General features: G+C 75.1%; 56 protein-coding genes and 7 tRNA genes (2 of these 63 cut by a window edge). 19 read left to right on the top strand and 44 right to left on the bottom strand.

From position 1 onward, the window contains the following. From FXF50_RS02360 to FXF50_RS02335, 6 genes are all read right to left on the bottom strand, one after another. Positions 1-478: the 5' portion of an inositol monophosphatase family protein gene (locus tag FXF50_RS02360; protein ID WP_148425512.1), read on the bottom strand. The gene continues 425 nt to the left of window position 1, outside the view; the window shows 478 of its 903 coding nt (coding positions 1-478); it begins with the start codon at positions 476-478; its stop codon lies off the left edge, out of view. Between the two features lie 15 nt (positions 479-493). Next, positions 494-1,147, bottom strand: a complete 654-nt coding sequence (locus FXF50_RS02355) for a hypothetical protein (protein WP_148425511.1) — start codon at positions 1,145-1,147, stop codon at positions 494-496. Further along, on the bottom strand, positions 1,144-2,145 hold the full coding sequence (locus FXF50_RS02350; protein WP_148425510.1) for a hypothetical protein: 1,002 nt from the start codon (positions 2,143-2,145) through the stop codon (positions 1,144-1,146). The genes FXF50_RS02355 and FXF50_RS02350 overlap by 4 nt, the downstream gene beginning before the upstream one ends. Positions 2,146-2,200: 55 nt before the next feature. Next, positions 2,201-2,992 carry a bifunctional 2-polyprenyl-6-hydroxyphenol methylase/3-demethylubiquinol 3-O-methyltransferase UbiG gene (locus FXF50_RS02345; RefSeq protein ID WP_148425509.1) on the bottom strand — a complete coding sequence of 264 codons (792 nt, stop codon included), beginning with the start codon at positions 2,990-2,992 and terminating at the stop codon, positions 2,201-2,203. Between the two features lie 142 nt (positions 2,993-3,134). Next, positions 3,135-4,103, bottom strand: coding sequence for an LpqB family beta-propeller domain-containing protein (locus FXF50_RS02340; protein ID WP_148425508.1), 969 nt, complete (start codon positions 4,101-4,103; stop codon positions 3,135-3,137). Positions 4,104-4,296: 193 nt separating this feature from the next. Further along, positions 4,297-5,256 (bottom strand): LpqB family beta-propeller domain-containing protein, encoded by a 960-nt coding sequence (locus FXF50_RS02335; RefSeq protein ID WP_148425507.1) that lies wholly within the window; start codon positions 5,254-5,256, stop codon positions 4,297-4,299. A gap of 137 nt (positions 5,257-5,393) precedes the next feature. On the opposite strand from FXF50_RS02335, the gene FXF50_RS02330 reads away from it, so the two are divergent. From FXF50_RS02330 to FXF50_RS02310, 5 genes are all read left to right on the top strand, one after another. After that, the gene (locus FXF50_RS02330) at positions 5,394-5,987 is read left to right on the top strand and encodes an HD domain-containing protein (protein WP_148425506.1); all 594 of its coding nucleotides are present in this window, start codon (positions 5,394-5,396) and stop codon (positions 5,985-5,987) included. Positions 5,988-6,104: 117 nt separating this feature from the next. After that, on the top strand, positions 6,105-6,659 hold the full coding sequence (locus tag FXF50_RS02325; protein ID WP_148425505.1) for a hypothetical protein: 555 nt from the start codon (positions 6,105-6,107) through the stop codon (positions 6,657-6,659). Positions 6,660-6,751: 92 nt separating this feature from the next. Beyond that, positions 6,752-7,432, top strand: coding sequence for a response regulator transcription factor (locus tag FXF50_RS02320; protein ID WP_148425504.1), 681 nt, complete (start codon positions 6,752-6,754; stop codon positions 7,430-7,432). A gap of 7 nt (positions 7,433-7,439) precedes the next feature. Further along, on the top strand, positions 7,440-8,831 hold the full coding sequence (locus FXF50_RS02315; RefSeq protein WP_148425503.1) for a HAMP domain-containing sensor histidine kinase: 1,392 nt from the start codon (positions 7,440-7,442) through the stop codon (positions 8,829-8,831). Then, entirely contained in the window at positions 8,819-9,712 is an 894-nt protein-coding gene (locus FXF50_RS02310; RefSeq protein WP_148425502.1) for a Gmad2 immunoglobulin-like domain-containing protein, read from the top strand. Before FXF50_RS02315 ends, FXF50_RS02310 begins: the two co-directional genes overlap by 13 nt. 36 nt (positions 9,713-9,748) lie before the next feature. Here FXF50_RS02310 and FXF50_RS02305 read toward each other — a convergent pair. After that, positions 9,749-9,821, bottom strand: a tRNA-Arg gene (locus FXF50_RS02305). Between the two features lie 57 nt (positions 9,822-9,878). Between FXF50_RS02305 and FXF50_RS02300 the strand changes: the two genes are divergently transcribed. The 3 genes from FXF50_RS02300 to FXF50_RS29150 are packed head-to-tail and all read left to right on the top strand — an operon-like array spanning position 9,879 to position 10,740. Continuing rightward, entirely contained in the window at positions 9,879-10,358 is a 480-nt protein-coding gene (locus FXF50_RS02300) for a DUF2975 domain-containing protein (RefSeq protein ID WP_148425501.1), read from the top strand. Continuing rightward, positions 10,358-10,579, top strand: coding sequence for a helix-turn-helix transcriptional regulator (locus FXF50_RS02295; RefSeq protein ID WP_148425500.1), 222 nt, complete (start codon positions 10,358-10,360; stop codon positions 10,577-10,579). The genes FXF50_RS02300 and FXF50_RS02295 overlap by 1 nt, the downstream gene beginning before the upstream one ends. Further along, complete coding sequence (locus tag FXF50_RS29150) at positions 10,576-10,740, top strand: hypothetical protein (RefSeq protein ID WP_187399478.1); 165 nt, start codon at positions 10,576-10,578, stop codon at positions 10,738-10,740. Before FXF50_RS02295 ends, FXF50_RS29150 begins: the two co-directional genes overlap by 4 nt. Before the next feature lie 6 nt (positions 10,741-10,746). Here the strand turns inward: FXF50_RS29150 and FXF50_RS02290 are convergent. The 7 genes from FXF50_RS02290 to FXF50_RS02260 form a co-directional block, all read right to left on the bottom strand. Next, positions 10,747-10,819 (bottom strand) — tRNA-Gln (locus FXF50_RS02290). A gap of 24 nt (positions 10,820-10,843) precedes the next feature. After that, positions 10,844-10,916 (bottom strand) — tRNA-Arg (locus FXF50_RS02285). Between the two features lie 42 nt (positions 10,917-10,958). Further along, positions 10,959-12,158: an RtcB family protein gene (locus FXF50_RS02280; protein WP_148425499.1), complete on the bottom strand. Its 1,200-nt coding sequence runs from the start codon at positions 12,156-12,158 to the stop codon at positions 10,959-10,961. A 30-nt stretch (positions 12,159-12,188) separates the two neighbouring features. Then, a tRNA-Gly gene (locus tag FXF50_RS02275) sits at positions 12,189-12,262 on the bottom strand. A gap of 25 nt (positions 12,263-12,287) precedes the next feature. After that, a tRNA-Glu gene (locus FXF50_RS02270) sits at positions 12,288-12,360 on the bottom strand. Positions 12,361-12,391: 31 nt separating this feature from the next. Further along, a tRNA-Pro gene (locus FXF50_RS02265) sits at positions 12,392-12,464 on the bottom strand. 105 nt (positions 12,465-12,569) lie between these two features. Further along, positions 12,570-12,641 (bottom strand) — tRNA-Trp (locus tag FXF50_RS02260). Positions 12,642-12,993: 352 nt separating this feature from the next. Between FXF50_RS02260 and FXF50_RS02255 the strand changes: the two genes are divergently transcribed. Then, positions 12,994-13,605, top strand: coding sequence for a DUF6058 family natural product biosynthesis protein (locus FXF50_RS02255; RefSeq protein ID WP_148425498.1), 612 nt, complete (start codon positions 12,994-12,996; stop codon positions 13,603-13,605). Here FXF50_RS02255 and FXF50_RS02250 read toward each other — a convergent pair. Further along, a complete protein-coding gene (locus FXF50_RS02250) occupies positions 13,583-15,589 on the bottom strand; it encodes a translation factor GTPase family protein (RefSeq protein WP_148425497.1) in 2,007 nt (668 codons plus the stop codon). The two genes, FXF50_RS02255 and FXF50_RS02250, sit on opposite strands and share 23 nt — an antisense overlap. 149 nt (positions 15,590-15,738) lie before the next feature. Next, entirely contained in the window at positions 15,739-16,128 is a 390-nt protein-coding gene (locus FXF50_RS02245; RefSeq protein ID WP_148425496.1) for a hypothetical protein, read from the bottom strand. Between the two features lie 164 nt (positions 16,129-16,292). Between FXF50_RS02245 and FXF50_RS02240 the strand changes: the two genes are divergently transcribed. Beyond that, positions 16,293-17,072 (top strand): alpha/beta hydrolase family protein, encoded by a 780-nt coding sequence (locus tag FXF50_RS02240; protein ID WP_148425495.1) that lies wholly within the window; start codon positions 16,293-16,295, stop codon positions 17,070-17,072. Between the two features lie 34 nt (positions 17,073-17,106). On the opposite strand, the gene FXF50_RS02235 is transcribed toward FXF50_RS02240, so the two are convergent. Beyond that, on the bottom strand, positions 17,107-17,613 hold the full coding sequence (locus FXF50_RS02235) for a DinB family protein (RefSeq protein ID WP_148425494.1): 507 nt from the start codon (positions 17,611-17,613) through the stop codon (positions 17,107-17,109). Positions 17,614-17,714: 101 nt separating this feature from the next. Here FXF50_RS02235 and FXF50_RS02230 point away from each other — a divergent pair, with 101 nt between their 5' ends. Beyond that, complete coding sequence (locus FXF50_RS02230; protein ID WP_148425493.1) at positions 17,715-18,752, top strand: M36 family metallopeptidase; 1,038 nt, start codon at positions 17,715-17,717, stop codon at positions 18,750-18,752. A 37-nt stretch (positions 18,753-18,789) separates the two neighbouring features. On the opposite strand, the gene FXF50_RS02225 is transcribed toward FXF50_RS02230, so the two are convergent. Continuing rightward, positions 18,790-19,620, bottom strand: a complete 831-nt coding sequence (locus tag FXF50_RS02225) for a M15 family metallopeptidase (protein ID WP_255509840.1) — start codon at positions 19,618-19,620, stop codon at positions 18,790-18,792. A 127-nt stretch (positions 19,621-19,747) separates the two neighbouring features. On the opposite strand from FXF50_RS02225, the gene FXF50_RS02220 reads away from it, so the two are divergent. Continuing rightward, positions 19,748-20,773 carry a LacI family DNA-binding transcriptional regulator gene (locus FXF50_RS02220; protein WP_148425491.1) on the top strand — a complete coding sequence of 342 codons (1,026 nt, stop codon included), beginning with the start codon at positions 19,748-19,750 and terminating at the stop codon, positions 20,771-20,773. A gap of 12 nt (positions 20,774-20,785) precedes the next feature. Here FXF50_RS02220 and FXF50_RS02215 read toward each other — a convergent pair whose 3' ends face one another. Further along, positions 20,786-22,075: a D-alanyl-D-alanine carboxypeptidase family protein gene (locus FXF50_RS02215; protein ID WP_148425490.1), complete on the bottom strand. Its 1,290-nt coding sequence runs from the start codon at positions 22,073-22,075 to the stop codon at positions 20,786-20,788. Positions 22,076-22,270: 195 nt separating this feature from the next. On the opposite strand from FXF50_RS02215, the gene FXF50_RS02210 reads away from it, so the two are divergent. Beyond that, entirely contained in the window at positions 22,271-22,465 is a 195-nt protein-coding gene (locus tag FXF50_RS02210) for a hypothetical protein (RefSeq protein ID WP_148425489.1), read from the top strand. A 24-nt stretch (positions 22,466-22,489) separates the two neighbouring features. On the opposite strand, the gene FXF50_RS02205 is transcribed toward FXF50_RS02210, so the two are convergent. The 7 genes from FXF50_RS02205 to FXF50_RS02175 form a co-directional block, all read right to left on the bottom strand. Next, a complete protein-coding gene (locus FXF50_RS02205; RefSeq protein WP_148425488.1) occupies positions 22,490-22,681 on the bottom strand; it encodes a hypothetical protein in 192 nt (63 codons plus the stop codon). Positions 22,682-22,692: 11 nt separating this feature from the next. Further along, positions 22,693-23,667, bottom strand: a complete 975-nt coding sequence (locus FXF50_RS02200; RefSeq protein ID WP_148425487.1) for a flippase-like domain-containing protein — start codon at positions 23,665-23,667, stop codon at positions 22,693-22,695. 82 nt (positions 23,668-23,749) lie between these two features. Beyond that, positions 23,750-25,012: a D-alanyl-D-alanine carboxypeptidase family protein gene (locus FXF50_RS02195; RefSeq protein WP_148425486.1), complete on the bottom strand. Its 1,263-nt coding sequence runs from the start codon at positions 25,010-25,012 to the stop codon at positions 23,750-23,752. Between the two features lie 67 nt (positions 25,013-25,079). Further along, the gene (locus FXF50_RS02190) at positions 25,080-25,499 is read right to left on the bottom strand and encodes a protein-tyrosine phosphatase family protein (RefSeq protein ID WP_148425485.1); all 420 of its coding nucleotides are present in this window, start codon (positions 25,497-25,499) and stop codon (positions 25,080-25,082) included. A 106-nt stretch (positions 25,500-25,605) separates the two neighbouring features. Continuing rightward, positions 25,606-26,223 (bottom strand): hypothetical protein, encoded by a 618-nt coding sequence (locus FXF50_RS02185; RefSeq protein ID WP_148425484.1) that lies wholly within the window; start codon positions 26,221-26,223, stop codon positions 25,606-25,608. A 13-nt stretch (positions 26,224-26,236) separates the two neighbouring features. After that, positions 26,237-28,021, bottom strand: a complete 1,785-nt coding sequence (locus FXF50_RS02180) for a DUF4012 domain-containing protein (protein ID WP_148425483.1) — start codon at positions 28,019-28,021, stop codon at positions 26,237-26,239. Between the two features lie 127 nt (positions 28,022-28,148). Then, entirely contained in the window at positions 28,149-29,378 is a 1,230-nt protein-coding gene (locus FXF50_RS02175; protein WP_148425482.1) for a glycosyltransferase family 4 protein, read from the bottom strand. Positions 29,379-29,522: 144 nt separating this feature from the next. Here FXF50_RS02175 and FXF50_RS02170 point away from each other — a divergent pair, with 144 nt between their 5' ends. Further along, complete coding sequence (locus tag FXF50_RS02170) at positions 29,523-30,089, top strand: low molecular weight phosphatase family protein (RefSeq protein ID WP_148425481.1); 567 nt, start codon at positions 29,523-29,525, stop codon at positions 30,087-30,089. Here FXF50_RS02170 and FXF50_RS02165 read toward each other — a convergent pair. Beyond that, positions 30,070-31,524 (bottom strand): polysaccharide biosynthesis tyrosine autokinase, encoded by a 1,455-nt coding sequence (locus FXF50_RS02165; RefSeq protein WP_148425480.1) that lies wholly within the window; start codon positions 31,522-31,524, stop codon positions 30,070-30,072. The two genes, FXF50_RS02170 and FXF50_RS02165, sit on opposite strands and share 20 nt — an antisense overlap. Before the next feature lie 188 nt (positions 31,525-31,712). On the opposite strand from FXF50_RS02165, the gene FXF50_RS02160 reads away from it, so the two are divergent. Together FXF50_RS02160 and nhaA are read left to right on the top strand one after the other, a co-directional pair. Beyond that, complete coding sequence (locus FXF50_RS02160; RefSeq protein WP_148425479.1) at positions 31,713-33,569, top strand: polysaccharide biosynthesis protein; 1,857 nt, start codon at positions 31,713-31,715, stop codon at positions 33,567-33,569. Positions 33,570-33,724: 155 nt separating this feature from the next. After that, on the top strand, positions 33,725-35,026 hold the full coding sequence (gene nhaA / locus FXF50_RS02155) for a Na+/H+ antiporter NhaA (protein WP_148425478.1): 1,302 nt from the start codon (positions 33,725-33,727) through the stop codon (positions 35,024-35,026). A 32-nt stretch (positions 35,027-35,058) separates the two neighbouring features. On the opposite strand, the gene FXF50_RS02150 is transcribed toward nhaA, so the two are convergent. From FXF50_RS02150 to FXF50_RS02115, 8 genes are all read right to left on the bottom strand, one after another. Then, on the bottom strand, positions 35,059-35,262 hold the full coding sequence (locus FXF50_RS02150) for a hypothetical protein (protein WP_148425477.1): 204 nt from the start codon (positions 35,260-35,262) through the stop codon (positions 35,059-35,061). A 164-nt stretch (positions 35,263-35,426) separates the two neighbouring features. Further along, entirely contained in the window at positions 35,427-36,014 is a 588-nt protein-coding gene (locus tag FXF50_RS02145; RefSeq protein WP_107077702.1) for a TMEM165/GDT1 family protein, read from the bottom strand. A 236-nt stretch (positions 36,015-36,250) separates the two neighbouring features. Then, entirely contained in the window at positions 36,251-37,216 is a 966-nt protein-coding gene (gene egtD / locus FXF50_RS02140; RefSeq protein ID WP_148425476.1) for an L-histidine N(alpha)-methyltransferase, read from the bottom strand. Positions 37,217-37,255: 39 nt separating this feature from the next. Continuing rightward, complete coding sequence (egtC, locus tag FXF50_RS02135; RefSeq protein ID WP_148425475.1) at positions 37,256-38,002, bottom strand: ergothioneine biosynthesis protein EgtC; 747 nt, start codon at positions 38,000-38,002, stop codon at positions 37,256-37,258. A 16-nt stretch (positions 38,003-38,018) separates the two neighbouring features. Continuing rightward, positions 38,019-39,353 (bottom strand): ergothioneine biosynthesis protein EgtB, encoded by a 1,335-nt coding sequence (gene egtB / locus FXF50_RS02130; RefSeq protein ID WP_148425474.1) that lies wholly within the window; start codon positions 39,351-39,353, stop codon positions 38,019-38,021. Further along, positions 39,350-40,585, bottom strand: a complete 1,236-nt coding sequence (egtA, locus tag FXF50_RS02125; protein WP_148425473.1) for an ergothioneine biosynthesis glutamate--cysteine ligase EgtA — start codon at positions 40,583-40,585, stop codon at positions 39,350-39,352. Before egtA ends, egtB begins: the two co-directional genes overlap by 4 nt. Before the next feature lie 164 nt (positions 40,586-40,749). Beyond that, positions 40,750-41,538: a hypothetical protein gene (locus FXF50_RS02120; protein WP_187399477.1), complete on the bottom strand. Its 789-nt coding sequence runs from the start codon at positions 41,536-41,538 to the stop codon at positions 40,750-40,752. Positions 41,539-41,554: 16 nt separating this feature from the next. Beyond that, on the bottom strand, positions 41,555-42,196 hold the full coding sequence (locus tag FXF50_RS02115) for an RNA polymerase sigma factor (RefSeq protein ID WP_148425472.1): 642 nt from the start codon (positions 42,194-42,196) through the stop codon (positions 41,555-41,557). 557 nt (positions 42,197-42,753) lie between these two features. Between FXF50_RS02115 and FXF50_RS02110 the strand changes: the two genes are divergently transcribed. After that, positions 42,754-44,139, top strand: coding sequence for a serine/threonine-protein kinase (locus tag FXF50_RS02110; RefSeq protein WP_148425471.1), 1,386 nt, complete (start codon positions 42,754-42,756; stop codon positions 44,137-44,139). Between the two features lie 95 nt (positions 44,140-44,234). Here FXF50_RS02110 and FXF50_RS02105 read toward each other — a convergent pair whose 3' ends face one another. Next, positions 44,235-44,456, bottom strand: coding sequence for a GntR family transcriptional regulator (locus FXF50_RS02105; protein ID WP_148425470.1), 222 nt, complete (start codon positions 44,454-44,456; stop codon positions 44,235-44,237). 308 nt (positions 44,457-44,764) lie between these two features. Between FXF50_RS02105 and FXF50_RS02100 the strand changes: the two genes are divergently transcribed. Continuing rightward, a complete protein-coding gene (locus FXF50_RS02100) occupies positions 44,765-45,112 on the top strand; it encodes a hypothetical protein (protein ID WP_255509839.1) in 348 nt (115 codons plus the stop codon). A 15-nt stretch (positions 45,113-45,127) separates the two neighbouring features. Here the strand turns inward: FXF50_RS02100 and FXF50_RS02095 are convergent, their stop codons facing one another. Then, positions 45,128-45,814, bottom strand: coding sequence for a DUF305 domain-containing protein (locus FXF50_RS02095; RefSeq protein ID WP_148425469.1), 687 nt, complete (start codon positions 45,812-45,814; stop codon positions 45,128-45,130). Positions 45,815-45,952: 138 nt separating this feature from the next. Between FXF50_RS02095 and FXF50_RS02090 the strand changes: the two genes are divergently transcribed. Continuing rightward, entirely contained in the window at positions 45,953-47,404 is a 1,452-nt protein-coding gene (locus FXF50_RS02090) for an LVIVD repeat-containing protein (protein WP_148425468.1), read from the top strand. Between the two features lie 55 nt (positions 47,405-47,459). Here FXF50_RS02090 and FXF50_RS02085 read toward each other — a convergent pair whose 3' ends face one another. From FXF50_RS02085 to FXF50_RS02055, 7 genes are all read right to left on the bottom strand, one after another. Continuing rightward, positions 47,460-48,452, bottom strand: a complete 993-nt coding sequence (locus FXF50_RS02085; protein WP_148425467.1) for a linear amide C-N hydrolase — start codon at positions 48,450-48,452, stop codon at positions 47,460-47,462. Between the two features lie 45 nt (positions 48,453-48,497). Beyond that, positions 48,498-49,433 carry a PfkB family carbohydrate kinase gene (locus tag FXF50_RS02080; RefSeq protein ID WP_148425466.1) on the bottom strand — a complete coding sequence of 312 codons (936 nt, stop codon included), beginning with the start codon at positions 49,431-49,433 and terminating at the stop codon, positions 48,498-48,500. Positions 49,434-49,469: 36 nt separating this feature from the next. Beyond that, positions 49,470-49,943, bottom strand: a complete 474-nt coding sequence (locus FXF50_RS02075; RefSeq protein WP_148425465.1) for a DUF1203 domain-containing protein — start codon at positions 49,941-49,943, stop codon at positions 49,470-49,472. Between the two features lie 85 nt (positions 49,944-50,028). Then, positions 50,029-51,633: an asparagine synthetase B gene (locus FXF50_RS02070; RefSeq protein ID WP_148425464.1), complete on the bottom strand. Its 1,605-nt coding sequence runs from the start codon at positions 51,631-51,633 to the stop codon at positions 50,029-50,031. A gap of 4 nt (positions 51,634-51,637) precedes the next feature. Next, positions 51,638-52,603 (bottom strand): hypothetical protein, encoded by a 966-nt coding sequence (locus FXF50_RS02065; protein ID WP_148425463.1) that lies wholly within the window; start codon positions 52,601-52,603, stop codon positions 51,638-51,640. A gap of 108 nt (positions 52,604-52,711) precedes the next feature. Continuing rightward, positions 52,712-53,497, bottom strand: coding sequence for an isocitrate lyase/phosphoenolpyruvate mutase family protein (locus FXF50_RS02060; protein ID WP_148425462.1), 786 nt, complete (start codon positions 53,495-53,497; stop codon positions 52,712-52,714). Then, on the bottom strand, positions 53,494-54,421 hold the 3' portion of the coding sequence (locus FXF50_RS02055; RefSeq protein ID WP_255509838.1) for a cytochrome P450. Its footprint extends 266 nt past the window's final position; 928 of the gene's 1,194 nt are visible here — the last part of the coding sequence; the start codon falls outside the window, past its right edge; the stop codon is at positions 53,494-53,496. The genes FXF50_RS02060 and FXF50_RS02055 overlap by 4 nt, the downstream gene beginning before the upstream one ends.

The following is a 54,421-nucleotide window of genomic DNA, read 5'->3' as shown; positions in this document are numbered from 1 at the left end:
GGCGGCGGGGCGCGTGCAGGGGGCGGCCGGCCGGCCCGGACCCGTGCACGAAGGCGCCCCCGCCGCGCACGGCGGACCAGGTGCGGCCGGCGACCGGGTCGTGCACCACGCCGAGCACCGGCGAGCCCTGGTCGCAGAGGGCGATCCCCACCACGTACGCGGGCAGCCCGATGGCCACGTTGTTGGTGCCGTCGAGCGGGTCGACCAGCCAGGCCCAGGAGGTGTCGGCCGCGTACTCGCCGCCTTCCTCGGCGATCACCCCGTGCTCCGGCCAGCGGGCCCGGATCCGGTCGACGATCAGCCGTTCGGCGGCCAGGTCCAGGTCGGTGACCAGGTCACCGGTGTCGTTCTTGGCCCGGGCGTGCAGCTCTCCCCGGGTGCCCCGGCGCAGCAGCCGCCCGGCCGCCTGGGCCGCCTCCACGGCGAACCGGTGCGCGTCGCGCAGGTCGGGCCCGCCTCTGTTCGGCTCCCTGTCCATGGCTCCTCCAGCCAGTCAACCCCGTGCCACCAGTCGCGCTATCTCCCGCGCCATCCGTGCCGTCTCCGCCGGGTCGCAGCGGTCCCGGCGTATCCGGTGGCTGCGCCCGTCCACCGCGCCGAGGCTCAGGTCGCACACGCCGGGGGTGGTCCGGCCGAGCGCCACGGTCACCGCCGGCTCGCCGGCGTCGACCTCCGAGGTGTGGAAGCCGCCGGCGCGCAGCGCGTACGAGTCGCCGGCGGTGTGCGTCTCCACCGTGGCGGTCACGGCGGTGACCAGGCGGTCGGTGGCCGCCATCTCGTCGACGTCGCCGCGGCTGTGCACCTCGTAGATCCGCCAGGCCGGGTCGGCCGGGGCGTCGGTCACCTCGATCAGCTCGTTGCGGACCGTGCCGTGCAGCACGTGGCTGAGCAGGTCCCAGCTGTGCGAGTGCATGGTCGAGGTGCTGGGCCGCACCGGCGGCGGGTCGGCCGGCCAGGCGTGCACGCAGATGCCGTCGGGGCCGGTGCGCTCCACCGGCAGGCAGGTGAAGCCGAGCGGGTGGCGGACGGCCAGCAGTGGCCGCCGCCCCGCGGCGACGTCGTCGAGGACGTCGAGCACCCAGCCGCGCAGCAGCTCCGGCCGGGCGCCCCGGTCGATCTCCCGTTCGAGGTCGGCGTAGGTCATCATTCGTACGGGTTCCTCGCCTGGATGGCCCGGCTCACGATGTCGGCGACCTCGCGGTCGCCGAAGGACCGGGGCAGCGGCAGCCCGAGCGCGGCGAACAGCTTGCGCACCTGCTCGACGGAGGGCTCGTCGTCCAGCTTCACCGTCGCGGCCGCCTCGATGGGCACCCGGCGGCTCTGCTTGCGGCTGTAGTCCAGCTCGATGTTGAACCGGTTGTAGTAGAGCTCCCTGCGGTCGATCCGCAGGGCCGGTGTCTGCGGGTTCTCCTGCGTGATGATGACGCAGGACGAGGAGAGGTCGTAGCGGAAGGTGGTCATCTGCGCGGAGAGCCGGACCTCGACGGTGAGCAGCCCGGAGCGTTGCAGGTGCCAGCAGGCCGCCAGAACGGTCGCGTAGGACTCCTTGCGGGTGCGGTCGACGGTCCACCGCTCCCCCGGCGCGTCGGGGTCGAGGCTGCGGCGGAACCGCGCGTAGCGCTCGCAGACGTCCTCGTCGGTCGGGTCGATGATCTCGATGGCGAAGCTCAGGGTGGCGTTGCGCCGGCGGGCGTGCTCCAGGCACTGCGGCAGGGTGACCGCCCGGGTGAAGGTGCCCGTCCCGCCCTTGAACGCCCACGAGTCGGTGTGCTGGCGGGCCTCGGCGAGAGCCCGGCCGACCTCGCTGCCGTGCAGCACCCGCACCATGGAGACGCTGTCGATCGCGTCGCGGGCCCGGTTGAGCGCCCCGTCCGGGCCGGTGATCTCGTGCATCTGCGGGACCAGTTCGGTGAGCCGGTCACGGGTCGCCCGCATGACCTCGCGCACCTCGTGCTGGGCGGTCTCCCGGCGCAGCCGGTCGCGCAGCACGGCCTGTGCGAGCACCGCGAGGACCAGCAGGATGGCGCTGTTGACCACGTCCTGACTGACCGTGTTGGTCAGGCCGAGGACGGCCACGGTCACGGCCAGCAGCAGGCCGATGAACGCGTCGAGATTGTTGACGACCCAGGTGAACAGGCGCGCCATGGCATCCCCCGGTCGACGACGGAACCTTCATGATAGCCCTTTGTCAATATCACCATCACGCGCTGTTCGGGTGACCCGCACCCCGCAGTGACGGCGTCTCCGCCGTGCGCCGGGCGGCGCAGATCAGCGAGCCGCCGAGCCCCGGCGCGACCCGGGCCAGCAGCCGGGAGGTGACCCACCGTCCACCCGGGAGTCGCCAGCCGACCTCGTTGGACCGGATCGCCAGCGGCGCGAAGCCGGCCCGGCACAGCACCCGCCGCAGCAGCGACGCGGTGAACGGCCGGATGTGCAGCCACAGGTAGGGGTGCAGCGGGTCCACCTGGCGGGGCGCCCGGCCGGCGAGGAAGGCCAGCCGGTCCTGCGCCGGCGCCAGGTTGGGGGTGGTCAGCACGAGCAGGCCGCCCGGGGCGAGCACCCGGTGGCACTCGCGCAGCAGCGCGAGCGGGTCGTAGACGTGCTCGATGAGCTCGCCGGTGAGCAGGCCGGCGAAGCTGCCGGCGCGGAACGGCAGGCCGCGGGTGGCGTCGAGGCAGACCGGCAGGGCCGCGCCGCCGGCGGCGCGCCGGGCCGCGCCGAGCGCGGTCTCGGCCATGTCGGCCACCACGAGCGGGCCGGGCAGCGCCGCCGGGTCGAGCATGCTGCGCGGGCCGCAGCCCAGCTCCAGCACGGGCCGTCCCGGTGGCACGCCGTCGACCATGAGCCGGGCCGCGACCGCCCGGCGGATCCGGTGGTACGGGTCGTCGACGTACCCGTTCACCTGCGCGCCGTCGTGGTAGCTGCGCCGGTTGGCGCGGCGGCCGTGCGCCTGCGCGCTGCGCGAGGAGGTCCCGGTCGGCGGCTCGGCCATCGCACCCCTCCACTGCGGTCGTCGCCCCCGTCGGCGGCGCCCGTCTCCAGCCTCGCACCGCTCCCGCCCGGCGGCCCGGAAATCCACCCGGGTACGCGGACGCGGCGGCCGGGATGCCGGCCGCCGCGTCGCGGGTGTCAGGTCAGATGGCGCGGGCCCAGTCGAGCCGGCTGCTGTCGTCGTACTCGTCGCCGGGGATCCACCACTGGTCGCCGAAGCCGCTGGTCGAGACCACGATGTTGCCGCCGTCCGGGTACTCGTTGGTCGGGGGCACCGACAGCGCGGCGCAGTAGCGCCCGTCGGGCGAGAAGACCGGGGACGCGTAGGTGCGGGGCTCGTCGGTGAGCTTCTTGAGGCCGGAGCCGTCGATCCGCACCGACGCCAGCGACTGGTTGCCCAGCAGGTCGGTGTCGCGGTACCAGCGATTGGTGCAGAACACCACCCGCTCGGAGTTGGGCATGAAGACCGGCCAGCCGAAGAGCTCGCCCGCGTCGGGCTGGTAGACCGGCCGTACCTTGCCGGTGGCCAACTCCAGGGTGCGCAACTGCAGGCCCTCGGACCGGCTGCGCCAGCGCATGACGATCATCGAGCCGTCGCGGGACCAGTTCGGCTGGGCCATGGCGTGGCCCTGGACCAGCACCCGCGTGCCGCCGGTGGCCACGTCGACCGCGATCAGCGTGTCGTCCTCGGACCCGGTGACCAGGGCGATCTGGGTGCCGTCCGGGGACCAGGTCGGTGCGCCGTAGTGGACGCCGGGCTGACCGCCGAGCAGCTGCCGGATCTCGCCGGTGACCCGGTCGAACAGCGACACGTAGGGCAGGAGACGACCGTCGCCCGACCAGGCGGTGTTCTTCCAGGCCACGTAGCGGCCGTCGGGCGACGTGGTGGCCTGGTCGCCGTCGTCGAGCAGCCGCTGCGGCGTGGTGCGGCCGGGGTTGACCTGGAGCACGCCCCAGCCGACGCTGACCAGCCACGGCCCGTTGACCACCTCGGTGGTCTCCGCCGCGACGGCGGGCGCGGCGGCCGTCAACCCGCCGGCCAGGCCGGTCGCGGCGGCCGCGCCGGCCAGCGCGGCGGTACGCAGCAGGGCCCGTCGATTCATCTCAGTCATGCAAACCCCCGTGATAGACGTCGCTCCACCCTCCTGAAGGGAGGACCGGGGCGGCATCGGACGAGCAGCCGGTCCGCGGTCGGCCGTGCGGTCACCGCGCACCGCGTAGCGCGCCCCGCCCGGCAGCGCGGTCCCGGTCCCGGGACACGCCGACGCGGCGGCCGGGTCCCGGCCGCCGCGTCGCGGGTCGTGCTCAGATGGCGCGGGCCCAGTCCACCCGCATGCTGTCGTCGTACTCGTCGCCCGGGATCCACCACTGCTCGCCGAAGCCGCTTGTCGAGACGATGATGTTGCCGCCGTCCGGGTACTCGTTGGTGGGCGGCACCGACAGGGCCGCGCAGTAGCGGCCGTCCGGCGAGAACACCGGCGACAGGTACATCCGCGGCTCGTCCGTGAGCTTCTTCAGGCCGGTGCCGTCGATGCGCACCGACGCGAGCGAGTCCTCACCGAGCGGCAGGTCGACGTCGCGGTACCAGCGGTTGGTGCAGAACACCACCCGCTCCGAGTTGGGCATGAAGACCGGCCAGCCGAACCGCTCACCCTCCTCGGGCTGGTAGACCCGCCGCACCCGCCCGGTGGCGAGTTCCAGCATCCGCAACTGGTGCCCCTCCGAGCGGCTGATCCACTGCATGACGATCATGGAGCCGTCGCGGGACCAGTGGGGGCGGTACATCGTGTGTCCCTGGACGAGCACCCGCCGCGCGCCGGTGGCCACGTTCACCGCGACCAGCGTCTCGCGGTCGACGACCAGCGCGACCTCGGTGCCGTCCGGGGACCAGGTGGGCCACTCGTACGAGACGCCGAACGGGTCGCTGATCACCTTCCGGACCTCACCGGTCACCCGGTCGTACAGCGACAGGTTCGACCCGGTCTCGCCCGCGTAGCGCAGGTTGTTCACGGCCACGTACCGGCCGTCCGGCGAGGTGGTGGCGTCGTAGCCGTTGGACAGCAGCACCTGCGGCGTGGTGTGACCCGGGTTTATCTGGAGAACTCCGGCGCTACCCGTGACGAGCCACGGCCCGTTGACCACCTCGGTGGTCTCCGCCGCACCGGCGGATGCCGCCGCGGTCAGGCCGCCGGCCAGCCCGGTCGCCGTGGCCGCCCCGGCCAGCGCGGCGGCACGCAGCAGGGCACGGCGATTCAACTCGGTCATGAAACACCCCCGTGATAGACGTCGCTCCACCCTCCTGAACGGACGCTCACCACGGGATCGGACGAGTGGCCGGTCCGCCGTCGGCCACACGGTCATCCCGTGTGGTCACGGCCCCGCGGGCGCGTACCCTCGCCCCGGTGACCTCCGACGCGCTGCGCCGTGCCCTCACCGACCCGGGCGACCCGCCGGTGCTCCCCCTGCCCGGTGTGGCCGCCGAACTGCTCGCCGCCCTCGACGCGCCGCCCCGGCTCGCCGCGCACCTGCGGCTGGTGCACGACGTGGCCCGGCAGCTCACCGTGGCGTTCGCCGACCGCTTCCCGCTGGTGCCGTTCGACCGGCAGGCGGTGCTGTTCGGGGCGGCGATCCACGACCTGGGCAAGGTCGAGCACCCCGGGGAGCTGTCCGGGCCCGGCTCGGCCCACGAGGAGGCGGGCTACCAGTTGCTGCTGCGCTTCGGCGTCCCCGAGGAGCGGGCCCGCTTCGCCGTCACCCACGCGGCCTGGCACGCGCCCGGCGTGCAGCTGGAGGACCTCCTGGTCAGCCTCGCCGACAAGGTGTGGAAGGGCAGGCGCGTCACCGACCTGGAGGAGCTGGTGGTGGACCGGCTCGCCGACATCACCGGGCAGCCGGCCTGGCAGGCGTTCCTCGACCTCGACGACGTGCTCGCCGGGCTGGCCGCCGGCGCCGACCGCCGGCTCGCCTTCCAAGCCGAGCACCCGGTGCACGGCTGACCCGTGTACCGCTGTTACCCGGCGGTTACCCGGCTGCGAAGCCGCTGTGGCACGGCGCGCCGACCGTCGGGGCAGGGACACCGGACGGGGTCCCGGCACACCGCCAGGGAGGCCACCATGAGACTGAGGAGAACACTGCTGGCGCTGGTCGTCGTGCTCGGCGGGCTGGTCGCCGGCACGAGCGGCGCGACCGCGGCGGCGCCGTACTGCGGGATCGCCTGGGGCAGCACGGCCAGGTCGGCCGGCGCCCTCAGCTCCGACCCGCTGATCGAGGTCCGCACCGGCCGGCACGACTGCTGGGACCGGGTCGTCTTCGAGTTCGCCGGGCCGGCCAACGGCTACTCCGTCGCCTACGGCGAGACGTACACCGAGGGGCAGGGGCTCGCCTTGAGCCCGTACACCGCCGGCGGCGCGCTGCTGTCGGTGTCGCTGCGGGCGCCGGCGTACGACGACGGGCACCTCGCCACCGTGCCGTACCGCGCCGGTGAGCACGCCGCGACCGTGCTGGGTTACCGCACGCTGCGGGACGTCGTGTTCGGCGGCAGCTTCGAGGGCTACACCACCTTCGCGGTGGGCGTCCGCGCCCGACTGCCGTTCCGGGTCTTCGTGCTCAGCGGCCCCGGCACGCACAGCCGCATCGTGATCGACGTGGCCCACCAGTGGCAGGCGTGACAGTTCCGCAGGTGAGAGGGGCCGACCGGCCCCTCATCACCGTCCGTTGCGCCCACGCCCCGCAGCGTGGCGCCGGACTACCCTGAGTGGTCATGGAGGGCCGCGTGCTGGTCGTCGAGGACGACGCCTCCATCCGGGAGGTGACCGCCCTCGGCCTGCGCCGGGCCGGGTTCCGGGTGGACACCGCCGCCGACGGCGCGGCCGCCCTCACCGCGTGGCGGGCCGGCCCGGTCGACCTCATCGTGCTCGACGTGATGCTCCCCCGCCTCGACGGATTCGAGGTGTGCCGGGAGATCCGGCGCACCAGTCAGGTGCCGATCCTCATGCTCACCGCCCGTACCGACACCATCGACGTGGTGGTCGGCCTGGAATGCGGGGCCGACGACTACCTGCGCAAACCGTTCGACCTGCCGGAGCTGGTCGCCCGGGTCCGCGCCGTGCTCCGCCGGACCGTCGCCCCGGCTCCCGAGACCACCGTGGCCGCCGGGCCGCTGGAGATCGACCCGGCCCGCTTCGTGGCCCGCAAGGACGGCCGGGAGCTGACCCTCACGGCCACCGAGTTCCGGCTGCTGCTGGAACTCGCCCGGCGGCCCGGCCAGGTGTTCACCCGCGAGCTGCTGCTCGACCGGGTGTGGGGACACAGCTACCTCGGCGACTCCCGGCTCGTCGACGTCGCCGTGCAGCGCCTGCGCGCCAAGGTGGAGGACGATCCGGGCGCGCCCACCCTGATCCGCACGGTCCGCGGGGCCGGCTACAAGCTCTCGACGGGGTGAGCGCGCCATGGTGGCCGGCAGAGTCGTACCCGGGCGGCTGCGACGCCGGCTCGTCGTCGCGTTCGTCCTCGTCGCCGGCATGTCCGCCGGCGCCCTGGCCACCGGGTCCTACGTCATGCTGCGGCAGGCCCGGTTCGACGGCTCGCTGCAACGCGCCGCGGCCGACGCCCGCTACCAGCTGGTGGTCGCCGCGCAGTTCCTGCCCCTGACCGACGCCCGCCGCGCCGACCTGCTGGCCAGCTTCGAGGAATCCGGCCGGCACGTGGTGCTGGTCACCGGGGACACCCAGGCGTCCAATCCCCGGTACGCGCCCACCCCAGACCCGGACCTGCGGGCGACCGTCGCCGCCGGACAGCTCGGCTTCCAGCGCAGCCCCGGCCGGCCGCACCTGCTGGTCGTCGGCGGGCGCATCCCCGGCTCCACCGCCGAGCTGTACGTGGTGACCGTCGAGGACGACCTCGTCGACGCCCTCGACCAGCTCCGCACCGCCTCGGTGATCGGCTGGGCGGTGGTGGTGCTGGTCGCCGCCGGCGTGGGCAACGCCCTCGCCCGCCGCACGCTGGAACCCGTCGGCCGGGCCAGCCGGGCCGCCCGGGCCGTCGCCGAGGGGCTGCTGCACACCCGGCTGCCGGTGCGCGGCCGGGACGAGTTCAGCGCCTGGGCCACCTCCTTCAACGAGATGGCCGAGGCCCTCGAAACCAAGATCGAAGCACTGTCCCAGGCGCAGGCCCGAGAGCGGCGGTTCACCGCCGACGTGGCGCACGAGCTGCGTACCCCGGTCACCGCCCTGGTGGCGGCGGCCTCGCTGCTCGCCGACCAGCTCGACACCCTGCCCGCCGACGCCCGCCGGGCCGCCGAACTGCTCGTCGCGGACGTGGTGCGGCTGCGCCGGCTGGTCGAGGAGCTCATGGAGATATCCCGCCTGGACGCCGGGCGGGAGGTGCTCGCCACCCGTCCCGTGGACGCCGGCGCGCTGCTGCGCCGGATCGTCGCCGGCCACGGGGACGCCGCCCGGGCCACCGTGACCGGCGACGCCCCGCCGGTCGTGACCGACCCGCGCCGGCTCGAACGGATCCTCACCAACCTGGTGGCCAACGGGGTGGAACACGGCGGCGGCGACCTGCGCGCCGCACTCCGGCACACCGGCGCCGACCTCGTCATCGAGGTCGCCGACCGCGGGCCCGGCATCCCCGCCGAGCACCTGGCGCACGTCTTCGACCGGTTCTACAAGGTCGACCCCGCCCGCACCGGCCCCGGCAGCGGACTCGGCCTGGCCATCGCCCGCGAGAACGCCCGGCTGCTCGGCGGCCGGCTCGACGTGGCCAGCGAGGTCGGCCGCGGCACCCGCTTCCGCCTCACCCTCCCGCTCGACCCCGGGGGCCCGCCATGCGACGCCTGACCCTGCCGCTGACCGCGCTGCTGCTGCTCGCCGCCGGCTGCGCCCCGCCGCGCACCGGCACCCTCGGGCCCGCCCCGGCCGGCCCGTCACCCACCACCGCCACCGCACCGACCGGCGCCCCCACCACGCCGGCACCGTCCGCGTCGCGCAGCCCGACGGCAGGAGCCACGACGGGTACGCCGACCACCGCCGCGCCCACCGGGTCGGACGGGACGCTGACCGTGCAGCTCTGGTTCGCCCGGAACGGGAAACTCGTGCCCACCCGGCGCGCGTCGCCCGCCACCGTGGCCACGTCCCGGCTGGTCCTCACCGAACTGGCCGCCGGCCCCTCGGTGGCCGAGACCGCCGCCGGCCTGACCACCCTGGTCCCGGCCGGCACGCAGGTGACCCGCATCGCCGGCGGGGTGGCGACGCTGCTGCCGCCGGCCGGCTTCGACGCCGGCGGGGCGGCCACCGCGCGGCTGCGCCGGGCCCAGGTGGTCTGGACGCTCACCCAGTTCCCCACCGTCCGGCGGGTCGCCTTCGCCCCGGCCGACGCCGCGACCGGGCGGGACGACTACGCCGACCTGCTGCCCCCGATCGTGGTGACCGCGCCGGCGATCGGCGACCGGGTCGGCAGCCCGGTCACCGTCACCGGAACCGCCGACGTGTACGAGGCGACGGTGAGCGTCCGGGTCCTGGACGCGGCGGGCCAGGAGATCGGCACGGCGTTCACCACGGCGTCCTGCGGCTCGGGTTGCCGCGGCGGCTACCGGGTGGACGTCCGCTACCGGCGCCCCGCGGCGGGACCGGGCACGATCGAGGTGTACGAGGTGTCGGCGCGCGACGGCTCCCGCACCAACGTGGTCCGCATCCCGGTCCACATGTCCGCCGGCCGGTGACACGAAAACCCCACAGTGGACGACATGGTCGGTGCGTGCCCCCGGCTGGATTCGAACCAGCGACCTTCGGATCCGGAATCCGACGCGCTCTCCGCTGCGCCACGGGGGCATGGGTTGTCACGCAAAACCGATTGACTTTCGATAGGTTACGAGCGATAGTCGATGCATGCTCACAGCCCAGCGAGCGGTTCTCCCGCTCAGAGTCTTCCTCGCGCTGCTGTTCGGGATCCTGGTCCTGTTCCAGACCATGTCGCTTCCCGGGCAGTTCGCGCACCTGGCCCGGGAGGACCCGGACATGGCGTACCTGCGCTGGCCCGCGACCGCGGTGACCGTGTTCTGGGTGCTCTGCGTCCAGGTGGTGATCGTGTGCACCTGGAAACTGCTCACCCTGGTCAAGAACGACCGCATCTTCAGCGAGGCGTCGTTGGGCTGGGTCGACGCGATCGTGTGGGCCATCGCCGCCGCGTGGGTGGTGCTGGTCGGCGTGTTCCTCTACGTCGGTTTCCACGCCGACGACCCGGGCCTGCCGCTCCTGCTGTTCCTGCTGGTCACCGGGGTCACCGCGCTGGGGCTCCTGATGGTGGTGATGCGCGCGCTGCTGCGGCAGGCCACCACGCTCCGGACCGACATGGAAGCGGTGATCTGATGCCCATCGTCGTCCGCATCGACGTCGAGCTGGCCAAACGCAAGATGAGCGTCGGCGAGTTCGCCGAGCGGGTCGGGCTCACGCCGGCCAACGTCGCGGTGCTGAAGAACGGTCGCGCCAAGGCCGTCCGCTTCAGCACCCTGGAGGCCATGTGCCGGGTGCTGGACTGCCAGCCCGGTGACCTGCTCGAGTGGGTCGAGGAAGAGGGAGAGAACCGATGAAGTACGTGCTCGGCCTCGTCGCCGCCCTCGCCGTCGCGCTCGGCGTCGCCGGCATCGTGTACGGGGAGGCCGACGACTCCCCCGGCCTCCAGCTCCTGGCCGGCCTGCTGGTCATCGGCGCTATCGCGATCGGCGTGCGGATCGTCCGACGCAGCCGGTAGGCGTCGCTGCGAGCTGAGGATTCGAACCTCAATCCTCCGATCCAGAGTCGGATGTGCTGCCTGGTTGCACCAGCTCGCATGGGTGTCCGCGGACCGCGGACCGTGCCCCGACCAGGATTCGAACCTGGGCTCTCCGGTTTCGTAGACCGGCGCGCTCTCCGCTGCGCCACCGGGGCGGACGACCGGCGCCCCGCCCCCTCCCAGGGGCGCCGGTCGGTTCAACCCTTCACGCAGACGACCTGCTTGAGGTGGGCGACCACCTCGACCAGGTCCTCCTGCTGGGCCATCACCTGGGTGATGTCCTTGTACGCGCCGGGGATCTCGTCGACCACCCCGGCGTCCTTGCGGCACTCGACGCCCGCCGTCTGCGCCGCCAGGTCGGCGGTGCTGTACGTCCGCTTCGCCTGCCCGCGCGACATCCGCCGCCCGGCCCCGTGCGACGCCGAGCAGTACGCGTCGAGGTTGCCCTTGCCGCGCACGACGTACGACCCGGTGCCCATCGACCCCGGGATGATGCCCAGGTCCCCCCGGCCGGCCCGGATGGCGCCCTTGCGGGTCACCAGCACCTCGACCCCGTCGTAGCTCTCCTCCGCCACGTAGTTGTGGTGGCAGGAGATCGGCTCGTCGTAGCCGACCTGCGGGAACTCGTCCCGGACCACCCCGCAGAGCAGGGCGAGCATGACGGCCCGGTTGCGGCGCGCGTACTCCTGCGCCCACCAGAGGTCCCGGCGGTAGGCGTCCATCTCCGGGGTGCCGGCGAGGAACACCGCGAGGTCCCGGTCGGGCAGGTCGACGTTGTGCGGCAGTCCGCGGGCCACCGCCATGTGCCGCTCGGCCAGTTCCTTGCCGATGTTGCGGGAACCGGAGTGCAGCATCAGCCAGACCCGGCCGTCGTCGGGGCCGCCCTGCTCCAGGCAGACCTCGATGAAGTGGTTCCCGCCGCCGAGGGTGCCCAGCTGGCGCTGCGCCCGGGTCTCCAGCTGCGCCACCTTCCGGTCGAGGGTGCCGAAGCGCCGCCAGAACTCGTCCCAGCCGGCCTGCTCCAGCCCACGGACCCGGCGCGGGTCGACGGCGTCGTCGCGCATGGCGAAGCCGACCGGGATGGCCGCCTCGATGGCGCTCCGCAGCGGGCCGAGGTCGTCGGGCAGGTCGGTCGCGGTGAGCGAGGTGCGCACCGCGGACATGCCGCAGCCGATGTCGACGCCGACCGCGGCGGGCGAGACGGCCTGCCGCATGGCGATCACCGAGCCGACCGTGGCGCCCTTGCCGAAGTGCACGTCCGGCATGACGGCGACGCCCTGCACCCAGGGCAGCGCGCCGATGTTGCGCAGCTGCCGGGCCGCCTGCGCCTCGATCGTGTACGGGTCGGTCCAGACCCGGACCGGCGCCCGGGTACCGGCCAGCGGGGTGAAACCCATCGTCGTCTCCTCGGTTCAGGGGCTTTCTCGAGCGGCTGGCCGGATTCGAACCGGCGATCTTCACCGTGGCGGGGTGACGCGCTGCCTGACTGCGCTACAACCGCGAGTGGTCCCGGGTCGGGACCGGCGTAGGCCGTGCGGGACTCGAACCCGCAGCCTCCCGGGTGAGAACCGGGTGAGCTGCCCATTGCTCCAACGGCCCGTGCGGGACGGCGGGCGCCGTCCGCGTGATGTCCGGGACCGCGGAATCGAACCGCGTGTCTCTCGCGCCCAAGGCGAGCGGGTCAGCCAGCTCCCTCGTCCCGGTTGCCCGGCCGGCGCTGGGCGCGCCGGCCGGGATCGTGCTCATGCCGTCCACTGTGGAGTTGAGAAGATGCGACGTCGCCGGCCGGAGGTCGGGACGGGGTGAGGCAGGGGCGGCAGGATTCGAACCTGCAACCGTCGGGTTTGGAATCCGGTGCTCTTCCGTTGAGCTACGCCCCTCGGACCCGGTGACGAGAAAAGCCGCCCGGTCCCAGGTCTCGGGGCGGGCGGCTGCGCGTGTCTCTCGCGCCGGCGCTAGTCGCGCCACCACCCTGGTTGCCACTGCTGCCGTCGGCAGCGACCCTGGCCCGCTTCGCGCGGCAGGGCACCACCGCGCGGCGCGGGCCGCTCGGCTCGGGTGCGGTTCTGCTGCGACACGGTGTGCTCCTGGGTGGTGGCTCGGGTTGACCTTGGCCCGTTCACGGTACGGGCGGAGCCGGGAGCCCCGCAACGGTATTTCGTGAGGACGTTTCGGCCGGCGCCGAACGGTGCCGGGCCTAGCCTCCGGCCAGGCGAACGGAAGGGGCACGGCATGGACTGGCGGGGTCGGGTGGCGGAGAAGTTCCGGGAGGTCAACGGGGAGCATCCGATGACGGCGGCGGACGACGCGTACGTCAGCGCGCAGTTCGTCACGCTCGACGCGCTCTGCGCGGCGTCCGGGCGGGACGCGGACGGCGTACGCCGGTCGATGCTGGACGGGCGGCTGCCGCTGCCGGGCTACCTGCGCTCGGACGGCGCGGAGATGGTCCCGGCGGACCTGTTCGCGCTGGCCGAACGGGCGGGCGGGCTGGACGCGCTGCCCGGGTGGTTCGTCGGGCTCTGGGCGGACCGGGCGCGCGGCGCGGCGGAATGGGACGCCTACCTCAGCGGCCGGTACGTCTGCCTGCGCTCGGTCACGCCCGAGTCGATCCGACGCAAGGACGAGTTGACCGCGGCGATCGGCGCCGCGCCGGCCGAGCCGGACGCCGGGTCGGCGGCCTGGCTCGACCGGCTGCACGCGCTGGTCGACGAGTTGGACGCGCTGGAGCCGGCGTTCACCGGCTACGACCGGCTCCGGTTCGGCGGCCCGACCTCCCGGGACACCTGCGTGGACGCGGTGCGGGCCCGGTATCCGCGGCGGGTCAGCGCGCCGGCCGGCCGGTGACCCGGCGGGCGACGGCGAGCAGGTACTCCTTGCGGTGCAGCGGGTCGTGGTCCCAGCGGGGCCGGCTCGGGGCGGGTCCGCGCACCGGCCGGTAGTGGTCGAACTCGGCCTCCAGGGCGCCCTCGCCGCGGGTGAGCCCGGGCAGCCGCCGCTCCAGCGCGTGCACCCGCCCGGCGGGCACCTCCCCCTCGATCAGGTAGGACGTGCCGCGCAGGGTGCTGCTGCGGGGCGCCGCGCCCAGTCCGGCGAGGACGGGCAGCACCGTGCCCACCACGTCGGCGGGGAGGTCGAGCCGGAACCGGTGCACCGGCTCGTGGACCCGGGTGCCGGCGCGGCTCAGCGCGGTCATGAGCACCAGCGGGGTGAGGTTCCGGAAGTCCCCGGCGGTGCTGGACATGCTCTTGTCGAACACGCCGTGGGCGTGGCTCTGCCGGGCCCAGTAGCCGCCGTGGGTCAGGGTGACCACGCAGTCGATGACGGCCCAGCCGTGCAGGCCCTGACCCAGGGTCTCCCGGACGGTCTCCTCGATCGCCTTGAGGAAGGCCAGCGGCATCGAGCCGAGTTCGATGCCCAGCCGGAACTCGACGCCGCCGCCGACCGGCCCGGGCTCGACGCGCAGGCCGACGGTGCCGAGGAACGGGGTGGGGTCGCGGCCGATCCACTCGACGGCGGCGCCGGCGCCGACCACCCGCTCCACGCAGACGGTGGTGGTCTCCCGGAAGGTGACCGGGACGCCGTAGTCATCGGCCAGGGTGGCCTCGATGACCTCCTTCTGCACCTCGCCGTAGAGGGACACGGCGATCTCCTGGCGCCGGTCGTCCTGGCGCAGGTTGATCAGCGGGTCCTGCTCGGCGAGCTGGGTCAGGGCGGCGTGCAGGGCCGGCCGGTCGGCCGGACGTGCCGGTTCGACCACGGTCTCGAGCGTCGGCGGGGCGAAGTGGCGCCGGCCGGCCGGCCGCTCGGGCGGGACGCCGAGCACGTCCCCGACGCGGACGTCGGCCAGGCCGTGCAGCCGGACGATCCGGCCGGCCCCGGCCGCGTCGCCGGGCGTGGCGTCGCCGAGGTCGAAGACGGCGAGGCCGGTGATCCGGGCCTCCCGGCCGCCGCCGAGGCGGATCCGGTCGCGGACCCGCAGGGTGCCGGCGAAGATCCGGGCGTACGCGACCTTCTCCCCGGCCGGGCCGCGCTCGACCTTGAAGACGGTGCCGGAGAGCGCTGCGTGGTCGTCGCCCGCGGTGGCGGGGAGCAGCGCGGTGACCGCGTCGATCAGCGCGTCGACCCCGGCCCCGGTGATGGCGGAGCCGGCGAGCACCGGGTGCACCCGGGCACGGGCGGTCTGGGCGACGAGCGCCTCCCGCAGCCGGTCCGGGGTGGCCGCCCGCTCGTCGGCCACGTACGCGGCCAGCAGGGCGTCGTCGTGCGCGGAGAGCAGGTCGACCAGGCGGGCCCGGTGGCCGGGGTCCCCGGGCGGGTGCGGGATCCAGCGGGCGGCCGGGGTGCCGGCGGCGTCGACCCGGCCGAGGGCCACGACGTCCGGGGTGAGCCGGTCGGCGAGCTGGCGCAGCACCCGGTCCGGGTCCGCGCCGGCCCGGTCCACCTTGTTGACGAAGAACAGGGTGGGGATGCCGAGGCGGTGCAGGGTGCGGGCCAGCAGGCGGGTCTGGGCCTGGACGCCCTCGACCGCCGAGACCACGAGGATCGCACCGTCGAGCACGCCGAGCACACGTTCCACCTCGGCGATGAAGTCCGGGTGGCCCGGGGTGTCGACGAGGTTGACGGTGGTGCCGGCGACGGCGAAGGAGACCACGGCGGAGCGGATGGTGATGCCCCGCTGCCGCTCCAGCGCCAGCGTGTCGGTGCGGGTGTTGCCGGCGTCGACGCTGCCGGGCTCGTCGATGACCCCGGCGCTGTGCAGCAGCCGTTCGGTCAGGCTGGTCTTACCGGCGTCGACATGGGCGAGGATGCCGAGATTGAGGGTTTTCACGCAGCGTCATGTCCTTGAGGTCGGCGGTGATTCGCTTCTGCGGGGACATGCACGCGGCTCGCATCTCGAGCTCCTCCTTCCCTGTGCGTCGTGGTCGATTGCAGCAACCGGCCCGGGGCGCCGGCAACCGATTAACTGCGGGTGGGCCCTCAGGCGTGCGCCACCGGGTGGCGCTTCATCTCCTCCATGAAGGGGTAGCGCGCGGTCAGGTCGGCGAGGGTGCACCCGGCCCGCCAGGCGGCCGCCACCTGGGCGACCTGGAGCAGGTCGGTGGCGTCGCCGCGCGCCTGGACGTCACCGTCGACCCGCAGGTCGATCATGAAGTAGCGGGCCTGGGCGCCCAGGCTGACACACACGACACCCCGGTCGGAGGCCGCCTCGGCGCAGGTGAACCGGCTGCGGCCCTGCTCGGGGGCGGTCACCCGGCCGATGTCGAGCTGGTGCCGGGCCGCTGTCTGCACGAGGGCGGGAGCCAGGCCGCCCGGCTCGACCAGGTCCGGGTAGAGGCGCACACCCAGTGCCGTCGACACGTCGCTCATGACTGACTCCCACTTCCTCGTGACAGAGACCAGCTGCACGCAGGTTACGGGTGTGTTTCCTGCGCGCCTGGTCATCCTGTCCCCCCTGGACGCCCCACGGCAATAGGAACCGTCGATTCGGCCACCAACGGGCCGGCGCCGGGCGCCCGGTACGCTCCCAGCCCATGGCCCGGATCCGGTGTGACTTCTTCTCCACGGCGCTCGGCATGGGCACGTCGATGACCGTGCTGCTGCCCGAACACGGGTCGGCCGGGATCGGCATGCCCGGTGGGGCGACCGCCGCGGACCCGCCGGTGCTCTATCTGCTGCACGGCCTCACCGACGACGACACCATCTGGACCCGGCGCACCTCGATCGAGCGGTACGTCGCGCCGCTGGGGCTCGCCGTCGTCATGCCGCAGGTGCAGCGGAGCTTCTACTGCGACGAGGCGCACGGCAACCGGTACTGGACCTTCCTCAGCGAGGAACTGCCGGAGGTGTGCCGGTCCTACTTCCGCCTCTCCGACCGGCGGGAGGACACGTTCGTGGCCGGCCTGTCCATGGGCGGCTACGGGGCGATGAAGTGGGCGCTGCGCCACCCCGACCGGTTCGCGGCCGCGGCCAGCCTCTCCGGCGCGCTGGACGTCGCCCGGCGACGCCACCACCCGGCGAGCCCCCTGGACCCCGCCGTCTGGCACACCGTCTGGGGCGACCGGGACGTGGCGGGCCCGGAGGACGACACGCTGGCGCTGCTGGAACGGGCCGGCGACGACCTGCCCGCCCTCTACGTGGCCTGCGGCACCGAGGACTTCCTCTACGAGGACAACACCCGCTTCGTCGACACGGCACGCCGCCGGGGGCTGCCGGTCACCGTGGACTTCGGCCCCGGCGACCACGACTGGGCGTACTGGGACGCGCGGATCCAGGACGTGCTGGCCTGGCTGCCGCTGCCCGGCAACGGCTGAGCCGGCGCGCCGCGCCGCGAACGGGACACGGCCGTCACACGCCGACGGTCCCGTCGATGGCCTCGCGGAGGAAGTCGGCGTGGCCGTTGTGCCGGGCGTACTCGTGCATCATGTGCAGCATCACCAGGCGCAGCGAGACGTCCTCGCCCCAGCGGGCCTGGTGGCCGGTGACGTCGAGCGACTCGGCCTCGCGCTCGATGCGGCGGGCGTGCTCGACCTCCCGCTGCCACGCCTCGAACGCCTCCGACCGGCTCGACGCGCTCGCGTCGTACGCCTCCTGGAAGTCCCCGGTCGCCGACCAGATCAGCGGGACGTCCTCGGCGTTGATGACCCGGCGGAACCAGGTGCGCTCGACCTCGGCCATGTGCCGCACGAGGCCGAGCAGGGACAGCGTGGACGGCGGCGACGACTGCCGCCGCAGCTCCTCGTCGGTCAGCCCCTCGCACTTCAGGGCCAGGGTGGCGCGGTGGAAGTCGAGGAACGCGCGCAGCGTCTCCCGCTCCCCGGCCAGCAGCGGCGGGCCGATCCGTTCGGTCTCCACGTGGTTCCTCCTCGCAGGCCAGGGGCCTGCCCGTGGTTGCTTGGCACTGCTCCCGGGGGAGCCTAGTCTCAGCGGATCGATCCACCTCCGAAGGGATCATGATGCACCCCCACATCCGACGTTCCGCGCTGGTCGCCTCGGCGGTCACCGCGGCGCTGGTGGCCGGCGGCAGCACCGTCCAGGCCGCCGGCGACACCTACGACCACACCGCCACCGCGACGGTCTTCGCGCCCAACCCCGTCCAGCAGCTCGGTGACCAGTCGCTGGCCGACGCCAAGGACGCCGACTACCCGGCGCTGGCCGGGGCGTACCGGTCCGTGCCGCTGACCAACCTGGACGGCTCCGGGACCCTCACCGGGAAGTACGTGGTGGTCAAGAGCAAGACCGGCACCCCGGCCCGCGTGGTCGACGGCGCGTACCCGGCGTGGCACCGGGACGCCGACCAGTTCGAGCAGGTGATGGGCTACCACTGGGTGAACACCGCCCAGGCGTACCTCCAGTCGCTCGGCTTCGGCAGCACGCTGCGGCCGGTCAACCAGCGGCAGATCGAGCTGCGCATCGACCAGTACGGCGGCGACAACTCGTTCTTCCGCGAGGACAAGGCGAACATCACCCTCGGCAAGGGCGGCGTGGACGACGGCGAGGACGCCGAGGTGATCGTCCACGAGTACGGCCACTCGGTGCAGGACGGCCAGGTGCCCGGCTTCGGCACCACGCTGGAGTCCGGCGCGATCGGCGAGGCGTTCGGCGACTACCTGGCGGTCGTGGTGACCAGCTGGGCGACCGGCGTGCCGGCGCAGACCCCGGAGGCCTGCGTGGCCGACTGGGACTCGGTCTCCTACACCCGCACGGCCCCGCACTGCCTGCGCCGCCTCGACGGCGCCAAGGTCTACCCCGCCGACCTGGTGGGCGAGGTGCACGCCGACGGCGAGATCTGGTCCCGCGCGCTGTGGGACATCCGCACCGCGCTCGGCGACCGCCGGGCCAGCACGCTGATCGTGGAGGCGCAGTTCGCCTTCACCACGGACGTCACGTTCCGGGACGCGGCGCTGGCCACCGTGGCCGCCGCGCAGCGCCTCTACGGCGCCCAGGCCGCGTCCGCGACCCGGGCCGCCTTCGTCGCCCGCGGCATCCTCTGACCGCGGCGGTGGGCGCCGCTCCCCGCCGGGGCGGCGCTCACCGCAGCGACGACCGGGCCACCGGGAAGTCGAAGAACGTGTCCGGGTACGGCTCGTCGACGTACCGGTAGTGCCACCATTCGCGCGGGTAGTTCTCGAAGCCCTGCGCCGTCATGAGCCGCTTCAGCAGCTGCCGGTTGTCCCGGGCCGCCCCGGTGACGCGGCGGTCGGCCGTGTGCGCGCGGGGGTCGAAGCAGTCGAAGCCGGTGCCCATGTCGACGGAGTTGTCCGGGAAGCGCCGGCCGGCGGGCGCGGTGCAGGCGACCAGCGGCTGGCCCGGCGGGTACGCCGGCTGGTCGGGGGTGGGCGTCGGGACCAGGGTCAGGTCGAGGGTGCTCCCCCGGCTGTGCGCGGTGGGCGCGCCGATGTAGCCGTCGGCGAAGAGCCGGCTCTTCGGCTCGTCCGGGTAGAACTCCGTCTTCATCCGCTGCTCTCCCGGGAGCTTCGCCCAGGCGACGAACTCGTCCACCGCCCGCTGCGGGCGGTAGCAGTCGTACACCTTGAGGCTGCGGCCCTGGGCCAGGGCGGCGGTCTGCACCCGGTGCAGCGCCTCGGCGGCCCGCCGGGTGAGCAGGCAGAGCGGCTCCGGGTAGCCGGTGATCGGCCGGCCGACGAAGTTGTGCGCGGTGGCGTACCGGATGTCGGTGCGGATGCTCGGGTCGACGGCGGCCAGGTCGACGATGTCGGCCGGGGCGCGGGGGCCGCTCGGGCCGGCCGACGGCGCGGGCGGGGTGGACGGGGCCGGTCGCGGCGCGGGCCGCTGGCACCCGGCGGCGAGCACCGTGGCCAGCACGGCGAGGGCGGCGGCCCCGCGTGTCCCGGTCCTCACCCTGCCGTGTCTACCAGCATCGCGGCGCCACCGGGCCGGCATCGGCCATGCGGCAAGATTGCCGGTGGGACGGGCCCGCCGTCCCAGGATTCGCGGCCGGCGCTCCCGGCCGGTGAAGGAGACACGGGTGAACGCGGACGACGAGCCCAGGGTGACCATCACCGCGATCGCGCGGGAGGCCGGGGTCTCCGTGCCCACCGTGTCCCGGGTGCTCAACGGCCGTTCGGACGTCGCCCCGGACACCCGGCAACGGGTCGAGGAACTGCTGCGCCACCACGGCTACCGGCGCCGGGGCAGCCGCACGGTGCGCCGTGCGAACCTGGTCGACCTGGTCTTCAACGACCTGGACAGCCCGTGGGCCGTGGAGATCATCCGGGGCGTCGAGGACGTCGGCCACGCCGCCGGGGTGGGCACCGTCGTCTCGGCGATCCACAGCGAGTCGACCTCGACCCGGCAGTGGTTGCAGAACCTGCGGGACCGCGCCTCGGACGGGGTCATCGTGGTGACCTCGCACCTGACCCCGCCCGTGCACGCCCAACTGCGCCGGCTCAACGTGCCCGTGGTGGTGGTCGACCCGGCCGCCGGGGTGCCGGGCACGGACGTGCCGGCGATCGGGGCGACCAACTGGGCCGGCGGCCTGTCCGCCACCGAGCACCTGCTGGGGCTGGGCCACCGGCGGATCGGTTTCGTGGCCGGCCCCACCCACCTGCTGTGCAGCCGGGCCCGGCTGGACGGCTACCGGGCCGCGCTCGCGACGGGCGGGGTGCCGCTGGACGACCGGCTCGTGCAGCCCGGCGACTTCTACCACGCCTCCGGCTTCGCCGCCGGCGCCGCGCTGCTCGACCTCGACGACCCGCCCACCGCCATCTTCGCCGCCAGCGACCAGATGGCCTTCGGCGTCTACGAGGCCGTCCGCCGCCGCGGACTGCGCGTCGCCGACGACGTCAGCGTCGTCGGCTTCGACGACCTGCCCGAAGCCCGCTGGGCGTCCCCGCCGCTGACCACCGTCCGCCAGCCCCTGGTGGAGATGGGACGGCTCGCCGCCCGCACCGTGCTGCGCCTGGCCCAGGGCGAGGAGATCGAGTCGCCCCGGGTCGAGCTGGCCACCGAGCTGGTGGTGCGGGACAGCACGGCGCGTCCGGCCGCCGGGTAGGCCGCGGCCGGCTCAGTCGTCCTCCGGCGCCGGCCCCCGCGACGCCGTCCCGGGTGGCTGCGCGGCGAGGGCGGCGTGCCGGCGACGCCGGGCCAGCAGCACGGCTCCCCCGGCCACCAGCACCGCCCCGACCGCCACCGAGGGTCCCGTGCCCGGCCAGGCGCCGGTGGTCCCGGCGCCGGCGCCGCCCAGCCCCGCGCCCCCGGCGAGGGCCGACGCCGCGCCGGTCGGCGTCGCGGCGGCCCGGTCCAGTTCGCCGGGGCGGACCAGCCGGCCGACCGCCGCGTCCCGCGGCAGGCCGAAGCCCCAGTCCAGCAGGGCGGCACCCTGCTGCCAGCCGCGCTGGGTGGTGACCTCCGCGCCGAGCAGGGTCACCACCAGCCGGCGGCCGCCCCGCTCGGCCGCGCCCACGTAGGTGTGCCGGGCCAGGTCCGTGAAGCCGGTCTTGCCGCCGATCGCCCCCGGGTAGCGGTCGAGCAGCATGTTGTCGTTCGAGATCGCGAACGCCTTCGCGCGCAGCGCCGGCTGGGCGGGCACCTGCGCGGTCCGGGTGGCGGCGTACCGGCGGAACGCCGGGTCGGCGAAGCAGGCGCGGGCGATCAACGCCAGGTCGTACGCGCTGGTGAACTGGCCCGGGCCGTCCAGCCCGGACGGCGTGACCGCGTGGGTCTGCAACGCGCCGAGCCGCCGGGCCTCGGAGTTCATCGCGCGGATGCCACCGGCGGTCCCGTCCGGCCCGCCGCCGAGCCGGGCCAGGGCGTTGGCCGCCTCGTTGCCGGACTTCAGCAGCAGGCCCAGCCAGATCGTCTCGATCCGGTACCGGCCGCCCGCGACCAGCCCGACCGCCGAGCTGCCCGGCTCGATGGCCAGGTCCCCGGCCGTCACGGTCACCTCGCGGCCCGGGTCCAGCCTCGGCAGCATGGTGGCCGCCAGCAGCAGCTTCTGCACACTCGCCGGTACGCCGTACTCGTGCGGGCCGCAGCCGCCGAGCACCGCGCCGGTGTCCAGGTCGGCGACCACCCAGGAGGTCGCGGTCACGGCCGGCGGCGCGGGCGCGGCCGGCGGCAGGGCCAGGCCGGCGGTGGCCAGGGCGGCGCCACCGACCGCCCGAGCAACGGGGTCGGCCGCGGGTGGCGGCTGCGGCGGCCGGGTCGCCGGGGCGGGCACGTTCGGGCAGGGCGGCGCCCCCGCCGGCAGCCGACCGGCGGGCGCCCGGGTGCCCGCCGTCGCGGGCGTGGACAGCATCGACGCCGGTACGAGCAGGGCGGCGGCCAGCACCGCGGACGGTCCCCAGGTCCTCATGGCCGGAGGCTAGCCACGCCGACCCGAACGGGTCACCCGCTCGGCCATTCGCGTCCGACAGCCCACCCCTGGCGGTAGGCTGCCCGCCCTCGTCCCCCGCGCTGCAAGGGACCGGCGCCGGCGGACGCAGCGTGGTGAGGTGTCGGCGTTCCGCCCATGGGGTAGCCCGGAGGGAGGACATCGAAGGAGGACACCATGACCGACCCCCGTTTCGCCCCCATCGGCCTGGCCGCCGCGGCCGACGCCGTCGAGGGCGCCGAGGAGCGCGACGGCGCGCACACCGACGCCGGCGAGGCCACCCGCGACTCCGACGGCACCCCGGTCGGCGCGGCCGACGCCGAGGCCGACCGCGCCCGGGCCGCCGGCGAGGACGTCGAGCCCCGGCCCTGACCGTTCGAGGTGCGGCGGCAACTCTCAGCGGAGGCCGCCGGTGGACTGAAGCAGCGCGGCGACCACGGCCATCGCGTCGCCGACCGCGTCCAGCAGCCGGTGCAGCACGCCCCGGAACGCCTCGCGTAGCCGCCGGGGCAGCAGCGCCCGGAGGTCCACCACCATCCGCCCGCGGTGCTCCATGCCCGGGCGCATACCCGTGGTCACGGCGTCCACGCGGCGGTCGGTCAGACGGCGCCGCGGCGCACGAGCAGGCGTAGCGCCACGTAGCCGGGCAGCACGGGCAGCCAGAAGGTGGCCAGCCGGTAGACGAGCACCCCGGCCACCGCGGTCCCGGTCTGGACGCCGTAGAGCAGCAGGCCGGAGACCAGGGCGGCCTCGGTGGCGCCGAGCCCGCCCGGGGTCGGCGCGGCGGTGGCCACCCCTTCCCCCACCACGGACACCAGCACCACCGGCGCGAGCAGCGCCGCCGTGGCGGGCAGCCCGACGGCGAGCAGGGCCAGCCAGAGCGCGGCGGCGTAGGCCAGGGTCAGCGCCACGCTCACGCTCAGCAGCGGCACGACCCGGCCGCCCCGGACCAGCGCGCGCAGCGCGTCCGCCACCTGGCGCCGGGCCGCCCGGAGCCGCGCCCGCCACCGGGGTACGGCGAGCGCCACGGCGACGGCCACCAGGACGGCGAGCACGGTGAGCAGCACGGCCAGCGCACGGCCGGCCGCCGCGTCGACCAGGTGCCGGCGGGTCTGCCGCGTGAACGGCAGCAGGACGGGCAGCAGCAGGGCGACGCCGAGCACCCCGGCGACCCGGTTCACGGCGACCGCCGTTGCCGCCGCGGGCACGGCCAGCCCCTGCCGGTGCAGGTAGCGCAGGCTCAGCGCCGCGCCGCCGAGCGCGCCGGGCGCGATCCGGTTGACGAAGGCGGCGGCCACCTGGACGGCGACCGTGCGGCCGAGCGGCACCGGGGCGGGGACGGCGAGCCGCAGCGCGAGCGCGCTGAACAGGTAGGTGGCGGCCGCGGCGACCAGGGCGCCCGTGACCGCCAGCGGGTCGGCGTGCCGGATGGCGCTCAGCGCGGCGCGTACCTGGCCGAGCTGCGGCAGCAGGAAGTGCACCAGGAGACCGAGCATGACCAGCAGGAAAACGTTCCGCGGGGTGATGCGCAGGGCTCGCGCCAGGCCGTCGGAGGACGGCCGGCTGTCCCGCATGACCCGACGATAGGGCGACCGGCCGCCCGGGCGGGCGGCATCGCCGACGGTCCGCCCGACCGGTGCGCGGCCCGGCGAGCGGTCAGGCGCGGCGGCGGCCGGCCCCGCGGGACCGGCCCCGGCGGCCGGCCAGCACCGCCGCCAGCCCGCCGACCACGAGGGCGAGCAGGCCGGCGGTGGGCACGATGACCCGCCAGTCGCCGTCGGCCATCCGGCGCAGCGCGGTCCCGGCCGGCCCCCGCCACTGCGCCGGCGGCGTGGGGCGGACCGCCGCCGGGGAGCCGCTGGGGGCGGCCCGCTCGGCGTCCAGTTCGCCGGGCTCGACGAGCCGGCCGACCGAGGCGTCCCGGGGCAGCGAGAAGCCCCAGTCGAGCAACTGGGCGCCCTGCTGCCAGCCGCGTACCGGGCGGGCCTCGGCGCCGAGCAGGGTGACCACGAGCCGCCGGTCCCCGCGCTGGGCGGCGCCGACGTAGCTGTGCCGGGCCAGCTCGGTGAAGCCGGTCTTGCCGCCGAGCGCGCCGGGGTAGCGGTAGATCAGCTGGTTCTCGTTCTGGATCTGGAAACCGCCGGCCTTGAGCGCGGGCTGGGCCGGGATCTGGGCCCGCTCGGTGAGCGCGTAGCGGCGGAACCGCGCGTCGGCGAAGCAGGCGCGGGCGATCAGCGCCAGGTCGTACGCGCTGGTGAACTGACCGGGACCGTCCAGCCCGGAGGGGGTCACCGCGTGGGTCTGGAGGGCGCCCAGCCGGTGGGCCTCGGCGTTCATCTGGGCCACGCCGGCACTGGCGCTGCCGGCGCCGAGCCGGGCCAGCATGTTCGCCGCGTCGTTGCCGGACTGGAGCAGCAGCCCCAACCAGAGCGTCTCCACCGCGTAGCGGCCGCCGACGAGGAGGCCGACGGCCGAGCTGCCCCGCTCGATGTCCAGGTCGGCCCGGGTCGCGGTGGCCACCTGCTTCGGGTCGATCCGGTTCAGGAGGGTGGCGGCCAGCAGCAGCTTCTGGGTGCTCGCCGGGGTGCCGTACTCGTGCGGGCCGCAGGCGCCGAGCACGGCGCCGGTGTCCAGGTCGGCGACGAGCCAGGTGGTGGCCGTGACGGCCGGCGGCGCCGGGCTGCCGGGTGGGGTGGTCAGGCCCTCGGTGGCCAGCGCCTCCCCGCCGACGGCCCGCTGTTCGGGCACCGACGGCGGCGGGGTGGGCCGCGGCGGCCGGGTCACCTTCGGCGCCGGCAGCCGGGGGCAGGGCACCGCCGCCCCGGCGGCGGTCACCGGCGGCGCGGCGTCCGCCGGGGCCGGGGCCCCGGTGACGAGCAGGGCGACGACGGTGGTGGCGGCCAGGGCCCGGGCTCTCATGGAGAGGCACCCTACCCAGCCCCGTTCCGGGGCCGTCGCGGCTCACCCCGGGACGGGGCGTGGCGGCTCAGCCGACCCGGCGCAGCCACCGGCGCTGCCACGGCGTCTCCACCGCCCGGGGGTGGTAGCGCTCGCGGACCCAGGCCACCGCCTGCGCGGGATCGAGGCCGTCCAGGACGGCCAGCGCGGCGAGGGCGGTGCCCGTCCGGCCGACGCCGCCGTGGCAGGCGACCTCGACCCGCTCTCCCGCGTACGCCCGGCGCCGTGCCTCACGCAGCGCGTCGAGCGCGTCGGCGCGATCCAGCGGCACCCAGAAGTCGGGCCAGCGGATCCGGCGGGCCGGCCAGGCCGGCGTCGGGCCGGGCGCCAGCAGCAGGGCGAAGTCGGCGGGCGAGGCCGCCGACGCGATCCGCCGCCCGCGTACGGTGGCGCCGCCGGGCAGCGCCAGCAGTCCGGTCCGGTCCGTCCACGGCCGCGTCGCGTCCACCCGGCCATTGTGCGGTCCCGGCGGGCCGCGCCGACGCGACGGTGCCCGCCGGAATTCGGCGGGCACCCTCGAAGATCGGTCCGGGCCCTGCCCGGCAAGCCTCAGGTCAGCGGGAACCGATCCCGAAGCGGCCGCGCCGGCGCCAGGCCAGGGAGAGCAGCACCAGCACCGCGCCGGCGCCGGCCAGGCCGCCGCCGAGCTTCAGCGGCGTGCCGATGCTGTCACCGGTCACCGGCAGGTGCCCGCCGCCCGGCCGCCCCGGCCGGTCCGGCCGGTCCGGCAGGACGATGCCCGTGGCGCTGTCCTCCTCCGTCCCCTGGACGGCGGTGAAGACGTGCCGCCCGGTCCGGGTGGGTTGGTAGGTGGTGGTGAATTCGCCCTCGTCGTTCGCCGTCACGGTGAACGTGGTCGACGCCGACTGCGGCTGCTGGTAGGCCACCGCGGTCATGGCAACGGCGCTGCCGTCGCTCCGGCGGACCGACCCCGCGGGCGCCGCGTTGGGATTGCCGGTGATCCTCACGTTGATCGTCACCGTCCCGGGCGAGAAGCCCTCGCCCCGCAGGGTGAAGGTCTCGCCGAATCGGATGGTCGTCGGTGTGACGGTCAGCGACGCCGGCGTCGGCGCGTACACGGGTGGCTGCGGCTGTGCCGCGCCGGCCGCCGTCGGCACGGCCGCCACGGCCAGGCCGACCGTGAGCGCCATGAAGATGCGGGATAGCCGCATGATGGATTCCCTCCTACTGATCACAGCTTGGTGCGGAAACAACGTGGGTGGTCCATGGGGTGACGGTGGGTGTGAGCACCAGCTCGGCCGTGCCGGCGCTCGTCGTGCCGGTGAGCAGGGTGACGTCGAGGGTCCGGGTACGACCCGGCTTGACCTCCACGTTCGCCACGGTCACCTGGCGACTACCGGCGGTCCCGCTGCCCATCGCGGTGTCCCGCCCGTCCAGCCGGCCGCCGAGCACCGCCCCTCCGGTCGGGCTGTACACCGACACCAGGGTGCGGGCGGTGTAGGGATCGCCGGAGAGCGCGAGGCCGGTGACCGACTCGGCCAGACCCGACTTCGGGACGGTGGAGTGGACCGTGACCCGCAGCCGCAGCTCCCGCCGCCCGTCCGGTTGGCAGTCGCCGACCGTCACGGTTGCCGAGAACCTCAGGTAGTAGCCGAGCTTCGCGCCGCTGCCGTCGTTGAGGAACACGCCGACAGCGGGCACGGTGTCCTTCTCGCGGAGCTTCCCGGCCAACCGGCTGTCGCCGAGGACGCGCTGCTCCGTGGGATGGACACTCCAGAACAATATCCGTCGTTCAGTAATAGAACGGTTGAAAACGGTCAAAAGGGACCGCGGATTCACCGCCTTGGTGAAGAGGGCGTCGAACACCGCGGACGCGGCCTGCGCGAAGTAGGCGTCCTGCGCCTTCGTGTCGAGCGTCCGGTAGGTGTCGTTCAGGAGAGTCCGGACCACACTGCTACCGGCCAGGCTCGGCCGGCCCGGCACGGTGACCGGCCCGAGCACGCCGAGCAGGTACGACAGCACCAGCGGGTCCACGGCGAGCACCCCGTCCACCGCCGTGCCGGTGCGCCGGCGCACCATCTCCCGGTAGAGCGCCGCCGCGGTCGGGAAGTCCGGGGCGAGGTTGACGTCCGCCGGGTACGTCCCGGGCAGGTCCTTCCAGAGTCGCCGCATCTCCTCGCTCACCGGCAGCGGCGGGGTGAACGACCGCAGGCTGCTCGCGCTGTTCTGGCCGGACATCCGGATCCGGCCACCCTCGGCCCGCACCACCGCGTAGGCGCCGAACATGCCGCCGGTGGCACGCAGCTCGGCCGGGTTCTGGGAGACGAGCAGATAGCTGCGGGGACCGTCGGCGCCGAGCAGCGCCGGCAGCAGCCGGGCGCCCTGGTCCGCGGCGGCGGTGAGCTCCCCCAGCCGGTCCAGTTCGGTCCGCAGGCCGGCGACGGCCTCCCGGACCTGCCCGACCAGGTCCTCGGTGGACACGGCGCGCAGGCGCTCGCCGTTGCGCCGCACCGCCTGGTCGGCGACGGAGAGCTCGGCGGACGCACCGCGCAGGCGGCCCAGGTCGAGCTTTCCCTCCTTCGGCACGAGCGAGGCGAGGTCGACCCGGAGCAGGGTGGGGAAGGCGAGCCGGGCCAGGTCGTCCACGGCCACCGCGATCTGACGCACGGCGGCCAGGTCGTCGCCCGCGTACGGGGCCTGCTGGCCGAGCCACCAGGCCGGGTCGCCGCTGGCGCCGCGGGCGGCGGCGGCCTGCTCCTGGAGCGCGGCGAGGGTGCGCTGGGCCCGGGCCACGTCGCCGCCGACCACCTGCGTGCTCAGCTCCTGGGCCAGCCCGGCCGCGTTGAGCAGGTGCGCCCGGGCCTGCCAGCCGCGGAACCCGACCCACCCACCGGCGGCCAGCAGCACCGAGACGACGACCAGCCCGACGAGCAGGACCCGGCGTACGCGGGCCCGGCTGCGGCGCCGGGAGCGCCGCCGCCGATGGGGCGACCCACCGCTTTCCGTCACACCACTCTCCCCGGCTAGAAATCGGACACCAATGGCGATTGATCGCTTTCTAGCACGAAATTCCACTGGTTCGTGGCGTAATAGCGCGGTTTGGCGCTGCGTGGCGGTTTCGTGAGGATCGCTCCGGTCAGCGGCGGGTGGTCACGGCGCGCGCCGACACCTCGTGCAGCAGCCGCTCGATCCGGTCGACGCCGGCCCGCAGCGACATCTCCCGCAGGTAGGCGTCGCGCCCCCGGCGGCCCATGTCCACCCGGGCCGGCGGCGGGATCGCCGAGGCGAGCCAGAACCGGTCCGCCAGCGCGGCCCAGTCCTCCGGCGGGCAGGACAGCCCGGCCCGGGCGCGTTCCACCAGCGCCACCGTGTCACCGCCGGCCGAGGCGACCACCGGCGCGGCGCAGGAGAGCGCGGCCTGGAGCTTGCCGGGCACCATGCCCCGCAGCTCCGGCAGGTCACGCAGCATGACGAGCTGGTAGTCGGCCGCCGCGTACAGCTCCGGCATGTCCAGCGGGGACCGCCGGTCGACGAACCGGACGTTGTCGGCCCGGAGCTCGGCGGCGAGCCCCCGCACCCGCCGCTCCTCGGCTCCCGAGCCGACCAGTACCAGGTCCATCCGGTCGTCCAGCGTGGCCGCCGCGCGCACCGCGGTCTCCAGCCCCTGCCGTACGCCGATCGTCCCGGCGTGCATCACCACGCAGCGGTCGTCCCGGCGGATCAGCCGCCGGGCGGCCCGGCTGGGCTCGGTCGGGCGGAAGATCCGCTCGTCGGTCCAGTTCAGCACCACCCGCACCCGGTCCGCGTCGGCGCCCCCGGCGACCACCAGGTCCCGCATGGACGGTGCGGTGACCGCCACGGCGCCCGCCTCCTGGTAGATCCGGCGCAGGGTGGCGTCCAGCCGGCCGGACCACCGGCGGGCCTCCCCCGCCCGGTCCGGCTCCTCCTCCGGCCAGACGTCCTGCACGTGCAGCACGGTCGGCACGCGGCCGAGCAGCCGCAGCAGGCCGGCCGCGGCGAACGTGACCGCCGGGAGCTGGAAGACGTACAGGGCGTCGACGTCACCGAGGTAGCGCCGGCCGGTCAGCGCCACGCTGCCGGCGAAGGAGAGCCAGCTGGCCATCCGTGCCTTGGCGGAGCCGTCACCGCCGGCGTACCGGGGCACCCGGCGGACGGTCAGCCGCTCACTGTGCGTCTGGTGCCGCCAGCGCTGCCGCCAGCCCGGGTAGACGTGCCCGCCCGGATAGTCCGGGAAGCCGGTGAGCACCCGCACCTCGTGGCCGCGGGCGGCCAGTTCCTCGGCCAGGCTGCCCGGGATGAACGCGGGCTCCGGCGGGAAGTGGTACGACAGGATGCCGATCTTCATGGCCGCGCTCCCGGCGCGGCTTCCCGACGCGGGCACCCCGGCACCCCGTACGATGCCGGCATCCCCTCTGCGTCCGGCCGCGACCGCCGGAACACCGCCGTCGCGGCGCCACGTCCCGCGACCGTGCCGACGAGAGGGGTGCAGATGGTGGACGGCGTGCTCTTCGTCTGCCACGCCAACATGTGCCGGTCACCGATGGCGGAGTTCATCGCCCGCCGGCTGCTGCGCGACCTGCCGGTCGTGGTGGCGAGCGCGGGCACCGACGCCCTGGACGGGGCGGCCATGCACCCGTACGCGGTCGAGGTGGCCGCCGGGACCGGGGCGGACCCGGCGGCGTTCCGCACCCGCCGGCTCCGCCCCGAGCACCTGATCCGGGCCGGCCTCGTGCTGACCGCGACCCGGCGGCAGCGCTCGATCTGCACCGCGCTGGCGCCGGCCGCGCTGCCCCGCACCTTCACGCTCCGCCAGTTCGCCCGGCTGGCCGCCGCCGCGGCGGAGGCGACCGAGCCGGCCGCCCCGCGCGCGGATTCCCCGCTACGTGCGGCGGTGGCGGTGGCCGCCCGCGCCCGGGGGCGGCTGCAACCCGCCACCCCCGAAGCGGACGACCTGCGCGACCCGATCGGCGGCTCCCCCGCCGACTTCCGGCGCTGCGCCCAGGAGATCGAGCGGTCGATCCGACCGGTGCTCGCGCTCATCGGGACAGCCGGGTGAGTTCCTGGGTGTGGTCGCCCACGGCGGCCGGCTCCCTCCGCCGGGCCACCCCGGCCCGGTCGGTGGGCACGGACGGCGCGGCGGCCGGCACCGCCACCTTGTACGCCTCGTACTGGTAGGCGTCCGCCTTGGCCACCTTGGCCATGTTCAGCACGCAGCCGAGCAGGCGCACGGAGACGGAGTGCAGCGCGTGGGCGGCGGCCGCCACCTGGCTGCGCGAGGTCCGCCCCTGCTGGGTGACCAGCAGCGCGCCGTCGGCCTGCACGGCCACCACGACGCCGTCGGTGACCGCGAGCAGCGGCGCGGTGTCGATGATGACGATGTCCGCCGACTCGCGCAGCGCCACCAGCAGGTCCGCCATGGCCTTGGAGCCGAGCAGCTCGCTGGGGTTGGGCGGGGTGGCGCCGCTGGGCAGCACCAGCAGCGACTTGTCGCCCCACCGCTGCACCACGTCGCCGACCTGGACGTCGCCGACCAGCACGTCGGTGAGCCCCACCCCGCCGTCCAGGCCGAGGTAGTCGCCGACCTTCGGACGGCGCAGGTCGGCGTCGATGAGCAGCACCCGCCAGCCGGCCTCGGCCAGCGCGATGGCCGTGTTGCAGGCCATGGTGGTCTTCCCCTCGCCCTGGAGGGCGCTGGTGACCGCGATGACCCGGGCGGGCTCGTGCACGTCGACGAAGCGCAGGTTGGTCCGGAGCTTGCGCACCGCCTCGGCGCGCCGGGAGTTGGCCGCCTCGCCGACGATCAGCGGGGCCGACTTGGCGCCGGACTCGAACGGGATCTCGCCGAGCAGCGGGCTGCCGGTCACCCGCTGGAGCGCGGCGGCGTCCCGCATGCGGACGTCGGCCAGCCCGCGCAGCACGGCCAGCCCCGCCCCGAGCAGCAGCCCGAGCAGGCCGCCGATGCCCAGGTTCCGCACCGGCTGCGGCGAGACCGGGCTGGAGGTCACCCGGGGACCGCTGACCACTTCGAGCTTGATCGGCGGCGCCTTGCCGTCCGGCGGGGTCTCCACCTTCTGCACCAGCTCGATGAACTTGGCCGAGAGCGTCTCGGTGGTCTTCAGCGCCCGGGTCTGGTCGGTGTCGGTGACGGTCGCCTTCAGCAGCACGGTGCCGGCCTCGGTGGAGGTGGTGATCCGGCGCTGCACCTGGTCGGCGGTGAGCCCGAGCGGGGCCTCGGCGACCACGCTCTGCGCCAGCCGGTCGCTGGTGAGCAGGTCACCGTAGGACTTCACCCGCTGCTGGAGGAAGAGGCTGCCCTGGTACGCGTCGGTGACGCCCTGGCTCGGCGTGGTGACGAAGAAGGTCACCGAGGCCTCGTAACGGGGCGCCGTACGGACCGTCACCAGAGCGGCGGCACCCAGGGCGATCATCACCGTGACCAGCACGATCCACCAGTGGCGTCGGACCAGGCGCAGGTAGCCGAGAACGTCCATCACGCTCCCCCTCGCGACACGCCGGTCTGCCGATGAAACTGCACGAAAGCCCCCTAAAAACCCCAGTACACGTGCCAGGATTGAAAACGCCTATACACGACTAGAAGTGACTCGACGAATGTAAACGATCAGAGCCGCACAGACGGTCTAAATCCTCCCATTCACGGATCGAACGCAGAGGGCAACCCATGGATCGTGAAGCCACCGCCGCCGAAGACGCCGTACGACCGCGGGGCCTGGTCACCCACCGGGTGGCCACCCTCTCCCTGTTAACGCTGGACACGGCCGCGTGGTGCGGCGGATTTCTCGGCGCGGCCTGGACCCGGTACGAATTCGCGCTGACCGCCGCCGCCGGCGCCCGGGTGCTCACCGTGGCGCTCGGCTGCGCCGCGGTGTACGCGGTGCTCACCCTGGTGCGACTGCGGACGCACGGCCGGCACCCGATCGGCAGCGCCGGGGAGGCCCGCGGGCTGGCCGGCACGGCGGCCACCGCCACGCTGGCCACGCTCGCCGTCGTGCTGCCGTGGGCGGACCGGCCGGTGCCGGCCAGCACCCCGCTGCTCGGCGGTGCGGTCGCGCTCGTGCTGATGGCGGCGGCCCGCGGCGTCTGGCGGGCCCGCCAGGACCGCCACCACCGTCCGGTGCCGGACGCCGAGCGGTGCCTGGTCTACGGGGTGGACGCCGCGAGCGAGCGGCTGGTCCGGGCCCTGCTGCGCGACCCGCAGAGCCGCTACCGGCCGGTCGGCCTCCTCGACGACGACCCGGAGAGCCGCGGGCTGCGGCTGGAGGGGCTACGGGTGCTCGGCGGTCGGGAGCAGATCGGCGCGGCGGTACGCGGCACCGGAGCGCGGACGGTCATCTTCTCCATGAGCGGCTCCGAGCCGCCGCTCCTGCGCGACGTGCGCGCCCGGACCCTCGAGGCCGGCGCCGCGTTCAAGGTGCTGCCACCCGTCCGCGAGCTGCTCGATCGCCCGGTGGCCGTGACCGACGTGCGGGACCTCCAGCTCAACGACCTGCTCGGCCGGGCGCAGCGGGTGGCCGAGCTGGCCGTCGAACGCGGCGGGCTGGCCGGCCGCCGGGTGCTGGTCACCGGCGCGGGCGGCTCGATCGGCTCCGAGCTGTGCCGGCAGATCGCCCGCTGCGAGCCGGGCGAGCTGATGATGCTCGACCGCGACGAGTCCGCGCTGCACGCCCTGCAGATGTCGCTGCACGGCCGGGCCCTGCTGGACGGCCCGGAGCTGATCCTGGCCGACATCCGGGACGCCGAGGGCATCGCCCGGGTGATCGCCGACCGGCAGCCCGACCTGGTGTTCCACGCCGCCGCCCTCAAGCACCTCACCATGCTCCAGCGGCACCCCGGCGAGGCCATCAAGACCAACATCTGGGGCACCCTCAACGTGCTGGAGGCGTGCCGGGACGTCGCCGAGTTCGTCAACATCTCCACCGACAAGGCGGCCAACCCGACCAGCGTGCTCGGCTACTCGAAGCGGATCACCGAGCGGCTCACCGCGTACCACGCGGAGCGGCTGGGCGGGACCTACCTGAGCGTGCGGTTCGGCAACGTGCTGAGCAGCCGGGGATCGGTGCTGACCGCGTTCCAGGCGCAGCTCCGGGCCGGGGTGCCGATCACCGTCACGCACCCGGACGTCACCCGCTACTTCATGACCGTGCAGGAGGCGGTGCACCTCGTCCTCCAGGCGGCCGTCGTCGGCCGCGGCGGCGAGGCGCTGGTGCTCGACATGGGCGAGCCGGTCCGGATCGCCGACGTGGCGCGTCGGCTGGCCGCCGAGGCGGACCGCCCGGTCGACATCGTCTACACCGGGCTGCGGCCGGGCGAGAAGCTGCACGAGCACCTGTTCGGCGCCGACGAGGCGGACAGCCGCCCGTTGCACCCGCTGATCTCCCACGTCCGGGTGCCCGCGCTCGATCCCGACGAGGTGCGCGGCCTGGACCCGTACGCCGACCCGGACGAGCTGATCAAGCGGCTGGCCGCGCTCTGCGAGACGGTCGACGCGTCGCTGCCGGTGCTGCCCGGGCAGCGCTGAATCCGTGCGGTGGGACGCTCCGCCCACCTCGTGAGAGGGGCGTCCCACCCGGTCCGGTCGCCGCACGCCGTCCGGGCGGATAGGGTCGGAAGCGGTGTGCCGGGAAGACTGGTCGGCGTTTCTTCGCCGACCCCTGCTCCCGGAACGGACACCGCATGACCGAGCCCACCCGGCGGTCCCCTCGCCTGCTCTCCCGCCGGTCCTGGCCGGAGGCCCGGTTCCTGGCCGACGTGCTGCGCACCGAGACGGTGGGCGGCGGTCTGTTGCTGCTCGGTGCGGTCATCGCCCTGATCTGGGCCAACTCTCCCTGGCGGTCGGCGTACGCCGAACTGGGCGACCGGGTGCCCTGGCCCGGCGGCGCGGCGCTGCACCTGGACCTGAACCTGGCCGCCTGGGCCGCCGACGGCCTGCTGGCGATCTTCTTCTTCGTGGTCGGCCTGGAGCTCAAGCGGGAGTTCGTGGCCGGCGACCTGCGCGACCCGCGGCGGGCGGCGCTGCCCGTGGTGGCCGCGATGGGCGGCATGCTCGTGCCGGCGCTGGTCTACCTCGCCGTGACGCTCGGCGCCGGCGGGGCCGGACTGCGGGGCTGGGCGATCCCCACCGCCACCGACATCGCCTTCGCGCTCGCCGTGCTCGCCGTGGTCAGCTCGCACCTGCCGCAGGGCCTGCGGGCCTTCCTGCTCACCCTCGCGGTGGTCGACGACCTCTTCGCGATCATCATCATCGCGGTCTTCTACACCGCCGACTTCCACCCGGTGCCGCTGCTCGCGGCGCTGCTGCCGATCGCCGCCTTCGCCCTGCTGGTGCAGCGCCGCCGGACCTGGTGGTGGGCCCTGATCCCGCTCGCGGTGGCCGCCTGGGTGCTGGTGCACGCCTCCGGCGTGCACGCCACGGTGGCCGGGGTGCTGCTCGGCTTCACGGTGCCCGTGCTGGCCACCCGGGGTCGCGGGCCGGGGCTGGCCGAGCGGCTGGAGCACCGGTGGCGACCCGTCTCGGCGGGCTTCGCCGTGCCGGTCTTCGCGTTCTTCGCCGCCGGGGTGACGCTTGTCGACGTCGACCTGGCCGGGGTGCTCACCGACCCGGTGGTGCTCGGGGTGGCCGCCGGGCTGGTGCTCGGCAAGGCGGTCGGGGTGTTCGGCTCGACGTTCCTGCTGGCCCGGTTCACCCGCGCGGAACTCGACGAGGAGATCACCTGGGCGGACCTGGCCGGGCTGGCCCTGCTGGCCGGCATCGGTTTCACCGTCTCGCTGCTCATCGGTGAGCTGGCGTTCGGGCCGGGCAGCCCCGAGGACGAGCGGGTGAAGGTCGCCGTGCTGCTCGGCTCGCTGCTCTCGGCCGGGCTGGCCACGACGGTCCTGGTTCGGCGCAACCGGGTCTACCGGCGGATCTCCGACCGGGAGAGCCGGGACAGCGACGGCGACGGCGTGCCGGACGTCTACCAGGACGAGACCGCGTAGCGCGGCCACCGGCCCGGCACGCCGCGCCGGGCTCACCGCCGGCGGCGGGCCCTCTCCTCCGCCGTCCCGTCGGTCTCCTCCTCCACCGCGTCGGCGTACGGGTCGAGGAGGTCGTCGCCCGGCACCGCGACCTCCTCGGCCCGGTCCTGCTCGTCCGAGCGCCCGCCGGGCGGAGGCTCGGGAGCGGCGGGATCCCCGGCAAAGCCGTACTCATTGGGCTCGTCGTGCCTGCTCATGCGCGGGACCTCCCGGTCGTCGGGTTTCCTCTCGTGGCTCACGCTAGGCGGGTGGTCGGCACCCGCCGCGGCGTCGCCCGGATGTTCATACCCAGGTGACCAGGTTCTCGATCATCCGTGGCCGGTTCCGCCGCCGACGCGCCCGGCGGAACCGGCCGGCGGGCTCAGGTCAGCTCGGCGACCGCCTCGAGGACCAGCCAGAGGCCGGAGATGGCGAAGAGCACGGCCGCGCCGTACCGGATGGCCTTCTCCGGCAGGTGACGGCCGAGCAGGCGGCCCACCAGGATCGCCAGGGCGTCGGCGGCGACCATGCCGAGGGTCGAGCCCAGCCAGGTGCCGAACCAGCCGTACTTGGTGGCCAGGGTGATGGTGGCGAGCATGGTCTTGTCGCCCAGCTCGGCCAGGAAGAACGCCACACCGACGGTGATGATCGCGTTGCGGCTGCTCTTCTCCGCCTTGCGCTTCTCCTCCTCGGTCAGCTTGTCGCCGCGCAGCGTCCAGGCGCCGAAGCCGAGGAACGCCAGACCGGCGATGAGCGAGATCCAGCTGGTGGGCAGCGCGGCGTGGAGGCCGTACCCGATGGCGACCGAGGCCAGGTGCACGACCGCGGTGGCGACCGTGATGCCGATGAGCACCGGCACGGGCTTGAACCGGGTGGCGAATGTCAGCGCCATGAGCTGGGACTTGTCGCCCAGCTCGGCGACGAAGATGACGCCGAAGCTGATCACCAGCGCGACGAGGAAACCGTCCATGTGAACCTTCCCGATCAAGCCGGGAGGAGGTACGGGGGCGCCCTCGACCCGGCTGCGACAGCCTGAGTCGAAGGTCTCGCCCGCCCCGGGGACCGGGGCCGCGTGGCCGGATGCGGAACGCACCAGTATGTCGACCACGACATTGGGGGCTACTCCCCTTCGCGCCGCCAGCCTAGCTGATCACGCCGGGGCGGGCCCCCGCGGGTGAACAGGCTCACCCGCGGCGGCCGGGCGGCTCAGTCGGCCCGGGCCAGGCTGACCCCGAAGAGCCCGTCCGGATCGGTCCAGAACTCCTGCTGGACGAACCCGGCCGCGGCCAGCTCCCGGGCGATCCCCTCGGGTCGGAACTTGGCCGAGACCTCGGTCCGCAGCTCCTCGCCGGCGGCGAACCCGACCTCCAGGTCCAGCACGTGAACCCGGGCGGGGTGCTCGGCGCGCAGCCGCATCTCGATCCACTCGTGCTCCGGATCCCAGACCGCCACGTGCCGGAACGCCGCCGGGTCGAAGTCCGCCCCCAGCTCCCGGTTGATCACCCGGAGCACGTTGCGGTTGAACTCGGCGGTCACCCCGGCCGCGTCGTCGTAGGCGGGGACGATCACCGACGGGTCCTTCACCAGGTCGGTGCCGATCAGCAGCCAGTCGCCGCGCTCCAGCGCCGCGCGCATCGCGGTGAGGAACTCCGCCCGTTCCGCCGGCAGCAGGTTGCCGATGGTCCCGCCGAGGAACAGGACCAGCCGCCGGCCGCCGGTGGGCAGCCGGTCCAGGTGCCGGGTGAAGTCGCCCACGATGCCCCGAACCCGCAGCCCCGGGTACGCGGCGGCGATCTGCGCGGTGGACTGGCGCAGCGCGCTGACGGAGACGTCCAGCGGGACGAAGGTGCCCAGGTCGCCGTGTCGGGTGAAGGCGTCCAGCAGCAGCCGGGTCTTCTCCGACGAGCCGGAGCCCAGCTCGATCAGGGTCTTCGCGCCGGTCACCGCGGCGATGTCGTCGGCGTGCGCGGCCAGCACCGCCCGCTCGGCCCGGGTCGGGTAGTACTCCGGCAACCGGGTGATCTCCTCGAAGAGCGCGCTGCCCCGGGCGTCGTAGAACCATTTCGGTGGCAGCCACTTCGGCGTCGCCGTCAGCCCGGCCCGCACGTCCTCCCGCAGGCTTCGGCCGAGGTCCTGCTCCTCCAGGTGGATCTCCAGCGGCTCCGCGCTCATCAGCAGTCCTTCCTGTTCCTACCGGTGTGGGAAACGGGTTCAGGCGACCGTCAGCTCCCGGCTGTCCAGCCTGCCGGCGGTGGCCACCACGAGCCGGCCGTCCGGCACCGCCCGCCAGCCGGGGTCGTCGTCGAAGGGCTCGGAGGCCAGCAGCACCGAGTCCGGGGTACGGCGCACCGACAGCGCGTGCCCGGCCACGCTGGCCGCCACCGTGGCGCCGTCGGTGAGCAGCAGGTTCAGCCGCGATCCGGGGGCGGCGGCGGAGACCGCCGCGACGGTCTCGGCGAGGGCGTCGCCGGGCGCCGCGCCGGCCCGCAGCCGGTGCCGGACCAGCGCCCACAGCAGCGCCGAGTCGGTCGGCACCTCCAGGGTCAGCAGGTCACGGACGGGCAGCCCGGCGGCGAGCGGCACCAGGCTGTCCGGCCAGCCCCGGACCACGCCGTTGTGGCTGAACAGCCAGCGCCCCTCGGCGAACGGCGCGGCCGCCGTCTCGTGCAGCGGCATGCCGACCGTGGCGGACCGGACGGCGGCCAGCACCGCGCCCGCGACCGTCACGGCGGCCAGGTCCGGCAGGGTGGTGTCGCTCCACATCGGCTGGGCCCGCCGGTAGCGGACCGGGTCGCCGTCGCCCGGGTACCAGCCGACCCCGAAGCCGTCGGCGTTGATGGTGCCGCCGCCGCGCATGTCGCGCGGCGCCCAGGACTGCCGCAGCAGCCCGTACGGCGGCTCGAGGAGCAGGCTGCCCAGGCTGACCGGCGGACCGAGGTAGGCCAGGTGGCGGCACATCAGGCGGCACCAGCCGTCACGCCGCCTCCTCTGGGCGGGCGTCGCGGGCGCAGCGGAAACCGCTGAAGATCTGCCGCCGGATCGGGTAGTCCCAGTTGCGGAAGGTGCCCCGGCAGGCCGACCGGTCGGTGCCGAACGAGCCGCCACGCAGCACCCGGTAGTCGTCGCCGAAGAAGACCTCCGAGTATTCCGGGTAGGGGAACGCCACGAAGCCCGGGTGGCCCCGGAAGGCCGTCGAGGTCCACTCCCAGACGTCACCGATGAGCTGGTGCACGCCGAGCGGGGAGGCGCCGTCCGGGTACGCGCCCACCGGCGCCGGCCACAGGTGCCGCTGCCCGAGGTTCGCGTGCGCGCCGGTCGGGTCCGCGTCGCCCCACGGGTAGCGGCGGGACCGGCCGGTCGCCGGGTCCCAGCGGGCCGCCTTCTCCCACTCCGCCTCGGTGGGCAGCCGCTTGCCGGCCCAGGCCGCGTACGCCGCCGCCTCGTGGAAGCAGACGTGCACCACCGGCTCGTCGTCGCGCACCGGCGACCAGCGGCCGAACCGGCGGTACGCCCAGCCGTCCCCGTCCCGCCGCCAGTGCATCGGGGCGCTCAACCCGGCCTCGACCCGGTGCCGCCAGCCGGCCTCGCTCCACCAGCGCGGCTCGTCGTAGCCGCCGTCGGCCATGAAGGCGCGGAACTGCCCGTTGGTGACCGGCGCCGCGTCGATGGCGTACGCCGGCAGGTCGACGGTGTGCGCGGGCCGCTCGTTGTCCAGCGCCCACGGGTCGGTGGAGGTGCCCATGGTGAACGGCCCGGCCGGCACCAGCACCTCGCCGCCGACCCGGACCCGCGGCTCGGGCGGCGGCGGGGCGTCCAGCACCGGGCCACCGGCGCGCAGCTGGTGGGTGGCGAGCATGGTCTCGTCGTGCTGCTGCTCGTGCTGGACGATCATGCCGAAGGCGAAGCCGTCCTCGACCAGCTTCCGTTCGGTGAACCGGATCCCGTCCAGCAGGTCGTACACCTTGTCCCGGACGGTACGCACGTACGCCCGTGCCTCGGCGGGGGGCAGCAGCGGCAGCGCCGGGCGGTCCTTGCGGGGTTGCTTGAAGGCGTCGTACAGGTCGTCGATGTCGCGGCGCACCGGCTCGCGCCCGCCGACGTCACGGACCAGCCACAGCTCCTCCTGGTTGCCGACGTGCGCCAGGTCCCAGACCAGCGGGGACATCAGCGTGGAGTGCTGCCGCACCAGGTCGTCGTCGTCCACCGCGTCGGTCAGCAGCGCGGTCCGGGCGCGGGTGCGCTCCAGCTCGGCCGCGATCCGGCTGCGCAGCTGCTCGCCCTGCGTGGCCGGCCGGTCGGTCGTGGTCACCGGTGTCCCCTCTCCGCGGCGGCGCGGCGCCGCCGGATCGCTCGGCTCGTCTCGTCGTGGATCCCCGCCGGCAGGTCCAGCCGGGGCAGGGCCCCCAGGGCCAGGTCGAACAGGGCCGCCGCGGCGGCGGCCAGCGGTCGCTCGGTCAGCCCGCGCCGGGCCGCCGCGGACCAGCGGTCGGCGACCGGGGTGGCGGCGGCCAGCGCGTCCCGGGTGGTGACGGGGTCGGCGAGGAGCGCGGCGAGCACCGCCAGCGGCACCGTCCACTCCCGACCGGGCTGGGCGTCCAGATAGCGGACCTCCAGGTAGCCGCGCGGGCGCACCGGCGGAAAGAGCGTGCTGAGGTGGTATTCCAGGTCGTCGGTGCTCGGCGGGTGCGGCAGCGCCCCGGCCAGCCAGTCGGCGAAGGTGACACCCGGGGGCGGGGTCCAGTCCGGACCGTCGCCGCGGACGCAGAGCAGCGGCGCGGCGAGCGCGTACTCGGTCCAGGCGGCGACCGGGTCGAGGTGGGCACGGGCCGGCGACCAGACCGGTCGGGTGCGCGCCGGGTCGATGGCCAGCCAGGCGGCCATCCGGGTCGAGGCCCAGCCGGTGCGCCGGCCGGCGTGCCGGTCGGCGGTGGCGAAGGCGGCCAGCAGCGGCGGCCCGACGGCGTGGACGGCGGCCCACCGCTCGGCCACCCGGTCCGGCTCGCCGGCGTCCAGGCAGACCTGGAGCCCGGCGGTGCTGTACATCATCGCTCGTCCGGCCGGCCCGTGCCGGTCGAAGACGCAGCGCATGGCCCGGTAGCGCGGGGTATCCACGACGGGGCGCGGGGGGCGCCAGGGGTCCATGCCGGTGCGGCCCAGGACGAGACCGGCGGCATCCAGGAGGGCCTGCAACTCGGCGAGGTCGGCCTCGGTGGCCAGGATGAGCGCGGCGACCGAGGGTCGCGGCGCGGAGGAGATCTCCACCTGCCCGCCCGGCTCCACGGTCACGGTGCCACCGCGCCGGAGCCCGGCGGCCGGGCTGGTGGGGTCGATGGTGACGGGGCTGTGCCGTCCCAGCGCCCGGCGCAGTCGCTCGCGGTCGACCGGGCGGGTCGGGTCCGCGGCGTCGTGCACCGTCCATTCCAGCTCGACGCCGGTCAGGGTGGGTGGCCCGGTCTTGAAACAGATCCTGGCCAGGTGCCCGCGGGCCGCCGCCTCGTCCCCCAGGACGGTGGTCCGGTCCAGCTCCGGCGACATCACCAAGAGACGGCTCCTCTCCCCGGGGTGGGCGACCGCGCTGTCAGTGGGCACCCGGCCGTGCCGGCCGGGTGTCCCGCCGGTCCCACCATCTTCTGTCTAGCAGACGGAGTTCGCCTGCCCGAGGAGATGAATTTTTGTCCGGAATCCGGTTGCGGGCCGGGCCGGGCTCAGCGACCGGGAGCGCTGGTCGGCTTCCCGGTCCGTGGGGTCGGGGCGGCGGGCGTGGGCGGCGTCGCCCTGCGCTCCTCGGCCGACGGCGTCTTCCCGCCGTCGGCGGACGGCTTCGGCGCGGGCTCCGGTGACTTCTCCCGCACCAGGGCCAGGCAATAGCCCTCGACCCGGTCGGCGCCACCGGCGGCGGTGACGAGGTCGGCGTACGCCGCGGTCTCCAGCGCCCGGGCCCGCTGCCCGTCCGACTTCGCCAGGTAGCCGCGGCACAGGCCGGCCAGCTGTCCGGCGGTCGGCGGCCGTCCCGGGCCGCCGGAGGCGCCGGGCGTCGGCGCGGTGGACGGGACGCCCCCGGTCGGGCCGGCGCTCCCGGATCCGGAGTCGGTCGGCGTGCCCGGGCCGGTGCTGCCGGCGCCGGTGCTGCCCGAGGTGCTCGGCGCCGGCGGGGGCGTCGGTTCGGTGCCGCGGTCGAGGCTCACCGCGGCGAACGCGACCCCGGCGGTGGCGGTGGCGGCGAGCCCGGCCAGGGCCGCGCCGAGCCGGAAGCGGTGGCGCGGGCGTGGCGCCACCGCCGGGGCCGGGACCGGCGCCGCCCGGGCGGCGCGGAACGCGGCGAGGGCCCGCTCCTCGCCGGCCAGCTCGCCCGGGTCGGCCGGCGCGGCCGCCGCGGCGAGCAGGTGCGCCAGCGGGTCTCCCCCCGGCTCCGCGGGTGCGCCGGCGCGGGCCGCGTCGAGGAGGCGCTCCGACTCCGCCCGGTCGGCGGGGCGGTCGGACCGGCGAAAGCTCATCCCGTTTCCCTCCACGTCAACCGTCCGCCGGCTCGGCCTTGGGCGCCTGCGGCGCCTGGCGTCCCCGGCCGGCACGGGGGCGGGGCGGGGTCGTTCCCCCGGCCCGGTCCGACGACTGGTCGGGGTCGGCCCGCTCCAGCATGCCGGCCAGCCGGCGCAGCCCCCGGTGCGCGGCGGTCCGCACGGCGCCGGCCCGCCGGCCGAGCACCCGCCCCGCGGTCTCCGCGTCGAGCCCGATCACGGCGCGCAGCAGCACCGCCTCCGCCTCGCGGGGCGGCAGGCTGGCGATCAGCGCCAGGGCGCTCTCGGTGCCGATGGTCTCGCCGGCCCGCTCGGCGGTGTCGGCGTCCCCGGCCAGTTCGCTGAGCGCTTGCACGGGCACCGGCAGGGCCGGCCGCCGCCGCTGCCGGCGCAGGTGGTCCATGGCCCGGTTGCGGGCGATGGTGACCGTCCAGGCACGGAACTCGCCGCCGGTGAAGCTGGGCAGGTCGCGGGAGATCTGGAGCCACGCCTCCGAGGCCACGTCCTCGGCATCGGCGCCGACCAGGGCGGTGAGGTAGCGGAGCAGGCCGGGCTGGAGGCTGCGGTAGAGGAAGCGGAACGCCGCCTCGTCGCCCGCCTGGGCGGCGACGACCGCCTCGTTCAGCTCACCGGTCATTGTTCCGCCGTTCCCGACGTGCCGACTCCCCGGACCGGCGCCCGCCGGTGCCGGTGTGCCCGACGCCCGCCCGGTCGGACGACCGGACCTCCACCCGCACCATCAGCCCCCCGCTGACCTGATCCGCACCAGCACGGGGAGGTGCGGGCGCGCCGTTGGACACCGCCGCGCAGGACGGGCGTCGGCGGACATACCGTACCGGCGTCCTCGGGCGGCCGGGAGCCCGGCCAACGCTAGGAGCGGACGGACGGGTTCGACAAGGCGCGATCGGCCAGGAAAAGAGTGAGAATTCTCTACACATGATCACGGCGGGTCGGTGTAACGAACGCCACCGCGAGCACGCTGCGCGCCGGTGAACAGCGGATGTACGCCAAGCCGGAACCCGGACACACGATCTGCCGAGCGCTCATTCCTGGCCGATCGTACGCGAGTCGTCACGGTCAGCCATTCGGCGTGGCGACGGTTGGCCGTTCGGCCGAGCCCGCCAGGCCGCCCGCCGGTCGTGACGGGAGAGATCGCGGGAAATACTCCGCCGCCACTCTGGGTACGGTAGGGAGGTGCTGTCCTCAGACGTCGTACTCAGCGGTCGGTACCGCCTTGATGACCGTGTCGCCACCGGCGGCATGGGCGACGTCTGGCGTGCCACGGACCTGGTGCTCGGCCGTCCGGTCGCGGTGAAGGTCCTGCTGCCCGCGCTGGTCTCCGACCCCGACTTCATCGCCCGCTTCCGCGCCGAGGCGCGGATCATGGCGTCGCTGCGCCACCCGGGCGTGGTCCAGGTCTTCGACTGCGGCGAGGACGAGCTGCCCGACGGCGGCCGCGCCGACTACCTGGTCATGGAGTTCGTGGCGGGCGAGCCGCTCTCCCGCCGCATCGAGGCGGCCGGGCAGCTCGGGGTCGGCGAGACCATGTCCATCGTGGCGCAGGTGGCCCAGGCCCTGCACGCGGCGCACACCCGGGGCATCGTCCACCGCGACGTCAAGCCGAGCAACCTGCTCGTGCAGGACGACGGCACCGTGGTGCTCGTCGACTTCGGGGTGGCCAGGTCGACCAACGTGACCAGCATCACCAGCACGAACGCGGTGCCCGGCACCGCCCTCTACATGGCCCCCGAGCAGGCCGCCGGTCGTCCGGTCTCCGGCGCCACCGACGTCTACGCGCTCGGCGCGGTCGCCTACTGCTGCCTCACCGGCAGCCCGCCCTTCACCGGCGACAACCCGCTCCAGGTGGCGGTCCGCCACCTCGACGACGAGCCGCCGGAACTGCCGGACGAGATTCCCCACCAGGTCCGGGACCTGGTGGCCCGGGCCCTGGCCAAGGACCCGGCGGACCGCTTCCCCACCGCCGCGGCGATGGCCGAGGCCGCCCGCGCGGCCGGTTCCGAGGCGCCCACGGCGATGGTGCCGGTGGCGCTGCGCGGCGCGACCGGGTCGAGCCGCACGCGCGACGACCTGACCGCCGCCGCGCCGGGGGCCCTGGTGGCCCCGGTCCGCCGGGCGGGTCGGCGCGGCACGCTGGTCGGCGCGGCGGCCGCCGTGCTGGTGGCGCTGACCGCGCTGGGGGCCGCCCTGGGCGCGGCGAAGAACGCCGAGGCGCCGGCCACCCAGCTCGACTCGACCGTGCCGGCGGTTGCCCCGAGCAACTCGGTGGCGGACGCCGCGGTGACCGAGGCGCCGCCGACGGAGGGCGGCGGTCGCAGCTACCGTCCGGTGGGCCCGACCGGCCGGACCTCGACCTCGGGCTCGGCGACGCCGAGCCCGACCGGGAGTGGACCGGTCCAGCCGTCGCCCTCCGCCACGCCTTCGTCGACCCGACCGACGGATCCGCAGACGTCGCCGACCACCCCGGCGAACCCGCCGCCGACGACGACCACTGCCCCGGTCGACCCGCCGCCCACCACCGAGAGCACTCCGCCGGATCCGCCGCCCGCCGGCACCGAGTGATCCCGATCCACCCGCTCACGGCCCGGTCACCCTGGAAGTGACCGGGCCGTCGCACGCTCCTAGTCCGCGGCACCCCGCACGTCGATGCCCACCCGTTACGAGGACGGGTCGGCCACGAAGACGCCCAGACCCTGGTGCCCGTACAGTTCCCCGGTCTCGATCAGGACCGTGGACTGGCTGCCGACCTCGTACAGGTCGGCCAGCGCCTTGGTCGACGGCAGCTTGTGGCCCGGCGGCCACTCGCCCGAGGCGATGCGACCCCTGATGTCGGCGATGATCCGCCGGTAGTGCGGCTCGAACTTCCGTGGTGCGGGCATGCGAAGTACTCCCAGCTAGGCACGCCCATCTGATCACGCCATGCGGGAGGACTTCAAGAGCATCGTTGACTTTACCAGTATTGTCGGTATGGTTCGTGAGCGAGGCGGCTCCCAGCTAGGCACTGCGGCGTCACCTCTCGGAGCGGCGTCCGGCGGCCCGGCCGTCCCGCTGCTCCGACCACAGCCCCGGCAACAGTTGCCACCGACAGGCCCGGGGCGGGTGCCGGGCTCCGACCGGCTCGGGCGCGCGGTCGCGCCGGCCGTCCCCGCCCGCCTCGGCGCCACCTCCATCGCCCCCAGGGAGAGCCATGGACGCCACCGACGCGGCTTCCGAGCCGCGCTGGATCATCCACCTGCCCACCACGCTCACCCGGCTCGTCGAGGCCACCGCGCTGGCCGTCGCGCTGCGCGAATCGCTCGCCCACGTCAGCGCCATCGACTTCGGCGAGACCACGCTCAGCGAGGAGGACCGGCAGTTCGTGCGTACCCGGATCTGGTGTGACGCCCGACTGCCCGGCGACGCCCGCTGCCCCCGCCCGGCCGACCACGACGGCGCCTGCGACCGCGAGGTCGCCGCGCCGCGGCACCGGCGCGATCTTGGAGACTTACCGTTCGCACCGAACGGCAAGTGTCCAAGATTCCCCGACCAACCCTGACGATCATGAATCGGCTCAGGGCGTGACCAGCTCGCGGAGGCGGGCGATCTCGGCGGACTGCTCGCTGGCGACCCCGTTGGCGAACTCCTGGAGGGTCTGGTCCGCCCCCACCTTGAGCAGGTCGGTGGACATGACCACGGCGCCCTCGTGGTGCGCGGTCATCATCCGCACGAAGAGCCGGTCGAACTCGGCGCCCCGGGCGTCGGCGAGCTGCCGCATCGCCTCGGCGGACTGCATGCCGCGCATCGTGCCGTGGTCGTGCCCGGGGACCTCGGCGGGCAGGTCGCGCTCGCCGAGCCAGCCGCGCAGCACCCCGATCTCGGGTCCCTGGGCGGCGCGGATCCGGTCGGCGACGGCACGTACGCGGGGGTCGGCGGCCCGGTCGGGGGCGAGGCTCGCCATCTCCACGGCCTGCTGGTGGTGCGGGATCATCATCCGGACGTACCAGACGTCGAGGCCGTTGTAGCGGGGCGGCGCCGCGCCCCGGACCTCCTGCGCGGCGCGGGTGGCCGCCGGCTCCCCGGGCCGGCCGGGCACGACGACCGGCGGGGCGTCCACCGGCGGCGCGCCTCCGGTGGCGGACGGGCTCGCCGGAGCCGCCGCGGGCTCGTCCCCTCGCGCGGCCAGCGCCACGCCGGCGCCGGCCAGGAGCACCACCAGCGCTGTGACGGCGAGCCAGACGCGTCTCTGCCGGCCGGTCATACGGCACTCCCTCCGGTCGAGGTGGCAGCGATCCTATCCATAGACAATCCCGCTTAGATGTGACCGGCGTCACATTGATGTCTGTCGCAGGCCGGTAAGGTGTGGCAAATCATCATCCCCTTTCGGAGGGTGCCGCCGATGATCAGTATCCGCACGTCCCGAACCCGGATCGTCAGCCTCGCCGCCGCCGGCCTGCTCGTCGCCGGCGTCGTCACCGCCCCACCGAGCAGCGCCCAGGAGACCCCCCGCGCGGCGACCGCACCGGCCGCGGTGGACAGCGCCGTCCCCGGGGTCGACGAGGTCTCCAGCAGTCCCAACCTGCGCCAGGTCGCCAACCTGCCGAAGCAGGCGCCCTTCAACACCTCCACGGCGTTCGGCACCGACATCGCGTTCCAGGGCCGGTACGCCTTCGTCGGCAACTACGACGGCTTCGTCATCTACGACGTCTCCCGGCCGAGCGCGCCGACCATCGTGTCGCAGGTGCTCTGCCCGGGCTCGCAGAACGACATCTCCGTCCACGGCGACCTCCTCTTCCTCTCCACCGACTCCTCCCGCAGCGACGACTCGTGCAGCAGCGTCGCCCAGCCCGCCTCCGAGAAGGGGTCGTGGGAGGGCATCAAGGTCTTCGACATCAGCGACAAGAGCAGCCCGCGCTACATCAAGTCGGTGGAGACCGCGTGCGGCTCGCACACCCACACCCTGGTGCCGGGCAAGGACCGGCGGACCGTCTACCTGTACGTGTCGTCGTACAGCCCGCGGGCCGAGTTCCCGGACTGCCAGCCGCCGCACGACTCGATCTCCATCGTGAAGGTGCCGCTGCGGTCGCCGACGGACGCCGCCGTGGTGGCCACCCCGAACCTGTTCCCGGACGGCGGCTACCCGGGCATCCCGGGTGAGAAGTCGGCCACCACCGGCTGCCACGACATCACCGCGTACCCCGCGAAGGACCTGGCCGCCGGCGCCTGCATGGGCGACGGCATCCTGCTCGACATCGCCGACCGGGAGGCGCCGCGGGTGATCGAGCGGGTCCGGGACACCGAGAACTTCGCGTTCTGGCACTCGGCGACCTTCAACAACTCCGGCACGAAGGTGGTCTTCACCGACGAGCTGGGCGGGGGTGGCGCGGCGACCTGCAACGAGGCCACCGGGCCGAGCCGCGGCGCGGACGCCATCTACGACATCACCGGCCGCGGCGACGACCGCCGGTTGGCGTTCCGCAGCTACTACAAGATCCCCCGGGCCAACGCCGACACCGAGAACTGCGTGGCGCACAACGGCTCGCTGGTGCCGGTGCCCGGCCGGGACATCATGGTCCAGGCCTGGTACCAGGGCGGCATCTCGGTCTGGGACTTCACCGACTCCCGGCACCCCAAGGAGATCGGCTTCTGGGAGCGGGGCCCGCTGGACGCCGAGCGGCTGCGCACCGGCGGATCCTGGTCGGCCTACTGGTACAACGGCCACATCTACTCCAGCGACATCCAGAAGGGACTGGACGTGCTGGAACTGCGCGACCCGCGCACCTGGGTGGCGCGGCTGATCCAGGTGCCCGAGCTGAACGTGCAGACCCAGACGGGCTACCTGAGCTGGTGACCCTCGGCTCGTGACCGCCGGCCGGGTCCGGCCCCCTCGCGGGGTCGGGCCCGGCTCAGTTCATCGGCAGCCGGTAGTCGCGCTCGCCGCCGCCCGCGGTGACCAGCCGCACCTCGCCGGTGCGCAGCCCGTACGTCACCGACCAGCGGGTGTGCGCCTGGCGCACGGCGTCGAGCAGGCGCAGCGCACCCGGGGCGTCCACCGCCCCGCCGGCCCGGTCCAGCGCCTCGGCCAGCACCCCGTAGCGGTGGTCGGTGCGCAGGTCACGGTCGGCCACCCCGACGGCCGGCACGTTGGTCAGCGCCTGCCAGGCGCCCAGGCCCTTCTCGGCCCGCATCCGGCCGTCCACGAACTCGATCACCGCGGACGCGCCGGTGGCGTCGGCGATCAGGTAGTGCAGCGGCGGGCCGCCGTCGAAGTCCAGGTTGTAGCGGCCGAACACGGCGATCGCCTCGTCCACGGTGGCGGCCGAGTCCAGCACCAGGCGCAGGATGCGCACCGAACCCGCGGTGGGCCGGCCGGGCACCGCCTCCGCCGTGGCGCCGTCGTCGGCGGCCAGCCCCACGGCCAGGCCCCGCTCGTTCATCCCGTCGAAGGGCAGCAGGGGCGCGTTCAGCAGCCGGCGGTCCCCGGCCGGGTCGGCCGTCACCCCCAGGTAGGAGATGTCCACCAGGGAGATCGAGGCGTACCCGTCCGGCGGGTCGGTGCGCAGCACCAGCGCCGGGTTCGCGTCCCAGTCGAAGTTGCGGGCGAACAGCGGCCGGCTCCGGTCGCCCCGGGCGGCGAACAGGGAACAGCCGAACGGCGTGGCCTGCGGGGTGCCCGCGACGCCGACGGTCGGGTCGTAGTCACCCACGTAGGTCATCTCGTACAGCGGCAGGTCGTCGACCCGGCGCAGGCTGGCCAGCGTCCGCTCGACCTGGCCGGCGTCCTGCCGGGAGGCGGTCGGCGTGCCGGCCCCGGCCGGCTCGGCGGGCCGGCCGCCCCCACCGCAGCCGGTGGCCACGAGGAGCAGGGCGAGCCCGGTGACGAGCGGGGTCCTCCGCATGCCCGCGACGCTAGAAGAGACGGCGACGGATGTCCATCCGGGACGTCAGCGCTCCGGGATCCGGGCCAGCTGCGCCTCGATCGCCTCGGGAGCGAGGGCGGGCCGGCCGCCGGGATGGCCCACCGTCGCGCCGGCCGCCGCGACCGCGTACCGGGCCAGCCGGGGGTACGGGTCGTCGCGGAGCAGGCCGGCCGTCACGGCGGCGACGAACGCGTCCCCGGCGCCGGTGCTGTCCACCGTGGGCGTCTCGCTCAGCGGCACGAACAGCTCCCCGCCGGGCCAGACGAAGGCGTTCCCCTCCCCCGCCACCTCGACCGCGACCAGCGCCGGCCCTCGGGCGGCCAGGTCCCGGCCGGCGCGCAGCCCCGCGTCGGCGTCCTTCGGCGGGTCGCCGCCGAGCAGCAGCCCGGCCTCCCGCGCGTCGGCCCGCAGCACGTCGGCCCGGGACAGCAGCTCCGCCGACCCGTCCGGGTCCTCCGGCGCGCCGTCGAGCACCACGAGCCGGCCGGCGTCGCGGGCGTGCCGGGTCGCCGCGAGCGCCGCCGGCAGCGGCTGCTGGAGCTGGACGACCACCGCCCGGGCGGCCCGCAGCACCTCGGCCGCGCCGGTCACGTCCTCCTCGCTGAGCAGGGTCGCCTCGGGGATGTCCTCCAGGTAGCGCCAGTGGGCCCGGGCGTCCACCACGTCCACGATGAGCGCGCTCGGCGTGTCCGGCCGGCGCAGCACCGGGGCCACGTCGATGCCGTCGCTGCGGGCCCGGCCCAGCAGCCGGTCGCCGACCTCGTCCTCGCCCACCACGCCGAGCAGCCCCACCCGGATGCCGAGCTGGGCCAGCCCGACCGCCTGGTTGGCCCCCTTGCCGCCGAGCAGTTCCCGGCGGCAGCGCACCGGGGCCGTCCCGGACGGGCCGGGCACCTCGTCCACCAGCAGCACGAGGTCCCGGGCCACCTGCCCCACCACGATCGCGTCCAGTCCGGTCATCCCGGGCTGATACCCGGGCCACCGCCGGTCACGCGCTCAGCCGCGGACCACCGTGAACATCCAGCAGCCGTACACCACGTTGCGGCTGTGCAGGCGGTCCACCGCCGGGTCGGCCAGCAGCTCGGCGATGACCGCCTCCGGGTCGTCGCCGTCGTGCCGCCGGCCGCCGACGATGCGGCCCCGCCGGTCGTACGCCCGGAGGACCTGGGGCCGCCCCCGCCAGTCGGGCGGGTACGCCGTCGGGTCGGCCGGGCCGGGGCAGTCGACCGCGTGCGCGAAGATCGGCCCCACCTCCCGGTACGGGCCGGGCGGCAGCGGCGGGGCGTACCCGAACAGCAGCAGCGGCTCGCCCGGCGTGGCGTCGCGGAGGCAACAGCGCAGCGGCTCGCCGCCCTCGGCGCAGCTCCGCTCGGGCGGCCGGCCGGAGGCGTCGCGGCCGGTGCGCCGCAGGTCGGCCAGCACCTCGGCGGGCACGGGTCGGATCACGTACCTGGTGCGCGTCGTCGTCATGCCCTCCAGCCTGGCCCGGGCCGCCGCCGGTGGCTGGCGGCGATCGGACCTCGCGTGCCGGCGGGGCCGCCCGCGTGGGCGGGGCTCACGGGCGGGAGGCGACGCGCCGCACGGCACGCGGGCCGACCAGCCGGCGGACCACCGGCACGGCGTTCCACTTCGCGGCGCCGACCAGGTCCCGGGCGTGCTCCAGGACCGTGTAGTCCGGCCGGGCCAGCCCGTCGGCGATGGCCCGGTCCAGGTCGTTGCCGCACCGGGTCAGCACGCTGTCGAAGTCCCGCCGGACGGGTTCGAGCAGGTGGTAGCCGAAGGAGCGGTGCAGCCGGGCGAAGAGCGGCTTGTAGAGCCGGGCCCGCTCGTGCAGCCCCGACGAGTACGACATCGGGTTCTTCGGCCGCCGCCGGATGTAGTCGGGCAGCAGGTCGGCGAAGGCCCGCCGGACGATCCACTTCTCCTGCCCGTCGCGCAGCTTCAGGGAAAGCGGCAGCCGCATGGCCAGCTCGACCACGCTGAGGTCGAGGAAGGGCACCCGGGCCTCCACGCCGTGACCCATGCTGGCCCGGTCCACCCGTTGCAGCTCGGTCCGGCACAGGTTGCGGATCTTGTGGAGGAAGAGCCGGCGGGACCGTTCCGGGCCGACCTGGTGGTACATCGGGTACCCGCCGAACAGCTCGTCCGAGCCGTCGCCGGTGAGCACCACCTTCACGCCCAGCTCCCGCAGCCGCCGGAAGATCGGCACCGAGACCACGGCGTTGATGATGTCGCCGTACTCGGTCAGCTCGGAGATCCGGATCGCCTCGCGCACGTCGGCCAGCCGGATGTCGCGCGGGCGCAGCTCGATCACCTCGTGCGGCACGCCCAGGTCGGCCGCGAGCCGGCGGGCGTACGCCACGTCGGGGCTGTCCGGCACGCCGACCGTCACCGCCACGCAGTCCGGGTGCAGCTGCCGGGCGTGCAGCAGGGCCAGCGAGCTGTCCAGACCGCCGGAGAGCACCACGCCGACGGTGAGGTCGGTGTCCAGCCGTACCCGGATGCTGTCGGTGAGCGCGACACGGACGAGCAGCGCGGCCTCGTCCGGGTCGTCGATCACCGGCAACCCGGCGCCGAGGGTGAGCAGGTCGACGTACGGGCGCAGCCGGACCGGCCCGTCGGGCTCGGCCCAGCCGTGGTGCCCGGGCGGCACCTCGCTGATCGGCGCGCCGTGCCCGACCAGCGCCTTCACCTCCGAGGCGAGGTGCAGGCAGCCCAGGCCGCGGGACCAGTAGAGCGACTTCACCCCGAGCGGGTCCCGGGCCAGGTACGCCCGGCCGGTGGGCCGCTCCACCACCACGAAGGCGTACTCACCGCGTAGCCGGCGCACCGCCTCCTCGCCCCAGTGGCGGAAGGCGGCGAGCACCACCTCGGTGTCGCCGGTGGTGCGGAACTCGTACCCGAGGCGGGTCAGCTCCGCGCGCAGTTCGTGGTGGTTGAAGACCTCGCCGTTGTAGCAGAGCACGTGCCGCTCGTCGGGCGAGACCCAGGGCTGCACCGCCCGTTCGCGGTCCACCACCCGCAACCGCCGTACGCCGGTGAGCAGGCCCTCCTCCTGCCGGGTCTCGGTCACCTCGCCGCGCGGGGCGAGGACGGCCAGCATCCGGCGGAAGGTGGCGGGGTCGGCCTCGGGGCCGATGCTCAGCGCGATGCCGCACATCCGCTCAGACCCCCATCTCGGCCTCGTACGCGCGCCGGAACCGGCGCTGGGCGGTGGGCGCGAGGCAGAGGTGCCACGCCTGGCCCTCGTCGACCACGTTGATCTCGCCGACCTCCTGCCGGGCCAGCAGCAGGTCGGCGAGGAGGTCCCGGGCGCCGAACCGCCGGTACCAGGCCAGTTCCACGTCGGCCGCCCAGCCGAGGCAGTGCCCGCTGGGCACCATGGCGGCGTAGCCGAGCCGGCGCAGCCGGTACTGGTGCTCGGCGCTGCGGGCCAGGCTGGTGACCCAGAGCGGCGGGGTGCCTGGCCGGGCGGCCGCGGCGAACTCGCGGCCCATGTCGTTGAGCAGCGCGATCATCTCGCGCCGGGCCCGGCGGAACCGCAGCCCGGCGGTACGCGGGGTGGCGTCCGGGCGCAACCGCCGCCGGACCGCCCGCAGTCCGCGACCGACGACGGTGGCGGGCTGCTCCTGGTAGCGGAAGGCGAGCAGCCCGCGCCGGCGCAGCCATTCCAGGTCGACCAGGTCGGTGCTGGTGTCGACCTGGCCGTCGGTGAGGAAGGTCGGGCTGTCCCGCCACCACATCACGTCGATCCGGGAGAGCAGGTAGATCCGCACCAGCGCGGTCAGGTCCTGCGCCGAGCTGCGGGTGTTGGGCTGGTAGCGGGCCATCTCCAGCAGCAGCGTCTCCCGGGCGCCCACGAAGCCCTGCGGGGTGGCGTCGAGGACGGCGGCGATGGCCGGCTCCCGCAGCCGCTGGTCGAGCAGCACCTGGCGGGCCGTCGTGGACGGGGCGTCCGCCAGGGCGCCCACCTCGACGAGCAGTTCCGCCACCGCGGTCCGGTACGCGGCCAGGTCCGGCTGCTCGGGCCCGGGGCGCCGGCCGTCGGCCGGGGGCAGCCGGCGGGCGGGGGCGGCGGACGCGACGGCGGATCCGGGCTGGTGGCCGGGGCTTCGGCTGGGCACTCGCATGGTCGGCCCCTCTCCGGGCAGGACACGGCGTAGTCGAACCTGAAACACACCGTAATCACCTGCACCGGCACCTCCCCGAACAATCCTCCTATCTCCCCCCTAAGGTGCTCATCCCGCCGAGAGGTCCCGCACCCAGGCGTAATCCGGCGCGGCCGGCAGGCCGGCGTCACGGCCGGCGCGGACCGCGTCGGCCCGGTGCAGCGCGGCGCCGAGGGCGGCGCGGAACAGCAGCGAGCCGGTGCTGACCCGGGCCACCCCGAGCCGGCCCAACGCGGCCAGGTCCGGCCCTCCCGGGCGGTGCAGGACGTTGAGCGGCAGCCCCGCCTCGGCCACCAGCAACCCGACCGTGTCGTCCGGCGCGCCCGGGACGAACAGCCCGTCCGCGCCCGCCGCCCGGTACGCCGCGGCCCGCTCGAGCGCCGCCGGCAGCGGGTCGGGCACGCCCAGCCACCAGGCGTCGGTGCGGGCGTTGACGAACAGCCCCGGCACGGCCGCCCGCACCGCCGCGATCTTGGCGGCGGCGAGCTCCCCGGGCGCGAGCGTGCCGTCCGGGCGACCGTCCTCCAGGTTCACCCCGACCGCGCCGAGCGCGGCCAGCTCGGCGACGTACCCGGCCACCGCCGCCGGGTCGTCGCCGAAGCCGTCCTCGATGTCGACGGTCAGCAGCACCGGCAGGTCCCGCAGCCGGCGGGCCAGGTCGAGGTTCTCGCTCCGGGTCGCCCCGGTGCCGTCCGGCTTGCCGGCGGCCGCGGCCACCCCGAGGCTGGTCGTGCCGACGGCCGGGTGGCCCCGGGCGGCCAGCGCCGCGGCGGAGGCGTGGTCCCAGGCATTGGGCAGCAACAGGGGCCGGCCCGGCCGGTGCAGGGCGTGGAAGGCGGCGGCGCGGTCGGTCATCGGAACATCACCTCGAGGCTGGTCGGGACACGCAGGGTGGGGTGCGGGGCGTAGCGGACGGGCGTCCCGGCGGGCCGGCACCGCGCGCGCAGCACCTCGACCACGCCGGCGGCGAGGGCGAGGGCGTGCCGCTCCCCCGGGCAGCCCCGGGGCCCGGCGCCGAAGGTCAGCGCCCGCACGCAACGGCCGGCGAGCGCCAGGTGGCCACCGTCGCCCGCGGCGTGGCCGGCCTGGTCCGGGCCAGCGGGATGGAACCGGTCCGGGTCCGGATGGACGGCCGGGTCCCGGTTGGCCGCGTCGAAGCGGAGCAGCAGCGTGGCGTCCGGACCGATCTCGCGGCCGGCCAGGCGGGTGGCGCCGGTGGCGACCCGGCGGGTGGCGCGGACCGGCGGGTCCAGGCGCAGCACCTCGGCCAGCAGGTCGGCCGTGCCGAGCGCGGCCGGCGCCGCGAGCCCGTGCCGGACGGCGGCGCCGATCAGCCCGGCGGTCGCGTCGGCGGCCTGCACGAGCAGTCCGATCCGGTTCGCGGCGGCCTCGGCCGGGGCCGGCGGCGACATCGCCAGCAGCGCGGTCACGGCCCGGTCGGCGTGCGCCACGGCGGCGGGGTCGGCGCCCGGGTGGTAGGCGGCGGCCACCGCGGTCACCGCCGGCACGGCCGCCGCCGGGTCGGCCAGGCCGAGCCGCGCCGCCAGCGCCTCCAGGGGTACGCGCCGCGCGAGCGCCCCCATCACCTCCACCCGGCCGCCCCCGGCCGGGTCGCCGGTCCCGCGGTGCTCCCCCGCGCCGCCACCGCCCGCTGCCGGGCCGCCCGGGTCGCCGGTTCCTGGGCGCTCGCCCGCGTCGCCACCGCGCGCGGAGCCGAGCTGTCCGCCGGCGAGCCGGTCCAGCGTCCGCGTGGTCAGCCCGGCGGCGGCGTCGCGCAGT

The sequence above is a fragment of the Micromonospora sp. AP08 genome, from assembly GCF_008085935.1.
GTDB lineage: Bacteria > Actinomycetota > Actinomycetes > Mycobacteriales > Micromonosporaceae > Micromonospora > Micromonospora chersina.
The sequence above is the reverse complement of the archived record's forward strand: the minus strand, read 5'-3'. Positions and strand labels throughout refer to the sequence as shown.

Excerpts from the sequence above, each read along its gene's own strand:
- FXF50_RS02355 (WP_148425511.1), bottom strand. The coding sequence starts at position 1,147 with ATGATGACCTACGCCGACCTCGAACGGGAGATCGACCGGGGCGCCCGG.
- FXF50_RS02350 (WP_148425510.1), bottom strand. The coding sequence starts at position 2,145 with ATGGCGCGCCTGTTCACCTGGGTCGTCAACAATCTCGACGCGTTCATC.
- FXF50_RS02345 (WP_148425509.1), bottom strand. The coding sequence starts at position 2,992 with ATGGCCGAGCCGCCGACCGGGACCTCCTCGCGCAGCGCGCAGGCGCAC.
- FXF50_RS02340 (WP_148425508.1), bottom strand. The coding sequence starts at position 4,103 with ATGACTGAGATGAATCGACGGGCCCTGCTGCGTACCGCCGCGCTGGCC.
- FXF50_RS02335 (WP_148425507.1), bottom strand. The coding sequence starts at position 5,256 with ATGACCGAGTTGAATCGCCGTGCCCTGCTGCGTGCCGCCGCGCTGGCC.
- FXF50_RS02325 (WP_148425505.1), top strand. The coding sequence starts at position 6,105 with ATGAGACTGAGGAGAACACTGCTGGCGCTGGTCGTCGTGCTCGGCGGG.
- FXF50_RS02320 (WP_148425504.1), top strand. The coding sequence starts at position 6,752 with ATGGAGGGCCGCGTGCTGGTCGTCGAGGACGACGCCTCCATCCGGGAG.
- FXF50_RS02315 (WP_148425503.1), top strand. The coding sequence starts at position 7,440 with ATGGTGGCCGGCAGAGTCGTACCCGGGCGGCTGCGACGCCGGCTCGTC.
- FXF50_RS02310 (WP_148425502.1), top strand. The coding sequence starts at position 8,819 with ATGCGACGCCTGACCCTGCCGCTGACCGCGCTGCTGCTGCTCGCCGCC.
- FXF50_RS02300 (WP_148425501.1), top strand. The coding sequence starts at position 9,879 with ATGCTCACAGCCCAGCGAGCGGTTCTCCCGCTCAGAGTCTTCCTCGCG.
- FXF50_RS02295 (WP_148425500.1), top strand. The coding sequence starts at position 10,358 with ATGCCCATCGTCGTCCGCATCGACGTCGAGCTGGCCAAACGCAAGATG.
- FXF50_RS29150 (WP_187399478.1), top strand. The coding sequence starts at position 10,576 with ATGAAGTACGTGCTCGGCCTCGTCGCCGCCCTCGCCGTCGCGCTCGGC.
- FXF50_RS02280 (WP_148425499.1), bottom strand. The coding sequence starts at position 12,158 with ATGGGTTTCACCCCGCTGGCCGGTACCCGGGCGCCGGTCCGGGTCTGG.
- FXF50_RS02255 (WP_148425498.1), top strand. The coding sequence starts at position 12,994 with ATGGACTGGCGGGGTCGGGTGGCGGAGAAGTTCCGGGAGGTCAACGGG.
- FXF50_RS02245 (WP_148425496.1), bottom strand. The coding sequence starts at position 16,128 with ATGAGCGACGTGTCGACGGCACTGGGTGTGCGCCTCTACCCGGACCTG.
- FXF50_RS02240 (WP_148425495.1), top strand. The coding sequence starts at position 16,293 with ATGGCCCGGATCCGGTGTGACTTCTTCTCCACGGCGCTCGGCATGGGC.
- FXF50_RS02230 (WP_148425493.1), top strand. The coding sequence starts at position 17,715 with ATGCACCCCCACATCCGACGTTCCGCGCTGGTCGCCTCGGCGGTCACC.
- FXF50_RS02215 (WP_148425490.1), bottom strand. The coding sequence starts at position 22,075 with ATGAGGACCTGGGGACCGTCCGCGGTGCTGGCCGCCGCCCTGCTCGTA.
- FXF50_RS02210 (WP_148425489.1), top strand. The coding sequence starts at position 22,271 with ATGACCGACCCCCGTTTCGCCCCCATCGGCCTGGCCGCCGCGGCCGAC.
- FXF50_RS02200 (WP_148425487.1), bottom strand. The coding sequence starts at position 23,667 with ATGCGGGACAGCCGGCCGTCCTCCGACGGCCTGGCGCGAGCCCTGCGC.
- FXF50_RS02195 (WP_148425486.1), bottom strand. The coding sequence starts at position 25,012 with ATGAGAGCCCGGGCCCTGGCCGCCACCACCGTCGTCGCCCTGCTCGTC.
- FXF50_RS02185 (WP_148425484.1), bottom strand. The coding sequence starts at position 26,223 with ATGCGGCTATCCCGCATCTTCATGGCGCTCACGGTCGGCCTGGCCGTG.
- FXF50_RS02175 (WP_148425482.1), bottom strand. The coding sequence starts at position 29,378 with ATGAAGATCGGCATCCTGTCGTACCACTTCCCGCCGGAGCCCGCGTTC.
- FXF50_RS02170 (WP_148425481.1), top strand. The coding sequence starts at position 29,523 with ATGGTGGACGGCGTGCTCTTCGTCTGCCACGCCAACATGTGCCGGTCA.
- FXF50_RS02165 (WP_148425480.1), bottom strand. The coding sequence starts at position 31,524 with ATGGACGTTCTCGGCTACCTGCGCCTGGTCCGACGCCACTGGTGGATC.
- FXF50_RS02160 (WP_148425479.1), top strand. The coding sequence starts at position 31,713 with ATGGATCGTGAAGCCACCGCCGCCGAAGACGCCGTACGACCGCGGGGC.
- nhaA (WP_148425478.1), top strand. The coding sequence starts at position 33,725 with ATGACCGAGCCCACCCGGCGGTCCCCTCGCCTGCTCTCCCGCCGGTCC.
- FXF50_RS02150 (WP_148425477.1), bottom strand. The coding sequence starts at position 35,262 with ATGAGCAGGCACGACGAGCCCAATGAGTACGGCTTTGCCGGGGATCCC.
- FXF50_RS02145 (WP_107077702.1), bottom strand. The coding sequence starts at position 36,014 with ATGGACGGTTTCCTCGTCGCGCTGGTGATCAGCTTCGGCGTCATCTTC.
- egtD (WP_148425476.1), bottom strand. The coding sequence starts at position 37,216 with ATGAGCGCGGAGCCGCTGGAGATCCACCTGGAGGAGCAGGACCTCGGC.
- egtC (WP_148425475.1), bottom strand. The coding sequence starts at position 38,002 with ATGTGCCGCCACCTGGCCTACCTCGGTCCGCCGGTCAGCCTGGGCAGC.
- FXF50_RS02120 (WP_187399477.1), bottom strand. The coding sequence starts at position 41,538 with ATGAGCTTTCGCCGGTCCGACCGCCCCGCCGACCGGGCGGAGTCGGAG.
- FXF50_RS02115 (WP_148425472.1), bottom strand. The coding sequence starts at position 42,196 with ATGACCGGTGAGCTGAACGAGGCGGTCGTCGCCGCCCAGGCGGGCGAC.
- FXF50_RS02105 (WP_148425470.1), bottom strand. The coding sequence starts at position 44,456 with ATGCCCGCACCACGGAAGTTCGAGCCGCACTACCGGCGGATCATCGCC.
- FXF50_RS02100 (WP_255509839.1), top strand. The coding sequence starts at position 44,765 with ATGGACGCCACCGACGCGGCTTCCGAGCCGCGCTGGATCATCCACCTG.
- FXF50_RS02095 (WP_148425469.1), bottom strand. The coding sequence starts at position 45,814 with ATGACCGGCCGGCAGAGACGCGTCTGGCTCGCCGTCACAGCGCTGGTG.
- FXF50_RS02090 (WP_148425468.1), top strand. The coding sequence starts at position 45,953 with ATGATCAGTATCCGCACGTCCCGAACCCGGATCGTCAGCCTCGCCGCC.
- FXF50_RS02085 (WP_148425467.1), bottom strand. The coding sequence starts at position 48,452 with ATGCGGAGGACCCCGCTCGTCACCGGGCTCGCCCTGCTCCTCGTGGCC.
- FXF50_RS02080 (WP_148425466.1), bottom strand. The coding sequence starts at position 49,433 with ATGACCGGACTGGACGCGATCGTGGTGGGGCAGGTGGCCCGGGACCTC.
- FXF50_RS02075 (WP_148425465.1), bottom strand. The coding sequence starts at position 49,943 with ATGACGACGACGCGCACCAGGTACGTGATCCGACCCGTGCCCGCCGAG.
- FXF50_RS02070 (WP_148425464.1), bottom strand. The coding sequence starts at position 51,633 with ATGTGCGGCATCGCGCTGAGCATCGGCCCCGAGGCCGACCCCGCCACC.
- FXF50_RS02065 (WP_148425463.1), bottom strand. The coding sequence starts at position 52,603 with ATGCGAGTGCCCAGCCGAAGCCCCGGCCACCAGCCCGGATCCGCCGTC.
- FXF50_RS02060 (WP_148425462.1), bottom strand. The coding sequence starts at position 53,497 with ATGACCGACCGCGCCGCCGCCTTCCACGCCCTGCACCGGCCGGGCCGG.